We start from the raw sequence: 57,079 nt of genomic DNA, 5'->3' as shown, positions 1-57,079 counted from the left end.
GCTCCAGCACGCTGGTGAGCTCCAGATAGGGCTTGAGCTGGCTTTCGTCGAAGCCGTACTTGGCGGCACGCAGCTTCTCGGAGTAGTAGCTCCAGTCCCAGGGCTGCAGGGCGAAACTGGGTTGCTTCTTGACGGCCTGGTCGGTATCAATGAGCTTTTGCAGCTCGGCAGCCTCCTGTTTGGCCGACGCCACGGCCGCCGGCCCAAGCTTGCCGAGCATGGCATTGACGGCTTCGGCGGACTTGGCCGTCTCCTCCTCCAGCACATAGGCGGCGGGCGTCGCATAGCCGAGCAGGGCCGCGCGCTCCTGGCGCAACGTCATCACGCGGGACACGATGCCCGTCGTGTCATTGGCATTGCCGCGGCTGCCGCGCGCGACGGATGCGCGGTGCAGGCGCTCGCGCAATGCACGGTTCTGCAGCTCGGTCTCCAGCGGCTGGATGGTGGTGTTCAGCAGCGTCAACAGGTACTTGCCTTCCAGACCCTTCTTCTTGCCGGCTTCGGCCGCGGCGGCCACCTGGGCCGGCGTGAGCCCGGCAAGATCCTCGGCGCTGTCAACGATGAGAGCCGAATCATTGACCTCGGCCAGCACCGCCTTGTTGAAACGCGCGCCCAGCGTCGCCAACTCGGCGTTGATGGCCTTCATGCGCACCTTCTGTTCGTCGCTCAGCTGCGCACCGGCGCGCACCATGTCGCGGCGGTAGCGCTCGATGAGGCGCTTGCCTTCGGCGTTGGGCGCTGCCTTGCCACGCGTCGCGTACAAGGTCTCGATGCGGGCGAACAGCCTGGGGTTGAGCAGCACCGCGTCGCGATGGGCGGCGAGCTTGGCGGCGTAGTCGGTCTGCAACTGCTGGCGGGCGGGGTTGGCGTCCGCACCGATCAGGCTGAACAGCAGCGTGGAGGTGCGGCTCAGCAACCGGCCACTCTTCTCCCACGCGACGATGGTGTTGTCGAAGGTGGGCGCTGCAGGGTTGTCGGCGATGGCCTGGATTTCGGCCAGTTGCTCAGCCATGCCCTTGTCCAGGGCCGGGCCGAAATGCTCGTCGCGTACCTTGTCGAACTGCGGATATTGCAGCGGCAGCGGGCTGGGCGTGAAGAGGGGGTTGTCCGAAGGCTGCTGAGCCCAGCTCAGGCTGGTAGCCAGCAATGTCGTCAGGAGAAGAGGCGCGAAGCGTTTGGCAGCGGGCATGGGTGGCTTGTCTTGTGGACGAAACCTCAAAGCCTAACGCCCTGACCGCTCCCGGCCACAAGCCACGCCGGGAAAGCCCTGAGTCATTTCTCGCCGGGCAGCAACCACTGCCGCCGCGCGGCAAATACGGCGTTCGGATATTCGGGCCGGCCGCGGCTGCCGTTGTAACGGCCCAGAGCCAGGAAGAGGTCGCCCTTCTCCAGGTCCAGGTAGTGGCGCAAGATGACGCAGCCGAAACGCAGATTGCTCTGCATGTGAAAGAGGCGCGCGGCATCGCCGTCGCCGATCAGCTTGGCCCAGAAGGGCATGACCTGCATATAGCCGCGCGCGCCGGCAATGCTGATGGCGTATTTGCGAAAGCCGCTCTCGACCTGCACGAGGCCGAGCACGAGGCTGGGCTCCAGGCCCGCGCGCTTGGCCTCGTACCAGACGGTCTCGAGGAACTCGATGCGGATCTGCGTCTCGGTTTTGCGCTTCTTCAGCCGCTCGCTCATCGCGCCCAGCCAGCGCAGATAGGCCATGCGCTCATCGACCTGGCTGGCCTCGAACTTCGGGCGCGGCGGGGCCGCCTGGGCGATGGAGGCGGTCAGCGCCGAGCGCATCGAGTCCGCCAGCGGCTCCTCGACCTGGGCGCCGGCCTGCGCCGCCAGCGGCGCGGCGAGCAGGCTGGACAGCAGCAGCCGGCGCTTCAAAGCTTGAGCAGGCCCTTCAGGTGGCCGACCACATCGCCCACGGCGAGCTTGGTCGCGGCCTCGTCGCGACGGCCCTGGTACTCGACCTGGCCTTCCTTCAAGCCACGGTCGCCCAGCACGACGCGGTGCGGCACGCCGATGAGCTCCCAGTCCGCGAACATCGCACCGGGGCGCTCACCGCGGTCGTCCAGCAGCACGTCAACGCCCAGCGCCTTGAGCTCCTCGTACAGCTTGTGGGCGGCGGCCTTGACCTCTTCGCTCCGGTCCATGCCGATGGGGCAGATGACGACGGTGAAGGGTGCGATGGCGTCCGGCCAGATGATGCCGCGCGCATCGTGGTTCTGCTCGATGGCGGCGCCCAGGATGCGGGTCACGCCGATGCCGTAGCAGCCCATCTCCATCAGCTTGGGTTTGCCGTTCTCGTCCAGGAAGTTCGCGTTCATCGCGGCCGAGTATTTGGTGCCGAGATAGAAGACATGGCCGACCTCGATGCCGCGCTGGATGGCGAGCAGGCCCTTGCCGTCCGGCGAGGGGTCGCCGGCAACGACGTTGCGAATGTCTGCAACGACGTCGGGCTCGGGCAGATCGCGGCCCCAGTTGGCGCCGGTGAAGTGGAAGTCAGCCTCGTTGGCGCCGCAGACGAAGTCGCTCATGACGGCGACCGTGCGGTCGGCGACGATCTTCAGCGGCTGCTTCAGTCCGATGGGACCAAGGTAGCCGGGCTTGCAGCCGAAGTGGGCGTCGATCTCGCCGCTGGTCGCGAAGCGGAAGCCGCCCTTCAACCCCTCGACCTTGCCGGCCTTGACCTCGTTCAGGTCGTGGTCGCCGCGCACCAGCAGCAGCCACACCTGGGTCTTGACGATGTTGCCGTCCTTGTCGAGCTCGTCGGTGGCCAGCACCAGGGACTTGACCGTCTGCGCGAGCGGCAGACCGAGCAGCAGCGCCACCTCGGCGCACGTAGCCTTGCCCGGCGTGGGCGTCTTGGTGAGCGTCTGCAGCGCGTCGGCGCGGCCGGGCAGCAGGGCGACGGCTTCCGCCAGCTCGATGTTGGCGGCGTAGTCGCTGGTCGGGCAATAGACGATGGCGTCTTCGCCGGTCTCGGCGATGACCTGGAACTCATGCGAGCGGTCGCCGCCGATGGCACCGGTGTCTGCAGCGACAGCGCGGTACTGCAGGCCGAAGCGGTCGAAGATCTTGCCGTAGGCCGCGTACATGTTGTCGTAGCTGCGGCCGGCGGCCTCGACGTCACGGTCGAAGGAGTAGGCGTCCTTCATCGTGAATTCGCGGCCGCGCATCAGGCCGAAGCGCGGACGGCGTTCGTCGCGGAACTTGGTCTGGATGTGATAGAAATTCTTCGGCAGCTGGCGGTAGCTGCGCAGCTCCTGGCGGGCAATGTCGGTGATGACCTCCTCGCTGGTCGGCTGCACGATGAAGTCGCGGCCATGGCGGTCCTTCACGCGCAACAACTCGGGGCCCATCTTGTCGAAGCGGCCCGTCTCCTGCCACAGCTCGGCAGGCTGGATGACGGGCATCAGGCATTCGACGGCGCCGGCAGCGTCCATCTCCTCGCGGATGATCTTCTCGACCTTGCGGATGACACGAAGACCCATCGGCATGTAGTTGTAAATGCCGGCGCCCAGGCGCTTGATCATGCCGGCGCGCATCATCAGCCTGTGGCTGACGACCTCGGCATCGGCGGGCGCTTCCTTGAGGGTGGAGACGAAGAACTGGGAGGCTTTCATGGGCAGACCGGATCAAAGGCCAGGAGAGCGCCTGGCAAATGCGAAGGCCGGGTGAAAACCCGGCCGAAGTCACGACAAAACAGGGAGAAATCTTCGGGTTAGCGAGGGCGCTGTGACGATCGTGGCCCGATGCAATAATCGAACCAACTAGAGATTTGAGGTTGATTATGCTCGACCGTGAAGGCTTCCGCCCCAACGTCGGCATCATCCTGCTCAACCAACGCAACGAGGTCTTCTGGGGCAAACGCATCCGGACGCACTCGTGGCAGTTCCCGCAAGGGGGCATCAAGCACGGTGAAACGCCTGAGCAGGCGATGTTCCGAGAGCTCCACGAAGAAGTGGGGCTCACGCCAGAGCATGTGCGCATCATCGCGAGAACGCGCGACTGGCTGCGCTATGAGGTGCCCGAGCATTTCATTCGGCGAGATGCGCGTGGCCATTACAGGGGCCAGAAACAGATCTGGTTCCTGCTGCAGATGGTGGGGCGCGACTGCGACATGAATCTGCGCGCCACCGATCACCCGGAGTTCGACGCCTGGCGTTGGAACGAGTACTGGGTACCGCTGGAGGCCGTCATCGAGTTCAAGCGCGGTGTTTACGAGATGGCGCTGACGGAACTGGCGCGCTACCTGCCGCGCATCAACCATCACAACCGCTATCTGCGTGCCGGCATGCGGCCCGCGCACCGGGAGCGCAACAGCGGGCCAATGCCGCTGGACGCGCCACTGGAAACAACGGCGACGCCGCCGGAGGGCGAGCCGCCGAACTGAGGGGCTGCGCTTCTAGCGGAGCACCAAGTTGTCTCGATGGATAAGTTCGGGCTCTGCCGCATAGCCGAGCAGCGCCTCGAACTCCGACGACGGCTTGCGCGCAATCAGCCGGGCTTCCGAGGCTGAATAGTTGGCCAGGCCACGCGCGAGTTCAACGCCCTCGGCCGTCTGCACGGCGATGACATCGCCGCGATGGAAGCCGCCCTGCACTTCCACCACGCCGATGGGCAGCAGACTTTTTCCTTCGTCCCGCAGCTTGATCGCCGCGCCGGCATCCACCTTGACCGAGCCGCGCAGTTGCAGATGGTCGACCATCCACTGCTTGCGCGCCGCCAGCTTGGGCGTGGCCGCCAGCAGGGCCGTGCCGATGGCCTCGCCGCGCGCCAGGCGCAGCAGCACATCGGGCTCGCGCCCCCAGGCGATGACAGTGCCGGCGCCACTGCCAGCTGCGCGCTTGGCCGCGAGGATCTTCGTGATCATGCCGCCGCGGCCGATGCTCGAGCCGGCGCCGCCAGCCATGCGCTCCAGCTCCGGATCGCCGGCCTGTGCCGTATCGATGAAGCGGGCGGTTGGGTCCTTGCGTGGGTCGGCTGAATACAGGCCGCGCTGGTCGGTCAGGATCACTAGCGCATCGGCCTCGACCAGGTTGGCGACCAGCGCCCCCAGCGTGTCGTTGTCGCCAAACTTGATCTCGTCGTTGACGACGGTGTCGTTCTCGTTGATGACGGGCAGCACGCGGTGGGCCAGCAACGTCAGCAGCGTCGAGCGCGCATTGAGATAGCGCTCCCGGTCCGCCAGGTCGGCGTGCGTCAGCAGCACCTGGGCACTGGCCATGCCCTGGGCACTGAGCTGGCTCTCGTACATCTGCGCCAGGCCCATCTGACCGACGGCTGCAGCGGCCTGCAATTCGTGCAGTTCCTTGGGGCGTGTCGCCCAACCGAGACGCTTCATGCCCTCAGCGATGGCGCCGCTGGACACCATGATCAGCTCACGGCCCTCTTTCGCCAACGCCGCCAGCTGGCGGCTCCAGTTCGCGATCGCCTCGGCATCAATGCCGCGGCCCTCGTCAGTGACGAGGCTGGAACCGACTTTGACGACGATGCGGCGTGCGCTGGACAGCAAACTCATTCGGCGGGGCTGTTGGACTCGAAACGGATATCGGGCTCGACCAGCACGTTCTGCTCGGCAGCGACGTGTTCGTAGATCGCATGGATCAGCGGCTGGCAGCCCTGGCGTGTCAGCGCCGAGATCTCGAAGACCGGCCCCTTCCAGCGATAGCGCTTGACGAAGTCCTTCACGCGCGTGGCACGCTCTTCCTCGGGAACCATGTCCAGCTTGTTCAACACCAGCCAGCGTGGCTTGGCATGCAGCTGAGGGTCGTATTTCTTCAGCTCGGCCACGATAGCCTTGGCTTCCTTGACCGGATCGACCTCGGGATCAAAGGGCGCGATGTCGACGACATGCAGCAGCAGCCGCGTGCGTTGCAAATGGCGCAGGAACTGGTGACCGAGGCCAGCCCCCTCGGAGGCGCCTTCGATGAGGCCTGGAATGTCCGCAACAACGAAGCTCTTCTCGGGCGCGACGCGCACGACACCGAGGTTGGGATGCAACGTCGTGAACGGATAGTCCGCAATCTTGGGCTTGGCGTTGGAGATCGCCGTGATCAATGTCGACTTGCCGGCGTTGGGCTGGCCCAGCAGACCAACGTCGGCCAGCACGCGTAGCTCCAGGCGCAGCTTCTTGGCCTCGCCCGGCCAACCCGGCGTTTTCTGGCGCGGCGCACGGTTGGTCGACGTCTTGAAATGCAGGTTGCCAAAGCCGCCGTCGCCGCCCTTGGCGAGCAGAATGCGCTGGCCGGACTCGATCAACTCGCCGATGACGGATTCGGTTTCCAGGTCCGTGATGATGGTGCCGACCGGCACACGCAGCACGATGTCGTCGGCCGCCGCGCCGAAGCAGTCGGAACCGCGACCAGCCTCACCGTTGCGTGCTTCGTGGCGGCGTGCGTAGCGGTAGTCGATCAGCGTGTTCAGGTTGCGGTCCGCCTCGGCCCACACGCTGCCACCCTTGCCGCCGTCACCGCCGTCCGGCCCCCCGAAGGGAATGAACTTCTCGCGACGAAAGCTCGCGCAGCCCGCGCCGCCGTTGCCGGCTGCGATGTCAATGGTGGCTTCGTCGACGAATTTCATGGCTGAGCAGCCATCGTACTGGCTGGGTTGCGGCGCGCCCGCTGCGATTCAGTGCGGCGGGCTTTCCAAAAAACAAACCCGGCGAGCCGGATCAAAAAAGCAAAGGCTCCGGCAAGCCGGACCTTAAAAAACAAAAGCCCCGGCGAGCCGGGGCTTGGAAGTATCCGGGCGGGCGACCCGTCCGGATCACGCAATCATCAAGCCGCCAGCGGCGTGATGACGACGGTCTGACGGTTCTTCTCGCCCTTGATGGCGAAGGACACGTGGCCATCGACCAACGCGAACAGCGTGTGGTCCTTGCCCATGCCGACGTTGACGCCAGCGTGGAACTTGGTGCCGCGCTGACGCACGATGATCGAACCTGCGGAGATCAGTTCACCGCCGTAAGCCTTGACGCCCAGCATCTTGGGCTTGGAGTCGCGGCCATTCCGTGTGGAACCGCCGCCTTTTTTCTGTGCCATGAGTTAGCTCCTAGAAATTAGCGAAAGACGACTGAAATCAGCCGTTGACCGCGCTGATTTCCAGCTCGGTGAAGTTTTGGCGATGGCCTTGGCTCTTCTTGTAGTGCTTGCGACGGCGCATCTTGAAGATGCGAACCTTGTCGTGCTTGCCATGGCTGACAACCTTGGCGCTGACAGTAGCGCCGGCGACCAGCGGAGCGCCGACCGTCAGGCCGTCGCCGCTGCCGATGGCCAGCACTTGGTCGATAGTGACCTCAGCGCCGACTTCCACGTCGAGCAACTCGACCTTGATCTTTTCGCCAGCAGCAACCTTGTATTGCTTGCCGCCGGTTTTGATGACCGCGTACATATTCATCCTTCCGCACCTCAGGGGTGCAATCACCCGGCTCCAGCAGCTTGACGCCAGCCATTCAGCCGGTGCCGCCACCCTCGTCGGGCCTTTTTGTCGGTTTTGATCCCCATTGCCCGCCACCCATCAAAGACACACGGCTTGCAAAGAGCCCGCGAGTATACCCTGACGCTTCATCGAAAGGCAATGCTCCACGCGCTGGGCCTCCTGCAAGCCTCACGACAACAGTGCGGCCCGACCATGCCCGCAAGCGCATGGACGCCGTTTCTATAATCACCCCATTCCTTGCCTGAGAGTCCACGTGCGCGTCGAGTCAGCCTCGCCCCCATCCCAAGTTGCTGAGGTACTCGCCCTGCTGGCCGACGAAATGGCCCAGGTCGACGCGGTCATCGCGCAGCGCCTGTCCTCCGATGTGGCGCTGATCGACCAGATCGCGCACTACATCGTGCATGCCGGCGGCAAGCGCATGCGCCCCAAGCTCGTGCTGCTGTTTGCGAACGCGCTCGGTTTTGCCAAGCCGGCGCGCTTTGAGTTGGCCGCCGTCGTCGAGTTCATCCATACGGCGACGCTGCTGCACGATGACGTCGTTGACGAGTCCTCACTGCGTCGCGGCAAGCCGACCGCCAACGCCCTGTTCGGCAACGCTGCGAGCGTGCTGGTCGGCGACTTCCTTTATTCGCGCGCCTTCCAGATGATGGTGTCGGTCGACCGCATGCGGGTGCTGGAGGTGCTGGCAGAGGCCACCAACGTCATTGCCGAGGGCGAAGTCCTGCAGCTGATGAACATGCACGACCCGGACATCACGGTGGAGAGCTATCTGCGCGTGATCCGGTTCAAGACTGCCAAGCTTTTCGAAGCCAGCGCTCGCCTCGGCGCGGTACTGGCCAACGCCCCGCCCGAGGTCGAGGAAGCCTGTGCCGCCTATGGGCGCGCGCTGGGAACGGCCTTCCAGCTCATCGACGATGTGCTGGATTACGAAGGAGACGCCCTGGAGCTCGGCAAGAACATCGGGGACGACCTGCGCGAGGGCAAGACGACACTGCCGCTGTTGATCGCGATGGAGCGAGCAACGGGCGAGCAACGCGCATTGCTTCGGCATGCCATCGAAGAGGGCGAGCAGGAAAAACTGCAGGATATCGTTGCCATCGTGCGCTCAACCGGCGCCCTCGAATCGACCCGGGAAGCGGCGCGAACCGAAGCGCGGCACGCGGCCGAATGTCTCAGCCACCTGCCTCCAAATAGGTGGACAGAATCTCTGCTAGAATTCGCAATTCAGTCGGTTGAGCGCCACTCATAGGCGGCTCGCGCAGAAGACATCGGGGTGTAGCTTAGCCTGGTAGAGCGCTACGTTCGGGACGTAGAGGCCGGAGGTTCGAATCCTCTCACCCCGACCAAGTCTTCGCCCTCGGGATGAGGGTCCGCAAATCGACCGGGCCACAGTACCGGCAACCCTGAAATCCTGACGTTATCCCTGGAATTCGTTTGCCTCGCGCCCGGCTACCGACTGGCACAATTGGCAGACTTCGCTCTTTCCGTCGTTGACGCAACTGCCTGTGGAAACCACGCTCGCCGAGCCGCTTCAGTCTTCCCTGTCGGGGGTGGCGCGCATGCTGGTGCACGCCGGCAAGCTCCAGGCCAAGGCCGCCGAAGATCTCGTCAAGCAGGCGAGGGAAAAGAAGGCCAGTTTCGTCAACGCGGTGATCGCAAGCGGCTTGGTTTCGCCAGTCGATCTGGCGCACACCTTGTCCAGTGCCCTGGCCTTGCCGCTGCTGGATCTGTCGGCGATGGACCCGCAGCGCATGCCGCAGAACGTCATCGACGCCAAGCTGGCCCAGCAGTACCAGGTCGTGGCCCTGTCGCGGCGCGGCAATCGCCTTTTCGTCGGCGGCGCCGATCCCACGGATCTCGAGGTCATTGAACGCATCAAGTTCGCGACCCAGCTGCAGCCGGAATGGGTCATCGTCGAGCATGACAAGCTGGCCAAAATGCTGGCCAGCAGCGGCGTCAGCGCGACGGAATCGCTCGAGAGCATCGCTGGCGGCGACTTCGACTTCGACATCGCCGAAGAGGATGCGACGCCGCAGCAGGAGGCTGCCGAACTGGCAGACGTCGAGGACGCACCCGTCGTCCGCTTCCTGCAGAAGATGCTGGTCGACGCGATCAATCTGCGCGCCTCGGACTTGCATTTCGAACCCTACGAGTTCCACTACCGCGTGCGCTTTCGCGTCGATGGCGAGTTGCGCGAGATCACGCAACCGCCCATTGCGATCAAGGACAAGCTGGCCTCGCGCATCAAGGTGATTTCGCGCCTGGACATCTCCGAGAAGCGAGTGCCCCAGGACGGGCGCATGAAGCTGAAGTTCGGCAGCAAGTCCATCGATTTCCGCGTCAGCACCCTGCCTACGCTGTTCGGCGAAAAGATCGTCATTCGTATCCTGGACTCGTCCTCCGCGAAGCTGGGCATTGAAGCGCTGGGCTACGAGAAGATCGAGAAGGAGCGCCTGCTCGCCTGCATCTACCGCCCTTACGGCATGGTGCTTGTGACCGGCCCGACGGGCTCCGGCAAGACGGTGTCTCTCTACACCTGTCTGAACATCCTGAACCAGCCTGGCGTCAACATCGCGACCGTGGAAGACCCGGCCGAAATCAACCTGCCCGGTATCAACCAGGTCAACGTCAACGACAAGGCGGGCCTGAACTTCTCGACGGCCCTGAAGTCCTTCCTGCGCCAGGATCCAGACATCATCATGGTCGGCGAAATCCGTGACCTGGAAACCGCCGATATCGCGATCAAGGCCGCTCAGACGGGCCACATGGTCATGTCGACGCTGCACACCAATGACGCGCCCAAAACGTTGACCCGTCTGCTCAACATGGGCGTGGCGCCGTTCAATATCGCGTCCAGCGTGCTGCTCATCACCGCTCAGCGCCTCGTGCGCCGGCTGTGCGAGAACTGCAAACAGCCAGCAGACTACCCACGCGAAGCGCTGATCAAGGCCGGCTTCGTCGAGGAAGATTTCGACGGCAGCTGGAAGCTCTATCGCGCCGTCGGCTGCAGCAGCTGCACAAATGGTTACCGCGGCCGCGTCGGGCTTTACCAAGTGATGCCCGTCACGGAGGCGATCCAGCGCATCATCCTGGCTGAGGGAACGGCGATGGACATCGCCGAGCAGGCCAAGAAGGAAGGGGTGCGCGATCTGCGCCAGTCCGGCCTCGTGAAGGCGCGCGGCGGCGTCACGACACTGGAAGAAGTGCTGTCCGCCACCAACGAATAATCAGTCTCGAGGAGAGCGCATGGCTACTGCCACTGCCGCAGCAAAAGGCGTCAAGGACTTCGTCTTCGAGTGGGAGGGCAAGGATCGCAATGGCAAGATCGTCAGAGGCGAACTCCGGGCCGGTGGTGAGGCCATGGTCAGCGCCACCTTGCGCCGCCAGGGCATCCTGGTCAACAAGGTCAAGAAGCGCCGCTCCAGCGGTGGCAGCGCGGTCAAGCAGAAGGACATTGCGATCTTCACGCGCCAGCTCGCGACGATGATGCGCGCCGGCGTGCCGTTGCTGCAGTCCTTTGACATCGTCGCCCGCGGCGCGACCAACCCGCGCCTCACACGGCTGCTGAACGACATCCGACAGGATGTGGAAACCGGCACGAGCCTGTCATCGGCCTTCCGCAAGCACCCGATGTATTTCGACGCGCTGTACTGCAACCTCGTCGAAGCGGGCGAAGCTGGCGGTATCTTGGAAGCGCTGCTGGACCGACTGGCGGTCTATCAGGAAAAGACGGTTGCCATCAAGAACAAGATCAAGTCGGCACTGACCTACCCTGTCGCGGTGATGGTGGTCGCCTTCATCGTCGTTGCAGTCATCATGATCTTTGTGGTGCCTGCCTTCGAGGATGTCTTCAAGTCTTTCGGCGCCGACCTGCCCGCCCCCACCCTTTTCATCATCGCGCTGTCCAAGTTCTTCGTCTCCTACTGGTGGGCCATCTTCGGCAGCATTGGCGGTGGCATCTATTTCTTCCTGCAGACCTGGAAGCGCTCCGTGCCGATGCAAAAGCGCATGGATCGCCTGCTGTTGAAGGTCCCCGTCTTCGGTGACCTCATGTACAAATCCGCCGTCGCGCGTTGGACGCGGACCCTGTCGACGATGTTTGCCGCAGGCGTCCCGCTGGTCGAGGCGCTCGATTCCGTCGGCGGCGCCTCGGGGAATGCGGTATTCGCTGAGGCGACCGAACAGATCCAACGCGACGTTTCCACCGGCGCCGCGCTGACGACGTCGATGCAGACGACGGGCATCTTCCCGACCATGGTGTTGCAGATGTCTTCCATCGGCGAGGAATCTGGCTCCCTCGACCACATGCTGGCCAAGGCCGCGGAGTTCTATGAGGACGAGGTGGATGAAGCGGTCAAGGCGCTGTCCAGCCTGATGGAGCCCTTCATCATCGTCATCCTGGGCGGCCTGATCGGTGGCATCGTCGTGTCGATGTACCTGCCGATCTTCAAGCTCGGCCAGGTGGTCTGATGGCGGTGGACTACAGCCTGCTGCTGTCACCCTGGATCCTCGGCATCTTCGGTCTTTGTATCGGCAGTTTTCTCAACGTCGTCATTTACCGCCTGCCGCTGATGTTGGAGCGCCAGTGGCTGCATGAGTCGGCCGCGCAGCTCACTGACGCGGCCGCCATGGCGCGCGTCGCTGACATGCCTTTGCCCGAGGCTGAAAAGCTGGCCAAGGCCGTGGATGTCTACGGCACCAAGATCGAAGCCCTGCCGCCATTCACTATCGCCGCGCCGCGTTCACGCTGCCCGCATTGCGGCCATCAGTTGCGCTGGCATGAAAACCTGCCGGTCATTGGCTGGCTTCGCCTGGGCGGTAAATGCGCCACGTGCAAGGCGCCGATCTCCAAGCGCTATCCCATCATTGAAGCGCTCACCGGCGCCGCCTTCGCCGCCCTGTCCTGGCGCTTCGGCGCCCAGCCGACCACGCTGCTCTGGTGCGGCTTCGTCGCTGCTCTGATCGCACTGGCGATGATCGACTGGGACACCACGTTGCTGCCGGATGCGATCAACCAGCCCCTGCTCTGGGCCGGGCTCGCCGCCGCCCTGATGGGCTGGACGATTCCGCTGGACAAGGCCCTGATCGGCGCCTTGAGCGGCTACCTGTCGCTGTGGTCGGTGTACTGGGTGTTCAAGCTCCTCACCAAGAAGGAGGGCATGGGCTATGGCGACTTCAAGCTGCTCGCGGCGCTGGGCGCCTGGCTGGGCTGGCAGATGGTGCTGCCCATCGTCCTCGGCGCCTCAGCCATCGGTGCCGTCATCGGCATCATCATGAAGATGAATGCCGGCCTGCGTGAGGGCCGCTACGTGCCCTTCGGCCCTTTCCTGGCCGGCGGTGGCCTGGTGGTGCTGTTTGCCGGCCAGCCGACGGTGCTGGGCTGGCTCGGCTGGACATGAACCCTTGATGAGGGTCGGCCTGACCGGCGGCATCGGCAGCGGCAAGAGCACGGTCGCAGGCTTTCTACACGAAGCCGGCGCCGCCCTCATCGATACGGATGCCATCTCCCGCACCCTGACCGCGCCCAGCGGTGCGGCCATGCCTGCCATTGCAGTGCAGTTCGGCGCGGACTTCATCAGCACCGATGGGGCCCTGGACCGCGATCGAATGCGCGCCCTGGTCTTCTCTGACCCGACGGCCAAGCGCCGGCTCGAGGCCATCCTGCATCCGCTGATCACCGCTGAAGCACAGGCGCAGGCTGAGACCGCGACGGCCCGCCTTGTCGTCTTCGACGTGCCTCTGCTGGTCGAATCCGGTCGCTGGCGGGCGCGCGTCGCCCGCGTGCTCGTCGTCGATTGCGCGATCGAAACCCAGATCGAACGGGTGCTGCAGCGCCCGGGCTGGACGCGCGAACGCATTGCGGGCGCCATCGCAGCACAGGCCAGCCGCGAAGCCCGCAGGGCGGCGGCCGACGCTGTGCTCCACAACGATCGCCTACCGCTTGTTGCGCTCAGAAACGAGGTTCTCAGCCTGGCCGAGCGCTGGGGCTGTGAAACAATCGCCCGGCCCTGATCGCAGTCCACCCGAGGCACCTTTGGTCCTGTACGAGTACCCGTTCAACGAAAGCATCCGCACGATGCTTCGCCTCGAGCATCTGTTCGACCGCCTCGGCACGCTGATGTCGCGCGAGACCGCGCTGGACCATCATTTCGCCCTGGTCACGCTGTTCGAGATCATGGACGTCGCTTCGCGTGCCGACCTCAAGAGCGATCTGCTCAAGGAACTCGAGAAGCACAAGGCGCAATTCATCGGTTACCGCGGCAGCCCCGGCCTTGACGAAGCACGCCTGGATGAAGTCGTCGCCCGCATCGACGGCGCCTTCCAGCGTTTGAACGCGCTGGCCGGCAAGGCCGGCGCGACGCTGACGGGCAACGAGTGGCTGATGAGCATCCGCAGCCGCATCAGCATTCCCGGCGGTACCTGCGAGTTCGACCTGCCGGCCTATTACAACTGGCAGCAGCTGCTGCCAGTGCGTCGCCGCAAGGACCTGATGACCTGGGCCCAGACGCTGATGCCGCTGGCTGAGGCCCTGCAGGTGCTGCTCGGCCTGCTGCGCGACTCTGGAGCCCCGCACAAGGTGGCGGCCACCGCGGGGCAGTTCCAGCAGAGCCTGCCGCCTGGCCGCGTCTACCAGCTGCTGCGCATGCGCATCGACCCCAGCCTCGGGCTGATCCCCGAAATCTCCGGCCATCGGCTGATGATCTCCATCCGCCTGATGCGCCAGGACGAGGAAGGCCGGCTCAAGCTGGCACAGGAAGACAGCGGCTTCGAACTCGCCTTGTGCCAATGAAGAGCCAATGAAGACGAACCCCGCAGGCGAGCGCATCGTGCGCTGCCCTCAATGTGGCGGCGACAGCGTGTTCGCACCCAGCAACAAATGGCGGCCCTTCTGCAGCGAGCGCTGCCGGCAGATCGACCTCGGCGCCTGGGCCAGCGAGTCGTTCCGCGTGCCCGCCACGCCGCCCCAGAACCCGGATGAATACGGGCCGGACGGCGAGCCGCTGGTGCACTGATCAGGCGCTCAAGCGCTCAACAGACGCCGCGACACCAGCTCACGCCGCGCGCTGGCGGCATCCGTGAACAGGAAGGCCTGCCAGTCGCGTGACAGGGCCGCATCGACATTGGCCGGGTGGTCGTCCAGGAAAAGCAGGTCCTGCGGCGGCGCATTGAAGTGACGCTCGGCCATCGCGAACATCTCGGCGCTCGGCTTGATCTGCTTGACACGGCCCGAGAACAGGCCCGACTCGAACCATTCATTCAGTGGAAAGCTGCGGCTGAGATGGTCCGCATACGGCTCGGGCATGTTGGACAGGAAGTGCAGCGTGTGCCCCGCGGCGCGCAGATCGCGGATCAGCACGGCAGTAGCGGGGATCAGCATCAGCTCGTCCGGCACTGCACGCACGACCGCAGCGACGTCGCCCCGCGGCCAGCCGGTGCGCGCCGAGATGCGGCGCACCACCTCGTCGGCGCCGATCAGGCCCTGGTCGAACAGGCCCCAGTCGCCACCATAGTTCTGAAAAAAGACCACAGCCGCGGCCGCCCCCTGCTCCAGCGTCTCGATGCGGTGCGGCCAGATGCGCGCGAGGAAGCTGGCCGGATGCCAGCGGAACACCACGCCGCCAAAATCAAAGACGATCTTCATGCGGCCACCAGCCGCTTCAACAGGCCGGCGGTCGAGCCGTCCAGGCCCGCCGTGTCGCCGGAGTCCAGGCGCGGCAGCAACTGGTTGCAGAGTGCCTTGCCCAGTTCCACGCCCCACTGGTCGAAGCTGTTGATGCCCCACAGTGCGCCGGTCACGAAGACGCGGTGCTCGTACAGGGCGATCAGCGCGCCGAGCGAACGCGGCGTCAGCGCATCCAGCACGAGGGTCGTACTCGGGCGGTTGCCAGGAAAGCTGCGGTGCCGGGACAAGACGCCACGGTCCAGCGTTGCCGACGCGGTCGGCGCCTTCTCGGTGAGGGCCTCGGCGGCCGTCTTGCCTTGCATCAATGCCTGGCTCTGCGCCAGGCAGTTGGCCAGCAGCTTGCGGTGCTGGTCGGCCAGCTTCTCGGCCAGTTCTCCGCTTACGCCGTGATTCGGGCGCTTCACCGCGATGAACTCCACCGGGATGACGTCCGTGCCCTGATGCAGCATCTGGAAGTAGGCGTGCTGGCCGTTGGTGCCGGCCTCGCCCCAGACGACGGGCGACGTCCCGATTGACAGCGCGTTGCCGTCCAAGTCCACGCCCTTGCCGTTGCTCTCCATCTCCAGCTGCTGCAGATAGGCGGGCAGGCGGCGCAGGCCCTGGTGATACGGTGCGACGCTGCGGCTGGTGAAGCCATGGAAATTGCGGTACCAGACGTCGACCAGGCCCAGCAGCACCGGCAGATTTCGGTCGAGCGGCGCCGACGCGAAGTGTTCGTCCATCGCATGCGCGCCGGCCAGCAGTTCACGGAAGTTGTCGGCGCCGACGGCGATGGCAATGGGCAGGCCGATGACCGACCACAGCGAGTAACGGCCGCCGACCCAGTCCCAGAAACCAAAGGCGGTGTCGATGCCGAAGGCGGCAGCGGCGGCAGTGTTGCTGCTGGTCGCGACGAAGTGGCGCGCCACATCCGTTCCACCGGCGGCCAGGAACCAGGCCTTGGCAGCTTGCGCATTGGCCAGCGTCTCCTGCGTCGTGAAGGTCTTGGAGGCAATGACGAACAGCGTGTGCTTTGCGTCAACGCCGGCCAGCACGGGCGCCAGGTCATGGCCGTCGACGTTGGAGACGAAATGCAGCTTGAGGTCGCGACGGCCAAAGGCCTGCAGCGCCTGCACGACCATCGCGGGCCCGAGGTCGCTGCCGCCGATGCCGATGTGCACGACGTCGGTGATCTCGCCCCGCTCGCCGCGGCGCACGCGCTCGGCAAAGGCCAGCATCGCATCCAGAGATGCTTGCACCTCGGCATTGAACGGTGCCTTGCTGCCTGCCGGCGCGCGCAGCGCCGTGTGAAGCACCGCGCGGCCTTCGGTGTGGTTGACCGGGTCGCCGCGCAGCAGCGCATCGCGCCGCGCTTCGAGGCCACAGTCGGCCGCCAGCTTCAGCAGCAGGGCCAGCGTGGGCATGTCGATGCGGTTCTTGGACAGATCGGCGAACACCTCGGGCGCTTCAAACGACAGCGCGCCGAAGCGGTCCGCATCCGCCTTGAAAGCTTCACGGATATCGAAGCCGCGACCGCTCGCGGCGTAGTGGGCTTGCAGTTCAGCCCAAACGGGAGACAGGTCGCAGCGCGCCGTCATGTCAGGCGGCCTCGATGAGCTTGTCGAGCTTGCCGGCATCGACGGCGAACTGGCGGATGCCCTCGGCCAGCTTCTCGGTGGCCATCGCATCCTCATTCAGCGCGAAGCGGAAGGCGGCTTCGTCCAGGTGGATGGCGGGTACGGCCGCCGCCTTGGTCGGGTCGAGCGCGCGCTCCAGCTTGGCGTCGGTGGCCTGAAGTTGGGCGAGCAGATCGGGGCTGATGGTCAGCAGGTCGCAGCCGGCCAGCGCCTGGATCTGACCGATGTTGCGGAAGCTCGCGCCCATGACCTCGGTCTTGATGCCATGCTGCTTGAAGTAGGCGTAGATCTGCGTCACCGACTTCACGCCGGGGTCGTTGACGCCGGCCATCGCCGCCTCATCCCAACTGCTGCCGGCGAACTTCTTGTACCAGTCGTAGATGCGGCCGACGAAGGGAGAGATCAGCTGGACCTTGGCTTCACCGCAGGCCACGGCCTGGGCGAAGGCGAACAGCAGCGTCAGATTGCAGCGGATGCCTTCGCGCTCCAGTTCGGCAGCGGCCTGGATGCCTTCCCAGGTCGAGGCCAGCTTGATCAGCACGCGCTCGCGCGAGATGCCGGCGGCTTCGTACAGGCCGATGATGCGGCGGGCGCGGGCGAGCGACGCGGCCTTGTCGAAGGACAGGCGCGCATCGACCTCGGTGGACACACGGCCTGGCACGACCTTGAGGATCTCGAGACCGAAGCGCACCAGCACCTGGTCGACGATCTCGTCCAAGGGCTTGCCGCGATGCGCCTCGACCGCCTCCTTCAGCAACGGCGCGTAGTCGGGCGACTGCACCGCCTTCAGGATCAGTGAAGGGTTGGTCGTTGCATCTCGCGGTGCAAACTGCGCGAGCTGCAGGAAGTTGCCCGTATCGGCAACGACGGTGGTGAGGGTTTTGAGCTGGTCGAGCTGGTTCATGGGCTGCCTGTATCCGGGTCGAACGGATTGACCCGACGAAGAAACTGCTGCATAGTATTTCACGAAACTTAGTTACACAACGGTTAGCGCTCCATGGGAGACGCTGGCCTGGAGACCCCGCAGATGTCTTTCGATCTCGTGTTCTTTGGCGGTACCGGCGACCTGACATGGCGCAAGCTGATGCCCGCGCTGTTCCAGGCCTTCCGGCACGGCAAGCTGCCCGAAGGCGGCCGTATTCTCGCCGTCGCGCGTGACGACCAGACGGACGAGCGCTATCGCGAATGGCTGAAGGAGCGCTTCCGCGAAGTGGATGGCGCCAAGCGTCCCAACGACGAGGAGTTCGAGCGCTTCGCGGCGCTGATCCACTACCGCCGCATGGACTTGTCCCAGCCCGATCACTACGCCGGGCTCAAGGAATGGCTGGACGCGCGCAACGCCGACACCGTCGTCCTTTATCTCGCCACCAGCCCGCACCTGTTCACCGGCATCTGCCAGCAACTCGGCGCCGTGGGCCTGAACCACGACAAGGTGCGCGTGGTGCTGGAGAAGCCGCTGGGCCATGACCTGGCCAGCGCCCAGGAGATCAACCGCGCGGTGCGCAGCGTCTTCGCCGAAGCGCAGGCCTTCCGCATCGACCACTACCTCGGCAAGCCCTCGGTGCAGAACCTGATGGCGCTGCGCTTCGGCAACGCGCTGTTCGAGCCGCTGTGGCGCCGCGAGAGCATCGCCAACATCCAGATCACGCTGGCCGAGCGCCTGGGTGTGGGCACACGCGGCGCCTTCTACGACGGCACCGGCGCGCTGCGCGACATGATCCAGAACCATGCGCTGCAACTGCTGACCATGATCGCGATGGAGCCGCCGGCGCGCAACGACGCCGACGCCATCCGCGACGAGAAGCTCAAGGTGCTGCGTTCGCTGAAGCCCTTCACGCCCGACAGCGTCGCCCGCGACGTCGTGCGCGGCCAGTACCGCGCCGGCAGCATCGAAGGCAAGGCCGTGCCGGGCTATCTGGAAGAGGTCAAGGTGCCGCCCGACAGTGCCTGCGAAACCTTCGTCGCGCTGCGCACCGAGGTCAACAACTGGCGCTGGGCCGGCGTGCCCTTCTACCTGCGCACCGGCAAGCGCCTGGCCGAACGCGACGCGCAGATCGTCGTCAACTTCCGCCCCGTGCCGCACAAGATCTTCCCCGGCGCAAGCCAGCCCAACCGCCTGGTCATCAAGCTGCAGCCCGAGGACGGCCTGGAGTTGCAACTGCTGGCCCAGAAGGGCGCCGGCCACGGCGAACAGTTGACGCCGGTGTCGCTGGACCTGGACTTCGACAAGGCTTTTGCGACGCAGCGCGTCGGCGCCTACGAGCGCCTGCTGCTGGATGCGATCGCCGGCCGCCTCAACCTCTTCGTGCGCAGCGATGAGCAAGAGCAGGCTTGGCGCTGGGTCGAGCCCATCCTTGACGCGTGGGAGGCCGACGCGAGCGGGCCGCGCCCCTATTCGGCAGGCTCCTGGGGCCCGGCCGCCGCCAGCGCACTGGTCGCGCGTGATGGTTTCAGTTGGGCGGAAGAACAATGAGCATTCTTGAGCGCGTGAAGGCCGCCCTGCCGGCCCTGCCGCCGGCCGAGCAACGGGTTGCCAAGCTGTTGCTGCTTGATGCCCGCAGCTTCGCCAGCCTGCCGGTCAGCGAGTTGGCCGACCGGTCGCATGTGTCCAAGCCGACGGTGGTGCGCTTTTGCCGCAGCGTCGGCTATGACGGCCTGGCCGACTTCAAGCTGAAGCTGGCCGGCAGCGTCAACGAAGGCGTGCCCTTCGTGCACCGTGCCGTGGACGAGGACGACAAGACGGGCGACATCATCGTCAAGGTGGTCGACAACGCCGTTGCCGCCCTGCTGCATTACCGCAACGATGCAGCCAGCCATGCCTTCGAGCGCGCCATCGACGCGCTGACCGATTCGGCCCGCCACAACCGACGCATCGAGTTCTACGGCGTCGGCAACTCCGGCATCGTCGCCCAGGACGCCCAGCACAAGTTCTTCCGCCTGGGCGTGAACACGGCGGCGACCAGCGACGGCCATGTGCAGCTCATGAGTGCGACCATGCTGCAGCCAGGCGATTGCGCCGTCATCATCAGCAATTCGGGGCGCAGCCGCGACCTGCTGGATGCGGCCGACATCGCGCGCAAGAAGGGCGCGACCATCATCATCATCACGGCCAGCGCTTCGCCGTTGGCGCAGCTGGCGCTAGGCCCCAGCCAGATCCTGCTGGCGGTGGACCATCCCGAAGACTTCGACCGCTACAGCCCCATGGTGTCGCGTTTGCTGCATCTGATCGCGGTGGACATCCTGACCACGGGCGTGGCGCTGAAGCTGGGCCAGCACCTGCGGCCCATGCTGCAGGAGATCAAGAAGAATCTGCGCGCGAAACGTTACGCGGGCTGATCAGACGGCCGCGGCAGGCGGCCACAGCAGTTCGGCCACGCCGTAGACGCGAGCCAGTTCGCGAAGCTTGTCGGGCGCGTTGTCCAGCTTCAGCGTGGCGCCCTGCTCGGTGCACTGGCGCCCGGCCGATAGCAATACGCTCAGCGCCGCGGAATCGAAATCCTTCAACTCGGCAGCCGACAGCCTGACCTCACGGCCGGCCGCCGCCAGCACCTGGGCGGCCTCGGCGCGCAGGGCGGGCGACATCTGCGCCCAGGCGGCGCGGGCGCCGTCCGTGCGCAGCCGTGCAGGCAGCTTCAGGCCGCTCAAGATCAGCCCTTGGCGGCGGGAGCGCCGGCCTTGGCGTTCTTGTCCGCCAGGCTCTTGATCAGGCCGTCGATGCCGTTGGCGCCGATCTCCTGGGCGAAGCTGTTGCGGTACTGGTCCGCCAGCCAGATGCCCAGCACATTGACGTCATAGATCTTCCACTCGGCACCGGCCTTCTCCAGGCGATAGTCGAGCTGGATAGCATCGCCCTTGCCACGGATCTCGGTCTTCACGACGACCTCGGTGTCGGTCGGCTGGGCGCGCAGCGGCTTCAGGCCGATGGTCTGGTCCTTCACCTGCGTCAGCGCGCCGGCATAGGTGCGCACCAGCAGGGTCTTGAACTCGGCCTGCAGCTTGGTCTGCTGCTCCGGCGTGGCCTGGCGCCAGAAGCGGCCGACGGCCGATGCCGTCATGCGCTGGAAGTTGACGTGAGGCATCACCTTGGCGTCGACCAGGGCGATGATCTTGTTGACGTTGCCGGCCTGGATGTCCTTGTCGGCCTTGACGGCCTCGATGGTTTCCAGGGACAGCTGGCGGATCAGCTGGTCGGGCGTGCCGCCATCGGCCGCATGGGCGCCATGCACGAGGCCAAGGCTCAAGGTCGCCAGGGTGGCCACGGTGAGCAGGCGGCGGCGCAGGGATTTCAGCACAGTCATGGTTTCGCTTTCTCTGAACGGGACGGGCGCTCAACGCGCCAGTCCGGATTTTGGTTGGCTCTCGGGACGTAACCGTTCGCGTGCGGATTCACCGCGCCGCTGCAGAGGCAGGCTCGGCGGGCTTCTTCACGTTCGCCGTGGGTTCGGACGCCGCAGGCTCGGGCGCTGAAGCTGCGGTGGCCGGTGCCGAAGCGCCGTTGCCCGGCACGAGCACCTCGACCTCGTCGTCATCATCGAAGCTGCCGCGGCGTTGCAGATAGGCGTCGCGGTAAAAGGTGTATTTGTCCAACGCAATGCCATCGAGCATTTCACCGGCACGCAGGAAGTTGGAGCGCGTGTTGACGAGGCTCAGCGCGGTAATTGCGACCTTCTTGCGGCCATCGTCGAAGATCACGCCCGGCGAGGCCTGCCAGTCCACCGGCAAGGCCAGCGAGTCGCGCACCGAGGACGGGCCGAACAAGGGCCAGACGATATAGGCACCCGTGCCCATGCCCCATTTGCCCAGCGTCTTGCCGAAGTCCTGGCTGTTCTTCTCCAGGCCCGCTTCGGTGGCGATATCCAGCACGCCAGCCAGGCCGAGCGTCGAGTTGACGGCAAAGCGCATGCCCTGCTCCACACCGGCCTTGAAACGACCCTGCAGGAACAGATTGATCGCCGACCAAGCGTCGCCGATGTTGCCGAAGAAGTTGTCGACGCCGGTACGGATGGGCGCAGGCACGATCTCGGTATAGGCGGTCGCGACGGGCTTGAGCACGTTCTCGTCCAGCTTCTCATTGAAGGCGAAGACCTTGCGGTTCCAGGATTCCCAGGGATCCAGCCGCTGGCCCTTGGAGCCCATGACCTTGTCGACAGCCCGCTCGATGCGCGTGCCGACACCCTTGACGGTCTGGCAACCCGCCAGGCTCAGGGCCAGGACAAACAGGGCCAGCATGCGGACGATACGGTTCACGGCTTGCTCCCCGAGGCAGGTACTGCCGCTGCGGCGCTGCCCATGTCCGACGCCTTGCTGTTGATGAACTGGCCAATGAGGTTTTCCAGCACCACGGCGCTCTGCGTCTGCCTGATGATGTCGCCGCTGGCGAGGTTCTTCTCATCCGCACCCGGCTCCAGGCCGATGTACTGCTCGCCCAGCAGGCCCGAGGTCAGGATCTTGGCCGAACTGTCCTTGGGGAACTGCGTGTTCTTGTACATATTGAGCAGCACCTTGGCCTGGAAGGTCTTGTCGTCGAAGCTGATCGACTCGACACGGCCGACGACGACGCCGGCGCTCTTGACCGCGGCGTTAGGCTTCAGGCCGCCGATGTTGTCAAAACGCGCCGACACCTGGTAGGTGGCATCGAAATTGAGGCTCAGCAGGTTGCCAGCCTTGAGCGCGAGGAACAGCAGCGCAGCGCCGCCGATCAGCACGAACAGGCCCACCCAGGCGTCATATCGAGAGGATTGCATCCTTCCTTCTCCCTAAATCGAAAACATCATGGCGGTCAGCGTGAAGTCCAGGGCCAGCACGGCCAGCGACGACAGCACGACGGTACGCGTGGTCGCTGCCGACACGCCCTCGGGCGTGGGCCGGCAACCATAGCCCTGAAGCAGCGCGATGAAGGTGACCGTCACGCCGAACACCAGGCTCTTGATGACACCGTTGCCGACGTCCTTGAACACATCCACGCCGCCTTGCATTTGCGACCAGAAGGCACCGGGGTCGATGCCCAGCAGCGGCACGTCAACCAGCCAGCCGCCCATGATGCCAACCGCCGAGAAGACCGCGGCCAGCAAGGGCATCGCGATCAGCCCACCCCAGAAGCGCGGCGCCAGCACACGCTGCACCGGGTCCACGGCCATCATCTCCATCGCGGTGAGCTGCTCGCCGGCCTTCATCAGGCCGATCTCGGCGGTCAGCGACGTCCCGGCGCGGCCCGCGAACAACAGCGCCGTGACCACCGGGCCGAGCTCGCGCACCAGGCTCAGCGCAGTCAGCAGGCCCACCGCTTCCCGGGAGCCGTAGCGCTGCAGCGCGTAGTCGCCCTGCAGGGCCAGCACGGAGCCAACGAACAGGCCCGACACGCCGATGATGAGCAGCGAGCGATTGCCCAGATAGAAGAGCTGCTCGCGCACGAGCACGAAACGCATCAGCGCCCGGGGCGAACAGGCGAGCAGCGCGCCGAACAGCCGCGCGGCGGCGCCCCAGTCGGCGAGCAGCATGCGCACGCTCAAACCCAGGTTGGCGGCCAGCGCCATCATGACGCCACCCCGAAGTCCTCGGCCACCGGCACGGCAGGCTGGTGAAAGCGCACCGGCCCGTCAGGCTCGGCACCCACGAACTGCCGCACCAGCGGGTCATCGCTGTGGCGCAGCTCGTCCGGCGTGCCCTGGGCGACGATGCGGCCATTGGCCACCATCGCCACCTCGTCGGCGATCTCGAAGGTCTCGTGCAGGTCGTGCGAGACGATGATGCTGGTCAGGCCGAGGGCGTCGTTCAGGTCGCGGATCAACCGGGCAGCCACGCCCAGCGAGATCGGGTCCAGGCCGGCGAAGGGCTCGTCGTACAGCACCAGGTCCGGGTCCAGCGCGATCGCACGGGCCAGGGCCACGCGCCGGGCCATGCCGCCGGAGACTTCGCTGGGCAGCAGGTCACGCGCACCGCGCAGGCCGACGGCATTGAGTTTCATCAGCACCAGGTCGCGGATCATGGCCTCGGGCAGGTCGGTGTGCTCGCGCAGCGGGAAGGCCACGTTCTCGAAGACGCTGAGGTCGGTGAACAGCGCGCCGAACTGGAACAGCATGCCCATGCGCCGGCGCACGGCGTACAGGCCGTCCAGGTCCAGCGGCGCCAGGTCCTGGCCGTCGAACAGCACCTGGCCGCTCATGGGCCTGAGCTGGCGGCCAAGCAGGCGCAGCACGGTGGTCTTGCCGCCACCCGAAGTGCCGATCAGCGCCAGCACCTTGCCGCGCTCCAGCTTCAGGTTGACGCCGTCCAGCACCACGCGGTCGCCGTAGCCGACGCTGACGTTGCGCAGTTCAATCAGAGGTGCGGTTGCCAAGGGATTCACGCAGGCAGGCTGCAAGCCGGGGGCGGGAGAAAGGGCGCCATGATAGGGGAAACACCGAGAACCACGGGGTTCACCCTTGGCAGACCTGTTGGCGTGCCGATAAAGAGCGGAGTCAGGACATCGCGTTGCTGCGTCCGCCTGCCGTCGTCAACCCTCTGAACAACTGTCGCGACCGCGCCAAACGTGCGCCAGTTCACGAATCGGCGCGCGATTGCGACCAGCGTTCGTTGCTTCGCGACAAGCGGTATCGCGCTGGCGCCCCTCGCTACCAAAATAGCTTCCACCCGACATGCAAAGCATCACCATGCGCCATCGACTCAGCTCCACCGCCGCCCACGGCTTCACGCTCATCGAGTTGATGATCGCGGTGACCATCATCGGCATCCTTGCAGCGGTTGCCATCCCGCAATACAGGGACTATGTGACGCGCAGCCGCCTGTCCGATGCAAGCTCCGGCCTGACGACGATGCGCGCGCAGATGGAGCGCTACTACCAGGACAACCGCACCTACGCGAATGTCGGGAACTTCGTCTCGCCCTGCAATAACGCCACGGCCTCAGCACGCACCTTCGGCAACTTCCTGGTCAGTTGCACCGGCACGCTGGATGCCACTCGGTTCACCTTGCAGGCCGAGGGCAGTGGCCCGTCCTCCGGCTTCACGTTCACGATCAACCATCAGGACGTGCGAGCGACGACGGCTGTGCCCAGCAGCTGGGGCAGCGCCTGCACCAGCAAGTGGATCATGAAGAAGGGCGACCCGTGCTGATACGTCGTGGCTCAGGCTTCAGCCTCATTGAGTTGTTGGTGGCCGTCAGCGTCCTGGCCATCTTGACCGCTGTCGCCATGCCCAATTTCATGACCTGGATCCGCAATTCCCGGGTGCGCACAGTCGCGGACGCCCTGCAGTCCGGTTTGCGCCTAGCCCAGGGCGAGGCGCAGCGACGCACGCATACGGTCGTGTTCTTCCTGACGAACAGCAAGACCTGCGACACGGCGGCGACGGCCGCTGCCGGAGGCAGCTATTGGCAGGCCCGCACCGTGCCGAACGCCCTGCTGACTGGCGATGCAGCCGAAGCCGTGCAGTGCGGTGTGCTGACCGACGTGTCATCCGGCGTCAACCTGACCTCAAGCAAAACGGCACTGTGCTTCGGTGGCGATGGCCGCCAGGCCACCGTGACCAATCCGGCAAGCGTCGGCGTCGACTGCACGGCGGCGGCGGCCAGCTACGACGTCACGTCGGCAACATCCAATGCAGAAAACCGCCGGCTGCGGTTGACGGTCAGTCTGGCTGGATCCGTTCGCATGTGCGACCGAGACAAGGCCGCGACAACGCCGGAAGGATGCCCATGATGACGCCCGCCCGCCGTGTCAGCCGTGGTTTCTCCCTGATCGAGATGCTTGTCGGCATCCTGATCATCTCTTTCGGGCTGCTGGGACTGATCACGCTGCAGGCCCGCGCGCTGCAGGTTTCCGTCAGCAGCGAAGATTCGCAGCGCGCAGCATTGCTGGCCAGTGAGATGGCGGCGCAGATGCTCAACCTCAATTCCGTCAACGTGCCCGCAGCGGTGGTCGCTGCCTGGGCGGCACGCGCCTCTGACCCTACCAACGGCGGCGTCCCCAACGGCGTGGGCACGGTGACTGCGACGAACGCGACGACCGCGCGCGTCACGGTGACCTGGGTACCGGTGCAATCGACCGGCGCCGCCAACGACACGCACACCTACACCACGGACGTGGTGATTCCGCAATGAGGCGCGCACCATCAACCGCCTGCCGCGGTTTCTCCCTGATCGAATTGATGGTGACGCTTGCCATCGGCCTGGTGCTGACGCTGGCCATTTCGATGATGGTGGTCAGGCAGGAATCGCTGCGGCGCGGCGTGACGTCGGGCAACGACCTGACGAGCAACACCGCTTACGCGGCATATCTGCTGGATCGCGAGCTGCGCAGTGCCGGCGCGGGTTTCAGCCAAGCTTCGTCGGCGAACTACGGCTGCGACCTGAATGTGTCGCTGAACAGCGCCCAGCTGCTGCCCGCGACGGCCGCGTTTCCGGCACCCTTCTCCACTGTGCCGCAAACCTATGTGCTGGCGCCGTTGATCATTCACGCTGGCGCCGGTGCCAACGGATCTGACGTGATCGCTGTGGCGACGGGCAGCTCCGGGTTGAGCGAGTCGGCCCTGCCGGTTTCGCCCAGGTCCACCGCCGCAGGGCAGTTGAAGCTGGCCAACACACTGGGCATCCGCGGAGGCGATCTGGTGTTGCTGTCCCAGGCGGGCGTGGGTTGCATGGTGCAGCAGGTGAGCAACGGCTTCGCCGGCAGCGCCGCCCAGACGCTGACCTTCGGAGGGGCCTACGCCGCCAACACCATCAATGGTTTGACACTGCCCGGCTTCTCGAACGGCAATGCGTTTGTGTCACTGCTGGGCAACGTCAGCGGCAATCCACCGCGATTCATGCTGTTCGGCATTGGCGACAACGCAACGCTGTTTTCCTACGACCTGCTGAAGTTGAGCTCAAGCAACGCCGAGGCTCTGGTCGAGGGCGTGGTCGACATGCGGGTGCTGTATGGCGTCGATACCGTGCGTGCAGGACTGGAACAGGTCACCGGGTGGATTGCACCGAACGCTGCGGGCTACACCGCCGCGGAGCTGACGTCAGGCACCGCGGTCGCCCAGACAAATCTGCAGTCCATCTACGCCGTCCGCGTCGGCCTGATCCTGCGCAGCGAGCTGGTCGAGAAATCCGATGTGACGCCAGCCACGCTGACGATGTTCAGCGACCTCGGCGCTGGCGTCACCTACACCTATACCGTACCCACGGGTACTGCGAACCAGCGCTACCGCGTCGTCGAGTTCACGGTACCGCTGCGCAATGTCCGCTACTCCCGCTGAGACGCCGTGATGAAGCGCATCCACACCCACTTCCGGTCGCCAAAGCACAGCCAGCACGGCATCGTGCTGATCTTTGCCCTCATCACGCTGGTCATCTTGCTGATCGGCGCGGTGGCCATCTCGCGCTCCATCAATTCCAGCCAGTTCACCGTCGGCAACATCGGCTTCAAGCGCGACCTGACGAATCAGGGTGAGCGCGCCCTGCAAATTGCGATGGACGCGGTTCGAACAGGACCACTGGCCGTCGTGACGACTCGCAACACCAATCTGACAAGCGCCAACTACAGCGCCACGCTGCTGGCCACCAATGCCCAGGGCATTCCGAACGCCTTGCTGTCGGACGCCACCTTCGCTGCCGTCGGGGTCGCCAGCAACGACATCACCGTCGCGGACATGAGTGTCACGGTCCGCTATGTGATCGACCGCATGGCCACGGCCACGGGCGGCTGCAGCAGCAGCACCTGCACGATGGCCAACCAGACGGTCTTCGGGGGTGGCTCCAGTGAATGGATCAACTCGCAGACCAACAGCGGCGCGGCCAACAACGCGAACCCGTCCGCAGTTCCTGAACAGCCCATCTACCGCATCACGCTGCGAGTGAAGGGGCCGCGCAACACGCTGTCCTTCTTCCAGTCCACCTTCACCACCAACTGAGCCCGCTCAGGGCGCTTTGAGGTTTTCCATGAATGCAGTCCGCCTTGTTGTCTTCGTGCGCGGTCTGGCGCTGACAGCCAGCCTCGCGACACTTGCCGTGACGTCGTCTGCCCAGGTCGCGCTGTCGGACCAACCGGTGTTCACGTCCGTCAACGTGCCGGGCAACCTCGCGCTGGCATTGTCGGTGGAGTATCCGACGGCCATCAGCGTGGCCCATCCCTCGCGCACCTACTCATCGGCCAATACCTACATTGGCTACTTCGACCCAGCCAAGTGCTATGCCTATCGATACACGAATGGCACCGACACGGACAACTATTTCTATCCGGACGGAGCAGCCACCAATCGCACCTGCTCGAGCAAGTGGAGCGGCAACTACCTGAACTGGGCGTCGATGCAGACCATTGACCCCTTCCGCTGGGCACTGACGGGGGGCTACCGCGTTATCGATACGCCCACGCTGACCGTGCTGGAAAAGGCCTGGGCCAGCAACCAGGGCAGCACCAGCAACTTTCCTGACAGCAGCGTCTCCACCACTGCCACCGTAGGTGGCGCCACGCCGTTTTCCACCGCCACCGGCATCGCCACGCGGATCTGGTCTCTCGGCAACAAAATGCGTTTTATGACGGCGACCTCCGGCATGCCGTCCCCCAACTACGGCAATGCAGCCACGCACTACAACCCCGGCGCGGCCTACAACCATGGCACGCTCTACGAGGTCTTCGTCCGAGTCAAAGTTTGTGACTCGTCCGCTTCCGCTGGTGGGCTGGAACAAGATAAGTGCACGCTGTACGGTGCCAGTTCGTACAAGCCGACGGGGCTGATGCAGAAGTACTCGGACAAGATCCGCTACAGCGCATTCGGCTATCTCAATGACAGCACGCTCAGCCGGGACGGCGGCGTGCTGCGTGCGAAGCAGAAGTTCATCGGCCCGATGAAGCCGGTGCCGGGTGGCATCCCTGTCGCCAACGGGGACGGCCCCGAGTGGGACGCAACGACCGGCGTCATGGTCACGAACCCCAATGCGACAGATGCCGCCGCCACGAACAGCGAGTTCGGCGTCTCGATCAGCAACAGCGGCGTGATGAACTACCTCAACAAGTTCGGCGAAATCTCGACGCCAAGCACCTACAAGATGTACGACCCCGTCGGCGAGTTGTACTACGCCGCGCAGCGTTATTACCGCAATCTCGGCAATGTGTCCGCGTGGACGTCGATGTCTGGCAATGTAGCAACCAAATCGACCTATGCCGACGGCTTCCCGGTCATCACGACCTGGGATGATCCCGTTCTGTATTCCTGCCAGCGCAACTTCATTCTCGGCATCGGCGACGTCAACGCCCACGCAGACCGCAACCTGCCGGGGGCAACAGGCTCGTCCGAGCCGTCCAAGCCTGCCGAAGTCAGCAACGATACGGACGTCAACGCCACGGACTGGACCAACCGGGTCGGCGTGCTGCAAGGCCTGGGCAATTCGCTTGCGTCCGTCCAGGGCTACGGCGGTTGCTGCACCAACAACGGCGCGCTGATGGCCGGCCTGGCCTACTGGTCCAACATCAACGACATCCGCACCGACAAGAGCGGCGTCCAGACCATCCAGACCTACTGGCTGGACGTCCTGGAATACCAGGCCTTCAAGTCCAACAACCAGTTCTACCTGGCTGCCAAATACGGCGGATTCAAGCCGCCCAGCAACTATACGGACGCCACAGCGACGGCCTCCCAGTTCGCCAGCAACGCGTCGACGAAGACGTGGTGGACCACGACCACCGACACCCTGCCGGACGGCTCGCCGCGTCCCGACAACTACTACACGGCCGCACAGGCCGATCAGATGGTGGCAGGCCTGAACAAGACCTTCTCCAGCATCGCTTCCCAGCTCTCTGCCTATTCGACGTCATTCTCGACAGCCCTGCCCCAGGTCTCGGCGCTCGGCGTTGCCTCCTACTCCACCAAGTTCGATGCGAAGAGCTGGACGGGCGAGCTTGAAGCCAGCCTGACCACCTTCAACGCGACGACGGGCGAACCGAGCCTGCAAAGCCAGTGGACCTTCGCCACCGTGCTGGACACGCAGGCCGCCGGCACGGGCTGGAACACCGCGCGAAAGATCGTCACTTACAACGGCAGCGCCGGCGTGCCCTTCCGCAGCGGTGGTGGCACCAGTGGCATTTCCGCGACCCAATTGACGGCCCTCGACACGTCCTATGTCTCCGGCAACGATTCAGCCAACTACCTGAACTACCTGCGCGGTGATCGCACCAACGAGGTGTCGTCCGCGGCGGTCGGCTCGACGCACGCCTACCGGGATCGTGCCAAGCTGCTGGGCGACATCGTCAATGCGAAGGCCCGCCCCGTCGCTGCACCGGCAGCGCCCTACTCCGCCGCCAACAACCCCGGCTACGACACCTTCAAGACCACCTACGCTGCTCGACCGCCCATGGTCTACGTCGCATCCAACGATGGCATGGTTCACGCGGTGGACGGCAGCCTGACCACGAGCACCTTCCCCAACACCAATCCGAGCACGCCGGGCAAGGAGATCTGGGCCTACTTTCCCAGCGCCCTGTTCAGCGGCCCGAGCGGCACCGGCAGTACCGACGGCCTGGCGTCCATCGGCAATCCGACCTTCCTCCACCACTTCATGGTGGACGCCACGCCGTTGACCATTGACGTCGACCTCGGCCGCACCGGCGGCGGCGTCGGCGCCAGCAACTGGCGCACCATTCTCGTCGGCGGGCTGGGCAAGGGTGGCAAGGCGCTGTACGCGCTCGACGTCACCGACCCCGCTTCGGTCACGAGCGAGGCGATCGCGGCTCAAAAGGTGCTGTGGGAGTTCACGGATGCCGACCTGGGCTATGTCTACGGTCAGCCGGTGGTCGTCAAGACGCGCCGCTGGGGTTGGACCGTCGTGGTGGGCTCGGGCTACAACAACGCCGATGGCCACGCCTACTTCTTCTTCATCGACCCGCGCACGGGTGCGTTGCTGCAAAAGGTGGCTGCCACCACCAGCGTGGCCTCGGCTGGCAACAACTATTGCGCCACCTGCTCCGCAAGCAATCAGGCGGGCATGGCCCACATCAACGCCTTCGTGCTGGACCTGACTGATGGCTACGCCGACGCGATCTACGGCGGCGATCTGATGGGCAACGTCTGGCGCGTTGATGTCACCGGCACCACCGCCTATCCCGCCCCCGTCAAGTTTGCCCGGTTGGTGGGGTCCAATGGCAGCGCCCTGCCCATCACGAGCAAGCCCCTTCCCGTCGTGCAGCCCGGCACCAACCGCCGCTACATCACCGTGGGTACTGGTCGGCTGCTGGATGCCACCGATCTGAACAACACTCAGGCACAACGCTTCTTCGCGATCATCGATGGCTCGAACGCGGCTTTTGACGTGGATGGCACCATCACGGGACAAACCTCGACGCTGCCGGCGGGCATCACCTTCCCGCTGACGGTCTCCAACATGCTGCAGCTGACCGATCTGAACGCCAAGATCACGCTGAATCTGACCACCCAGCTCGGCTGGTATGTGGATCTCGGTGTCTCAGCCGGGGGGCCGGGCTGGCGAGTGCTGTCCGACCCGACCTCGTTCTATGGCACCGTCGCATTCGCGGCGACATCCCCCAGCTCTACCGACGCCTGCGCACCCAACGGCACCAGCCGCATCTATGCGATCGACCTCGGTTCGGGCTACTGCGGCCTCACTGGCGGTGGCTCGAGCTGCTACGTCAGCAAGACGGATGGCGTCGTCATCGACTTGACCTTCTACAGCGTCAACATCAACGGTGTCGGCAAGTCCGTGCTGCTCGCAGGCAAGGACAACTGCACAGGCAACAACTGCCAGCCGGTTGAAAAGGTCGACACGCGCAAGCCGGCCAATCTCGGCTTGCAACGCCTGAACTGGCGCGAAATCCAGGTCAATAACTGACCTTTGCCGCACAAGACAAGGCCGCCCTCGGGCGGCCTTGTTGCATGTGGGCCCAGGGGCGCTGTCAGCGCGGCAGCGTCGTCGAACCCATCAGGTATTCATCCACCGCACGCGCGGCCTGGCGGCCTTCGCGGATGGCCCACACCACCAGGCTCTGGCCGCGGCGCATGTCGCCGGCGGCGAAGACCTTGTCGACATTGGTCTTGTAGGCGCTGGCACCTTCGGTCGAGGCCTTGCCGTTGCCACGCGCATCCTTGTCGACGCCGAAGGCCTCCAGGATGGTGGCGACCGGCGACACGAAGCCCATCGCCAGGAAGGCCATGTCGGCCTTGAGGATCTGCTCGCTGCCTTCGACCTCGGTCATCTTGCCGCCCTGCCATTGCAGGCGCACGGTCTTGACGCCGGTCAGCTTGCCCTTCTCACCGATGAATTCCTTGGTGGCGATGGCGAACTCGCGCTCGCAACCTTCTTCATGGCTGGACGAGGTGCGCAGCTTGATCGGCCAGTAGGGCCAGGTCAGCGGGCGATCTTCCACTTCGGGCGGCTGGGGCAACAGCTCGAACTGCGTGACGCTCTTGGCGCCGTGGCGGTTGCTCGTTCCGACGCAATCGCTGCCGGTGTCGCCGCCACCGATGACGATGACGTGCTTGCCGTCGGCGCGCAACTGGTTCTTCAGCTTGTCGCCGGCGTTGATCTTGTTCTGCTGCGGTAGGAATTCCATCGCGAAGTGCACGCCGGACAGCTCCCGGCCCGGCACGGGCAGGTCGCGCGACTGCTCGGCGCCGCCGGTCAGCACGATGGCGTCGAACTGGCTCTTCAGCTCGTCGGCGCTGATCGTTTCCTTGGCCCAGTTGGTGACCTTGCTGCCTTCGGGCAGGGCGGCGACCATCACGCCGGTGCGGAACTCGACGCCCTCGGCCTTCATCTGCTCGACGCGGCGGTCGATGTGGGACTTCTCCATCTTGAAGTCCGGGATGCCGTAGCGCAGCAGGCCGCCGACTCGGTCGTTCTTCTCGAAGACGGTGACGCTATGGCCGACGCGGGCCAGCTGCTGCGCCGCCGCGAGACCGGCCGGGCCGGCGCCAACGACGGCCACCTTCTTGCCGGTCCGCACCTTGGCCGGCTGGGCCGTGACCCAGCCCTCGGCCCAGGCGCGGTCAATGATGGCGTGCTCGATGGACTTGATGCCCACCGCGTCGTCATTGACGTTCAGCGTGCAGGCCGCCTCGCAGGGCGCGGGGCAGATGCGGCCGGTGAACTCGGGGAAGTTGTTGGTGCTGTGCAGCACGACGATGGCGTTCTTCCAGTCCTCCGGCCGGCCCTTGTAGACCAGGTCGTTGAAGTCCGGGATGACGTTGTTGACCGGGCATCCGCTGTTGCAGAACGGCGTGCCGCAGTCCATGCAGCGCGCGCCCTGCTGCTTGGCCTGCTCGACGTTCAGGCCGATGACGAATTCCTTGTAGTTCTTGACGCGGGCGGGCGCGGGCTCGTAGCCCTCTTCCAGACGCTCGTATTCCATGAAGCCGGTGACTTTTCCCATGCTCCCTCTCCTCAGGCCTTGGCGGTGACGGCTTCAGGCGCCTTGGCCTGAGCGATGGTTTGTGCGGCTTCCTTGGCGGCGTTGATCTCGCCCAGCGCGCGGCGGTATTCGTTCGGGAACACCTTGATGAACTTGCCGCGCGATTCGGCCCAGTGGTCGAGGATGTCGCGGGCGCGCTGGCTGCCGGTCCAGCGGTGGTGGTCCTCAAGCAGCTTCTTCAGGATGGCCTCGTCGGTCTGGGCCTCGCGGTCCACGCCGTCGACACCCTTGGTGCGGTGCCAGATGGCCTTGTCGACGCTGGCTTCCTGCTCCTGCGCCGTGGCGAGCTTCTCCAGCGACACCATGCTGGTGTTGCAGCGCTTGGCGAAGTGGCCGTCCTCATCAAACACGTAGGCGATGCCGCCGCTCATGCCGGCTGCGAAGTTGCGGCCGGTCTTGCCGAGCACGGCGACGGTGCCGCCGGTCATGTACTCGCAGCCATGGTCGCCCGTGCCCTCGACGACGGCCGTGGCGCCCGACAGGCGCACCGCGAAGCGCTCGCCGGCGACGCCACGGAAGAAGGCCTCGCCGCGCGTCGCGCCATACAGCGCGGTGTTGCCGACGATGATGTTCTTGGTCGCGTCGCCGCGGAAGTCGATGCTGGGGCGCACGACGATGCGGCCGCCCGACATGCCCTTGCCGGTGTAGTCGTTGGCGTCACCGATCAGGTAGAAGGTGATGCCATGCGCCAGGAAGGCGCCGAAGCTCTGGCCGCCGGTGCCTTCCATCTGGATGAAGATGGTGTGGTCGGGCAGGCCCTCGGGCTTGCGGCGGATCAGCTCGCCGGACAGGCGTGCACCCACCGAGCGGCGCACGTTGCTGACCTCCTGCATGAACTGCACCTTCTCGCCCTTCTCGAAGGCGGGCAGGCACTTCTCGATCAGCTTGACGTCCAGTGCGCGCTCCAGGCCATGGTCCTGCACATCGTTGTGGATGCGGGCCACGTCGGCCGGGACGTTGGGGCGGTGGAAGATGCGGGCGAAGTCCAGGCCCTTGGCCTTCCAGTGCGAGACGGCCTTCTTGGTGTCCAGCCAATCACTGCGACCAATCAGTTCGTCGAACTTGCGCACGCCCAGCTGGGCCATGATCTGGCGCGCTTCCTCGGCAACGAAGAAGAAGTAGTTGACGACGTGCTCGGGGCGGCCGGTGAACTTCTTGCGCAGCACCGGGTCCTGCGTGGCCACACCCACAGGGCAGGTGTTCAGGTGGCACTTGCGCATCATGATGCAGCCCTCGGCCACCAGCGGTGCGGTGGCGAAGCCGAACTCGTCGGCGCCCAGCAGCGCGCCGATGACGACGTCGCGGCCGGTCTTCATCTGGCCGTCGGCCTGCACGCGCACGCGGCCGCGCAGGCGGTTCAGCACCAGGGTCTGCTGCGCCTCGGCCAGGCCCAGCTCCCAGGGCGTGCCGCAGTGCTTGATGGAGCTCCATGGCGACGCGCCCGTGCCGCCGTCATGGCCGGCGATGACGATGTGGTCGGCCTTGCACTTGGCCACGCCCGTGGCCACCGTGCCCACGCCCACTTCGGACACCAGCTTGACCGACACGTCCGCCTTGGGGTTGACGTTCTTCAGGTCGTGGATGAGCTGGGCCAGGTCCTCGATGGAATAGATGTCGTGGTGGGGCGGCGGGCTGATGAGGCCCACGCCCGGCACCGAGTGGCGCAGCATGCCGATGTACTCGGACACCTTGCCGCCGGGCAGCTGGCCGCCCTCGCCGGGCTTGGCGCCCTGGGCCATCTTGATCTGGATCTGGTCGGCGCTGACCAGGTACTCGGTCGTCACGCCGAAGCGGCCCGAGGCCACCTGCTTGATCTTGGAGCGCAGGCTGTCGTTTTCCTTCAGCTCGTAGTCGACGGCGATGACCTTGCCGTCGATCACGTCACTGATCTTGGTACCAGCGGTGATCTTGATGCCCTTGAGCTCGTTGCGGTAGCGGGCCGGGTCTTCGCCGCCCTCACCCGTGTTGCTCTTGCCGCCGATGCGGTTCATCGCCACGGCCAGCGTGGCGTGGGCCTCGGTGGAGATGGAGCCCAGCGACATGGCACCGGTGGCGAAGCGCTTGACGATGTCGGCAGCCGACTCGACCTCTTCCAGCGGCACGGCCTTGGTCGGGTCGAACTTGAACTCGAACAGGCCGCGCAGCGTCATGTGGCGCTTGCTCTGGTCGTTGATGAGCTGAGCGTAATCCTTGTAGGTCTCGAACTTGCCCGAGCGCGCCGCGTGCTGCAGCTTGGCGATGGCGTCGGGCGTCCACATATGCTCTTCGCCACGGGTGCGCCAGGCGTACTCGCCGCCGGTCTCCAGCATGCTGTCCAGCAGCGGGTCGTCGCTGAAGGCCGCCTCATGCATGCGGATGGCCTCCTCGGCCACCTCGAACACGCCGATGCCGCCCACCTGCGTGGCGGTGCCGCGGAAGTACTTCTCGACGAAGTCCGGCTTCAGGCCGATGGCCTCGAAGATCTGCGCGCCGCAGTAGGACATATAGGTCGAGATGCCCATCTTGGACATGATCTTGGACAGACCCTTGCCCACGGCCTTGATGTAGTTGTAGCGGGCCTGTTCGGCGGTCAGCTTGGGCGGCAGCTCGTCCTTCATGGCCTCGAGCGTTTCCAGCGCGAGGTAGGGGTGGACGGCTTCGGCGCCATACCCGGCCAGCACGGCGAAGTGGTGCACCTCGCGGGCGGTGCCGGTCTCGACGACCAGGCCGGCCGTCGTGCGCAGGCCTTCACGCACCAGATGGTGGTGGACGGCGGACAGGGCCAGCAGCGCGGGAATCGCGATGCGGTCCTGGCTCAGATGGCGGTCCGTGATGATGAGGATGTTGTGACCGGTCTTGATGGCGTCAACCGCCGAGGCGCACAGCGAGGCGAGCTGCGCTTCCACGCCGGCGCGGCCCCAGTCACGCGGGTAGGTGATGTCCAGCTCACTGGGCTTGAACTTGCCGTTGGTGGGCTTCTCGATGCCGCGCAGGCGCGCCATGTCGTCGAAGTCGAGGATGGGCTGGCTGACTTCCAGGCGCATCGGCGGGTTGATGGCGTTGATGTCCAGCAGGTTCGGCTTCGGGCCGATGAAGCTGTTCAGCGACATCACGATGTTCTCGCGGATCGGGTCGATCGGCGGGTTCGTGACCTGGGCAAAGAGCTGCTTGAAGTAGTTGTAGAGCGGCTTGTTCTTGCCCGACAGCACCGCGAGCGGCGAGTCGTTGCCCATGGAGCCGATGCCCTCCTCGCCATTGGCGGCCATGGGGGCGAGCAGGAACTTGATGTCTTCCTGCGTGGTGCCGAAGGCCTGCTGGCGGTCCAGCAACGTCGTCGTGAAGCCGGGGCGGGCCGTGTCGGGCACGGCGATGTCGTCCAGCTTGACGCGAACGTTCTCGATCCACTGGCGGTACGGGCGTGCGTTGGCGAACTGGTTCTTCAGTTCCTCGTCGTCGACGATGCGGCCCTGCTCCAGGTCGATGAGGAACATCTTGCCGGGCTGCAGACGCCACTTCTTGACGATCTTGGCCTCGGGGATGGGCAGCACGCCGGACTCGGAGGCCATGACGACGAGGTCGTCGTCGGTGATGCAATAACGAGCAGGCCGCAGACCGTTTCTGTCCAGCGCGGCACAGACCTGGCGGCCGTCGGTGAAGGCCATCGCGGCGGGGCCGTCCCACGGCTCCATCATGGCGGCGTGGTACTCGTAGAAGGCACGGCGGCGTTCGTCCATGCCTTCGTGCTGCTCCCAGGCTTCCGGGATCATCATCATGGCCGCGTGGGCGAGCGGGTAGCCGCTCATCGTCAGCAGCTCGATGGCGTTGTCAAAGGTGGCCGTGTCGGACTGGTGCTCGAAGCTGATGGGGTAGAGCTTCTTCAGGTCGTCGCCCAGCACGGGCGACTTCATGACGCCTTCGCGGGCGCGCATCCAGTTGAAGTTGCCCTTGACCGTGTTGATCTCGCCGTTGTGGCAGACCATGCGGTAGGGGTGGGCCAGCGGCCACTCGGGGAAGGTGTTGGTCGAGAAGCGCTGGTGCACTAGCGCGATGGCCGAGACGACGCGCGGGTCGGCCAGGTCCAGGTAGTACTTGCCGACCTGGTCGGCCAGCAGCAGACCCTTGTAGATGACCGTGCGGCAGCTCATGCTGGGCACGTAGTACTCGCGGCTGTGCGTGAGCTTCAAGGCCTGGATGGCGCTGGAGGCCGTCTTGCGGATGACGTAGAGCTTCCGCTCCAGCGCGTCGGGGACGATGATGTCAGTGCCACGGCCGATGAAGATCTGGCGGATCACCGGCTCCTTCTCGCGCACCGTGGGCGACATGGGCATGTCACGGTCCACCGGCACGTCGCGCCAGCCGATCAGCACCTGGCCTTCGGCCTTGATGGCGCGGGCGAGCTCCTGCTCGCAGGCCAGGCGCGAGGCAGCTTCCTTGGGCAGGAAGATCATGCCGACGCCGTACTCGCCGGGCGGCGGCAGGTTGATGCCCTGCTTGGCCATCTCGGCGCGGTAGTACTCGTCCGGGATCTGGATCAGGATGCCGGCACCGTCGCCCATCAGCTTGTCGGCACCCACTGCACCGCGGTGGTCCAGGTTCTCGAGGATCTTCAGGCCCTGCTGGACGATGTGGTGCGCCTTGTGGCCTTTGATGTGTGCCACGAACCCGAGGCCGCAGGCGTCTTTCTCATTGCCCGGCCGGTAGAGCCCGTGCTCGGCTAGGTCTTGGATCTCGGCTTGAATCTGCGCGGCGTGGCTCATGGCGCCCTCCTGGAACACAACAGGGCGGGAGCGTAATGCAGTGCAGCATTTGCGGCAACTTGATTAAATTAGGGTCAGAGTCAATTAATTCCCCATCGACGTGGTGAAGTTAAATAAATGGGGTCATAGTCACGCCACTCCGGTTGGCTTGGTTTCCGACGATGCCAGTGGCGTTTTGCGCGGCCGTCCGCGCGGCCGTTTGAGTGCGACTTTCGGGTGGGTGTCGCCCAGCGCCTTCAGGAATGTTGCGCCGCCCACTGGCCGCCCCCGCAACACGGCCTCAGTGAACTGCGCTTGCTCCTGCAGGGTGACACCCTGGTCCATCAACTCGCGATAGGCATGCTCGCGCTCGAAGGGTGTGTTGCCCAGTGACCAATACAGTTCATGCTCCGTGACCAGCGCGCTGCGGTTCAGGCCGAGGTGGTGAGCGGCGCTGGACCAGGGCCATTGCGCCGCGTCCTGGCACAGCCCTGCACGCACCGGATTCAATTCGATGTAGCGGATGCAGGCCAGCAGATGCCGTTCGCCCTCGACCAAGCCTGCCCTGAACCGACCTTCCCAGAGCGTGCCGCTGCGCTGATGACGGGTGTTGAACCAGGCCACGTAGCGGCGGCCGAGCGCTTGCATCATGCGACTGAGAGCGTCCGCAGCGGGCGGCGTCAGCAGCAGGTGAAGGTGGTTGTCCATCAGCACGTAGGCATGGACGGCCACCCCATACTGAGCCGCGACCTCGGTCAATGTGACCAGCATCTGCTGGCGGTCGTGATCGCTGAAGAAGATGGCCTGGCGGTTGTTGCCGCGCAGGATGACGTGGTGAGGCTGACCCGGCAGGATCAATCGAGGTAGACGGGCCATGAATGCATCCTTGTCGGCACAACGGCCTCGGCAGGAGCAGCCAGAATAATCGACTCCGACCCCATTTTGTGGAGTGACGTCAGAAAAGCGTCTTGCCCGTCAACCGCTGATGCTCGCGAATGGCGAACCGGTCGGTCATGCCGGCAATGTAGTCAGCACAGGCTCGTTCACGATCGGCGCGCTCGGCGAAGTCCGCCGGCATCTGCGTCGCATCGGACGAATAGGCCGCAAAGAGGTCGCGCAGCACCTGCTCGGCGCGGCTGCGCGTGGATTGCACCTGCGGGTGGCGGTAGAGGTTGGCGAAGAGGAAGCGCTTGAGCGCCGTGCTCTTGATGCGCATCTCCGGGCTGAAGCGCAGCAAGGGCTTGTCGGCCCGGCGCACAGCATCGACGTCGCTGGGTGCCGCTTCGTCCAGCGCCGCACGCGTGGCGTCGATGATGTCGTAGACCTGAGCCGACAGCATGCGGCGGATGGTCTCGAACAGCAGGCGCTTGCCGGCCAGGCCCGGATGCGCATCCAGCGACGCCCGCCAATGCTCCCGCACCAGCTCGACATCCAGCAGTTGCTCCAGCTCGATCAGGCCCGAGCGCACGCCATCGTCAACGTCGTGCGCGTTGTAGGCCACCTCGTCGGCCAGATTGCAGAGCTGGGCCTCCAGGCTGGGCTGGCCGCCATGCAGGAAGCGGGTCGCGATGCCGTCAGGTTCAACGGCCTCGATGAGTTCGGCATGCCGTCGCGAGCAGTGCTTGAGGATGCCCTCGCGCGTCTCGAAGCACAGGTTGAGGCCGTCGAAATCCGGATAGCGCTGCTCCAGTTGATCGACGACACGCAGTGATTGCAGGTTGTGCTCGAAGCCGCCATGGGCGCGCATGCACTCGTCCAGCACGTCCTGGCCCGCATGGCCGAACGGCGTGTGGCCGAGGTCATGGGCCAGGGCCACGGCCTCGACCAGGTCTTCGTCCAGGCCCAGGCTGCGTGCGATGGACCGGCCGAGCTGGGCCACTTCCAGAGAATGTGTCAGCCGCGTGCGGAACAGATCGCCCTCGTGGTTGAGGAAGACCTGGGTCTTGTAGACGAGGCGGCGAAACGCCGTGCTGTGGATGATGCGGTCGCGGTCGCGCTGAAATTCGCTGCGCGTGGGTGCGGGCGGCTCGGGCAGGCGGCGGCCGCGGCTGCGCGCCGGGTCAGCGGCGTAGGCCGGACGCGGCGTCGACATCTCAGGCCGCTCCGTACGCTGCCAGTGTTTCCACGATGCGTGCGTCTGGCACCGAGTGCAGGCCGGCTCGGCCGAGCGCCTCGATGAGGACGAAGCGGATCTCACCCGCCTCCGCCTTCTTGTCCACGCGCATCAGCGACAGATAGCGTTCGGCGCCAAGCTTGGGTGGTTGCACCGGCAGCCCTGCCCTCTCGATCAGACTGCGCAGGCGCTCGACGAAGCCGGCCGGCATCAGCCCCATGCGCTGCGACAGGTCGGCCGCCAGCACCATGCCGCAGGCGACGGCTTCGCCATGCAGCCACGCACCATAGCCGAGGCCCGCTTCGATGGCATGGCCGATGGTGTGGCCGAAGTTCAGGATGGCGCGCAGGCCCTGCTCGCGCTCGTCCTGGCCCACCACGTCGGCCTTGATCTCGCAACTGCGCCGCACCGCATAGCCGAGCACGGCCTTGTCACGCGCCAGCATCGCGTCGAGGTTGTCCTCGATCCAGCACAGGAAACCGGCGTCAGCGATCGGGCCGTACTTGATCACCTCGGCCAGGCCAGCGCGCAATTCGCGGTCCGGCAGGCTGTCCAGGGTGTCCAGGTCGGCGATGACGCGCGCGGGCTGGTAGAAGGCGCCGAGCATGTTCTTGCCCAACGGATGGTTGATCGCCGTCTTGCCGCCGACCGACGAGTCGACCTGAGCCAGCAATGTGGTGGGCACCTGTACGAAGGGCACGCCGCGCATGTAGATGGCCGCCGCGAAACCGGTCATGTCGCCGATGACGCCGCCGCCCAGCGCGAACAGCACGGTCTTGCGGTCCAGGGCCTGGCCGAGCAGGTGGTCGCAGATGCGGTTCAGGCTGTCCCAATCCTTGTGCTGCTCGCCATCCGACAATACGACCAGATCGACGCGACCGTAGACCGCCAGCAGGCGTTCACGCAGGCGAGCGGCGTACAGCGGCGCCACGGTCTCGTTGCTGACAATGACAGCCGTCGCTGCCTTGGGCAGTTGCTGCCAGCTGGCAGGCGCGTCCAGCAGGCCTGAACCAATGCGGATCTCGTAGTTGCGATCGTCAGGGAGCTGAATGCGGACGGTATCGGTGGCAGGCATGCAGCCAAGTGTAAGAGGCACCTCGCAAGCGGCCCTCCGCCTCCCGTCAAGGCGCCGTCAAAGCGGTTCGGCTCCCACGGTGGCCGCGACGCGAGTCGGGTCCAGCAGGCCCGCCAGCTCCAGCTGCATCAGCGCCATGTTGACGAGGGCATGCACCGAAGGTCGCGCGCTTTCCAGCACATAGTGCGCGCAGCGGCGGTAGAGCGGGTCGCGCTGGTGGTGGAGTTCGCGCAGCTTGGCCAGCGGGTCGCGCACCTGTAGCAGCGGCCGCGTGGTGTCGTGGCGCAGACGCCGGAACAGGTCCTCGGGCGTGGAGCGAAGGTAGAGCACCGTCGCACCGCCATGCAGCAGTTCGCGATTGCGCTCTCTCAGCACCGCGCCGCCGCCGGTGGCCAGCACGCGGTCGCCGGGACGTGCGATCAGCTCGGCGATGACCTCGGTCTCAAGGTCTCGAAAAGCGTCCTCACCATGGCGCTCGAAGAACAGCTTGATGCTGCCGCCGATGCGCTGCTCGATTTCATGGTCGGAGTCGACAAAAGGCACGCCGATCTGGCGTGCCAATTGTTTGCCGACGGTGGATTTGCCACCGCCGGGCATGCCGACGAGGGCGATCACGCTAATTGCTCGTCTTGCAATCCGCGTTCTTCCCATAAGGGCTGAAAACAAAAGCCGGCGGCTGCGTCTGGACCGAAAGATCACTCGTAGCCACAGGCAGCCAGACATAGGTGCTGAGATACGACTCTATAGCTGCAGCCAGCGTCCCGGGCGTGGCGGAGTTGAAGCCATCCACCGGAAGAGACGGCAGAGAGACTGGAACTCCGAGCGGGTAATAGGCTGGCGGGCTCAATACGCCTGCTGCGGTCACGGTGATCTTGTACCGGACCCAGCTCCCCAAGCTCTTCGGATATTCAAGCTGAAGGACTGCCACCCCATTGGCATCGGTCTTGGTCGAACCCGTCAAGGCGATCGCGACGTCTGACTTGCGCGGGTCGAGTTGCTTGTTGCCATTGACGTCTTCACTGACCCCACCGCTGCTGGTGTCAATGACGCCATTTCGATTCAGGTCCTCGTTCGGGCACGTTGCCAGCAGCGTGCTGCTGAAAAGCATCCGTCCTGTAGGAACGTTGTTTATAACCTCCGGAATGAGCACGCTATCGTCGCGAACCCACAACTTCAACAACACATCGTATAGGAACGACCCTTTACCGAATCCGCCCAGATCGATTGAAGGTGTGATCTGCACGTCTGACTTGGGATTGCCAGCGGAATCCACAACAAGCACCACGTACTTCTTCACATACGTCAGGCCCGAGGGACCATCAAGAATCGTGTTGTCCGTACCAATCGAGATCGACACTGGGTTCGCAACAATCGTCAGCGTCGTCGTCAGCATTTGACCGCCAGCCGCAACACAATTCGCGACCGTGTCGGATGCCAGGAAATCGGTGGTTTTCCAGCACGCCTGAATGGTGACGCCGTTCGTGGGGCTGCTGACCGCGCCGGGCGAATAAGTCGTTGACGCCGTTCCAGACTGATCGGAAAGCACGGTGTTCTTGAGCGCGCCCACGGTACCTGTCTGGTTGTCACCCGTCACGCCAAACAACACGCGAACATTGGGGACGGGCGCATTGGCGCCGTCCCGGAAAAACGCGTTGATGGTCACCTGATTGCTGGTCGTGCCGGTGTTGACCGTCACTACGTCCGCAGACAGGTTCAGCGTCTTGGACACCGGCGTGGCCGCCGCGGGTACCGTGCTGCTGCCACCGCCAGGGATGGTCACCGTCACCGTCGACTCGACGCCACCCGCAACGGCTTTGATCGCAAGGTTGGTTCCGGGCGCGTTCGGCGCCGTGTAGCTGAAGTTATAAGCCCCGTTCAAGTCGGTCTTGCCTGAAGCGCTGGCAATTCCACTGCCGGAAACGCTGATCGGCACACCCACCATCGGGTTGCTGTTCACATCGGTGAGCAAGTACTGCACTTTGTTGTCCGTGCTCCCTGCGGGAGCGACGGCCGGCACCGCACTCGCCTGCGAAAAGTGTGCACCCGTGATCTGGAAAGCCGCGGTGCGGGTGAGCGCACCACTGGTTGCAATCACCGTGACGGTGCGATTGGAGCGATCCTGGCCGATGTTGATCGAGCCCGTCACTTGGCCACTGGCATTGGTCTGACTGGAAGGTGAGATGAGGAAGGCACTGGCATCAGACACCGACAACTGCACGGGAATGCCCTGCAAGGCGTTTCTATTGCCGTCCACTGCGGTAGCCGTGGCGGTGATCGTTGCGCTGCCCGAGTTATTGATATTGCTCGCGCTCAGCGTCAGCGTCAGGTCATTGGCCTGAGGATTGTTGGTTGAAGACTGCTGGACGACATTGAAGGTCACCGCCCGCGTAATAGTGCCCGAGGTCACGGTCAACGTCACGGGGCGAACCGAAGTGTCCGAGCCCTGGGTGATCGTGGCCGTCAGCTGGCCGCCGGCATTGGTCGCTGTCGCGTTATTTGTCGACACCACTGCATTGGCATTGACGGAAAGGGTGACCGGCACGTTGCCGACCGCGGCGCGGTTGGTGTCGATGGACGTCACCGTCGCCGTGATGGAGTCGGCCCCCGTGTTCGTCAACGTGGACTTGTTCAGCACGACAACCAGGTCAGCCGCCACGGCGCTCGCCGCGCCCGACGGGGTGGATGCCGGGGGATCGAAGACCGGTGTTCCGGCGCTTCCACCGCCACCGCCACAGGCCGTGAGCGCTGCTGCCAGCACACCACCCAACAACGCGCGGACCGCAGTCCGGCTCCAAACATCAAACTTCAACATCTCTGCTCACTCCCGTGTGTAGCCAGCGCAGCTGACACATCGTCAATTCGGTGAATCCTCAGCGCACCGTCGACCGCTCACTGACCACCTTGGGCGTCAGGAAGATCAACAGCTCGGTCTTGGAGGTCGTGCGGGTCTTGTTCTTGAACAGGTTGCCCAGGAAAGGCACATCGCCCAGCAGCGGTACCTTGTTGACGGTCTCGCCCTCGTCCTGGGTGTAGATGCCGCCGATGACGACCGTACCGCCGTTCTCGACCAGCACCTGCGTCTGAACATGCTTGGTATTGATCGCATAGCCCTGGGGCGTCAACGTACCGCGGCTGTCCTTGTTGACGTCCACGTTCAGGATGACGCTGCCTTCAGGCGTGATCTGCGGCGTGACCTCCAGCTTGAGGTTGGCCTTGCGGAATGCGATGGAGGTCGCACCACTGGCCGTGGCCACCTGATAAGGCAGTTCCTCACCCTGCTCGATGAGGGCCTTGACCTGGTCGGCCGTGATGACGCGCGGGCTGGACACGACCTTGCCCTTGCCGTCGGATTCAAGCGCCGACAGCTCAAGGTTCAGGAAGCGGTTGGCGGTGGCACTGAACAGCGACAGCGCGACCTGGGTTGCCGTGCCGCCGCTGAACGCGTCGGACGACGTGTTCGCCGGCAGGTTGACGAACTGGGTGTTGTTGTAATTGGCCGCGACCCCTTGGTTGGTCTGGGAGCCGATGCCGTTGTAGTTGCCGCCAATGGTCACATAGTTGCCGCCACCGACGCTATAGCCCGGGATGCCCCCCTGCTGCCCGCGCAGATCGTTGGCGCCGAGCTTGACGCCCAACGAGCGGCCGAACTTGTCGTTGGCCTCGACGATGCGCGCCTCGATCAGCACCTGGCGCACCGGGATATCGATCTTGGCGATCATGGCCTGGATCTCTTCGAGCTTGCTCGGGACGTCCGAGACGAAGAGCTGGTTGGTGCGAGGCTCGAAGATGACACTGCCACGCGCCGAAAGAATGCGCGTGCCGGTACCGGTACCGCTGCCACCACTGCTGGAACCGCCGCTGCTGGATGACGTGGCGCCCTGACCCGTCAGGCCCTTGGCAAGGTCCTCGGCCTTCACATAGTTGAGCTGGAAGGACTGGGTGCGCAATGGTTCGAGCTGAGCGATGGCCGCCTTGGCCTCAAGGTCCAGCCTCTCCTTGGTGGCGAGCTCTTCCTTGGGCGCGATCCACAGCACGTTGCCGGACTTCCTCAGGCCCAGGCCCTTGGCCTGCATGATGATGTCCAGCGCTTGATCCCAGGGCACGTCCTTCAGGCGCAGCGTGACGCTGCCGGTCACGGTATCGCTGGTGACGACGTTGAAGTTGGTGAAGTCGGCAATGACCTGCAGCAGTGCCCGGACTTCGATGTTCTGGAAGTTCAGCGACAGCTTGTCACCCGCGTAGCCGGGCCCCTGGGTCAGCTTGTTCGGATCGACCTTCTGCGGCCTGACCTCCAGGACGAACTGGTTGTCGCTTTGGTAGGCGCTGTGTTCCCAGTTGCCCTTGGGTTCGACCAGCATGCGCACCCGATCACCGACCTGGCTCGTGGTGATGGTTTGCACAGGGGTGCCGAAATCGACCACATCGATCTTGCGACGCAGGTTCTCCGGCAGGCTGGAACGCAGGAACTCGACCACCAGGCTATGGCCCTGCTGCTGGATGTCGACGCCGACCTGGTTGCTGGGCAGGTTGACGATGACGCGGCCCGCATCGTCCGCGCCGCGACGGAAGTCGATGTCGCGCAGCGGCTGAGGTGCGGCGTTCAGGCTCTGTGCGAAATGGACGGGTTCGCCGGGAGCTTGGGCCTGGGGCAAGGGCTGCACGGGCGCCGGGTCGAGGACGATGACCAGTGCACTGCCCTCCAGCTTGGCCGTGTAGCCCGAGGCATGGCGCAGGTTCAGCACGATGCGGGAGCGTTCCCCCGCCTGCGCCACATTGGCCGAGCGCAGATTTCCCTGGTTGATGTCGATCTGGTTGCGACCGACGCCGTTCGTGACGCCCGGCAGATCGATGGCGATGCGCGGCGGCGCCTGGATCGTGAAGCCGGTCGGCAGGGCCGGCAAGGGCTCGCTCAGTTCGATCCGCACGACCTCCACACCCGCCTGCTGGCTGGTGTTGATCGAGCGTATCTGCGTCTGTGCCCAAGCCGCCGGCGCGGCCAGCAACGTGAGTGCGAATCCCACCAACCAGCCACGGCCCATCGACTTATTCTCCTGCGGTGTCTTGTTCATCGTCCCTTCTCCTGTAGCTGGAGGGTACTGGTGCGCTCGATCCACTCGCCCGCAGCGTCCTGGACGACTTCTCGCAACGTGATCTCGGTCTCGCTGATCTTGGTGATGCGGCCGAAGTTCTGGCCGAGGTAGTCCCCGGCCTTGACTTGATACAACAGGTTGTCGACGCGCAACAGCGCATAACGACGGTTGTCGCGCGTCAGGCTGCCCACCATGGCCATGCCGTCCAGCGGATAGGCTTCCAGCGGCTCCTTGCGACGGCTGATCTCGGCCGTCAGCAGGGAATTCGGCTGAGCGGCTTCCTGCTTGATCGCGACGCTGAGCTTCTGCGGGCTGTAGGGATCCACGCCGGCCGCCGACTCATACGGCTGGGGCAGGAATTTCTTGGGTGGCAGCAGCGGCGTGACGGTGGTCTTGGCTTCCTTGCGCTCCTGCTCCATCCATTGGCGCAGCTCATCCATGTCGCTGCCGCAACCGGCCAGCGGCAGCAGCACGGCGAGGGGCATCAGCAGGCGCTTCATTTCTTGCCTCCCGCCGTCTTGGTCGCGGCCTTCTTCTGCTCGGCGACTTCAGTGGCGTCCAGGTAGCGATAGGTGCGCGCCGTGGCCTCCATGCTGAGGGGGCCGTTCGCGTCGCGCGGGCCGCTGGGCGCGACGACCGCGAGGTTGTGCAAGGTGACGATGCGCGACAGATTCGACACGTCGGCCGCGAAGGCGCCGATGTCGTGATAGCGGCCCGACACCTTGACCGCGATCGGCAACTCGGCGTAGTAGTCCTTGATCAGCACCTGGCCGGGCCGGAACAGCTCAAACTGCAGGCCGCGCCCGACGCCGGCGCTGCTGATGTCGGACAGCAGGGAATCGATTTCCGCCTTGCCGGGCAACTGCTTCTCAAGCTGGGTCACGTATTCCTCGACCTGGCTCTTCTGCTTGCGCAGTTCGGGCAGGTTGACGGCCTGGCCCAGCTTGTTGTGATAGTCCTGGCGCAGCTGCGGTTCACGGTCGCGCTCTGCCTCCAGGCCCGCCTGTACGTCGGACAGCACGAAGACATAGCCGGCGATGGCAACGGCCAGCATCACGACCAGCGAGGCTGCGAGCTTGGGCAGCAGCGGCCACTGGCCGGGCTCCTTGGGATTGAGGCCCTGGAACTGGCTCGCAACATCGGCGAACCAGGCGTTCAGGTCGAACTTGGATGTGGAGGTGGCCATGGACGATCAGCTCTTCTTCGGCGCTGCGGCACCCGGCGCAGCCTCGCGCGGCGGGGTCTTGATCGAGACCTTCATCGAGAAGTCCAGCAGGCGCCGCTGGTCACGCGTGTTGGTCGTGACATTGGCCAGCTTGACTTCGATGAGATCGGGCTTCTCCAGCCATTCCGAGCTGCGCGACACATTGCGCAGGAACTCGGACACGCGCTCGTTCGTCTGGGCAATGCCGCTGATGGTGACGAGCTTAGCGTCCTGCTTGATGGCCGTCAGATAGATGCCTTCGGGCGCGAGCCGGGCCAGATCATTGAGCAGTTGCACCGGCGTGTTGCGATCGGTTTGCAGGTCCTCGACGGCGCGCTGGCGCGCCTTCAACGACTCGATCTCGGCCTTCAGGTCGGCGATGTCCTTGATCTGGGCTTCGAGCAGCGTGATCTGCCCCTGAATGTACTGGTTGTGCGACTGTTGTTCCGCAGTCAGGAACTGCAGCATCAGATAGGCCGCCACGATAAGGCCGGCGCCCACCAGGCCAGCAAAGCCCAGGCCGGCGAAGAAGGCAGCCTTGCGCCGCTTGCGCCGCTCTTCGCGGTAAGGCAGCAGGTTGATCAGGATCACTGGAAGAACCTCCGCATCGCGAGGCCGCAGGCGGTCAGATAGGACGGCGCCTCACGACGCAGCTTGGGCTCGCGCACGGCCGAGCCCATGGCCATGTTCTCGAAGGGATTGACCACCATGCAGGCGAAGCCCGTCAGGTCCGTCACCCGCTCCTTCAGACCGGGCAGAGTGGCCGTGCCGCCGGCCAGCATCACGTAGTGCACCTTGTGATGCGGCGTGCTGGTGAAGAAATACTGCAGCGCCCGACCGATTTCCTGAGACAGGCTGTCGACGAAGGGGTTGAGCACGCTGCTCTCGTAATCCTCGGGCAGTTCGTTGGCGAGCTTCTTCTGCTCGGCCTCTTCGAAGGAGAAACCGTACTGCCTTGAGATGAGCTGTGTCAGCTGGGATCCGCCAAAAGACTGGTCCCGGTCGTAGAGCAGTTCGTCGTCGCGCAGCACCTTGAGGCTGGTGGTGTCGGCGCCGATCTCGAACAGCGCAACGAGCGCATCCTTGCCTTCATTGGGCAGGGCAGCGATCAAGCGGCCCATGGCCATGCGCGAGGCGTGCGACTCAATGTCCAGCACCACGGGACGCAGGCCTGCCGCTTCAGCTAGGCCCTGGCGGTCCTGCACGCGATCCTTGCGCGAGGCGGCGATCAGCACCTCGACATCACCCACCGACGTGGGGCTGGGGCCGATGACGCAGAAGTCCAGGCTGACCTCGTCCAGCGAGAACGGGATGTACTGGTTGGCCTCGGCCTCGACCTGCAATTCGAGTTCTTCCTCGCGCAAGCCGGCGGGCAACATGATCTTCTTGGTGATGACGGCCGACTGCGGCATGGCCAGGGCGGCGTCGCGGGTCCTGCTGCCGCTGCGCGCAACGACACGGCGGACCGCGTCGGCTACCTCGTCGAACTTCTCGATCTGGCCGTCAGCAATCCAGCCCTTCTCGAAGGGCTCGCTGGCAAAACGCTCGAGCACGAATTCACCGCTCTTGGTCTGGCTCAGCTCCACCAGCTTGACGCTGGATGAACTGATATCCAGGCCAATCAGGGGGGGGTGCTTGCGACCCAAAAGTGCGTCAAGTATTCCCATGCCCTTTGTTCCCGACACGCGAGTTACGTATCGGACTATTAATAAGTTACTTGAATGCTAGCAGCAAAGCCGTTGACGCCGAACGGAAATTCGGCGCGAGCTGGTAACGCCACGTTGCTAAACATACACGATTCAACCAACTTGCAAGCTACTGAAAAACACATGTGAAGCGGTCGTTTGGCACACGGTTTGATGCGTGCGCGGGTATACAAGGATGCCGAGGCGGCGCTTCCTATAATCCGCCGCCTCCTCCCAACGCGCCCGCGGGTGCGCCCTGCCGGCTCATGATCGACAAGCCCCGCTCTGCTGCACCCAGTCCTTCGCCCGCCGGCACACCCACCTCCCGTCCCCTCTCCGGCCTGAGCTCCCGCCTCGGTCGCTGGGCCTTGTGGGCTCTGGGCGTCGTGGCAGGCGGCATCGCGGCCGTGTGCCTGCTGCTGGCCTTGGGTCTGGCCCTGGCCTATCCCAACCTGCCCGACATCAGTGGTCTGACGGACTATCGACCCAAGCTGCCCATGCGCGTGCTGTCCACTGACGGTGTGCTGCTGGGCGAGTTTGGCGAGGAGCGCCGCAACTACCTGCCAATCCGCGAGATTCCCAAGGTCATGCAGGAGGCCGTGCTGGCTATCGAGGACGCACGCTTCTATCAGCATGGCGGCGTCGACTACCTGGGCATCATCCGCGCGGGCCTGGCCAATGTGGGCGAGTCGCGCAGCCAGGGCGCATCGACCATCACGATGCAGGTGGCGCGCAACTTCTACCTTTCCACGGAAAAGACCTTCACGCGCAAGATCTACGAGATTCTGCTGGCGCTGAAGATCGAGTCGGCGCTGTCCAAGGAAAAGATCCTCGAGATCTACATGAACCAGATCTTCCTGGGCCACCGCGCGCATGGCTTCGCAGCAGCCAGCGAGATCTACTTCGGCAAGACGTTGGACAAGCTCAGCATCGCCGAGGCTGCGATGCTGGCCGGCCTGCCCAAGGCGCCGTCGGCCTACAACCCCATCAACAACCCGCGCCGCGCCAACATCCGCCAGCAATACATCATCGAGCGGATGTATGAGACGGGCTACATCACCGAGGAGCAGCGTGATGAGGCCAAGGCCGAGAAGCTGCGCATCCGCCCGGTGCAGGAGTCGGTATCGCATGCCGAGTTCGTCGCCGAGGCGGCGCGCCAGCTGATCTTCAGCCAGTATGGCGACGAAGCCTATTCGCGGGGGCTGAACGTCTATCTGACGCTGAACAGCGCCGAGCAGAACACGGCCTACCGCGCGCTGCGCCGTGGCATCCTCGACTACGAGAAGCGCCAGGTCTACCGCGGCCCCGAGGCCTATGCCGATCTGCCGAGCGACGCCAAGGAACTGGACGCGCGCATCGCGCTGGTGCTGGCCGACCACCCTGCCAATGACGAGCTGCTTGCCGCCGTCGTGCTAGAGGCCGATCCCAAGAAGGTGACGGCGGTGCTGCAAAGCGGCGACGTGATCGCCATCATCGGCGAAGGTCTCAAGCCTGCCACCTCCGGCCTGTCCGACAAGGGCAATCCCAAGACCCGCATCCGCCGAGGCGCCGTCATCCGCGTCGTCAAGGGCGCCAAGCAGAAGGACGGCGGCGAGTGGACCGTCACCCAACTGCCCGAGGTCGAGGGCGCCTTCGTGTCCCTGGACCCGAAGACCGGCCAGGTGCACGCCATGGTCGGCGGCTTCGACTACAACAAGAACAAGTTCAACCATGTGACCCAGGCCTGGCGTCAACCGGGTTCGAGCTTCAAGCCCTTCATCTACTCGGCGGCGCTGGAGAAGGGCTTCACGCCGGCCACCATCGTCAACGATGCGCCGCTGTTCTTCGACGCCGGCACGACCGGCAGCCAGCCCTGGGAGCCCAAGAACTACGACGGCAAGTTCGAAGGCCCGATGCCGCTGCGCACGGCGCTGGCCAAATCCAAGAACATGGTCTCCATTCGCGTGCTGCACTCCATCGGCGTGCGCTACGCGCAGGACTGGATCACGCGCTTCGGCTTCGAGGCCGAGAAGCACCCTGCCTATCTGACCATGGCCCTGGGCGCCGGCTCGGTGACGCCCATGCAGATGGCCCAGGGCTATGCGGTATTCGCCAACGGCGGCTATCGCGTCAGCCCGCAGCTCATCGCCAGGATCACCGACAACAAGGGCCGGTTGCTCTACGAAGCCCTGCCCGTCACGCTGACCGACGACACCCGCGCCATCGAGCCACGCAACGCCTTCCTGATGAGCAGCCTGCTGCAGGAGGTCACGCGCAGCGGCACCGCAGCCCGCGCCCAGGCGACGCTGAAGCGTCCCGACATCTATGGCAAGACCGGCACGACCAATGATTCGATGGATGCCTGGTTCGCCGGCTACCAGAAGGATCTCGTCGCCATCGTCTGGATTGGCTATGACCAGCCGCGCAAGCTCGGCGACCGCGAGACGGGCGGAGGCTTGAGCCTGCCGGTCTGGATCGAGTACATGGGCTTTGCGCTGAAGAACAAGCCCGTCGACGAAATCACGCCGCCGGAAGGCATCGTCAACGTCAATGGCGAGTGGTTCTACGAGGAATACACAACCGGCAACGGCGTGCGTGAACTGTCCAGCGAACCCGCGGCGGTACCTGGCGCGGCGACCGAGGACGAGAAGAAGTCCATCCTGGACCTCTTCAAGAGATAGCGGCTCAGGTGCTGAACGCCAGCGCCTGGCCTGCCTGCTCGCTTGCGCAGCGCGACAGGCGCGCGAGGAATTCCTGGTCTTCGCGGTCCACCCATTGCGAGCCGTCCCACTTGAAGTGATAGCCGCCCGAGCGCGCCGCAAGCCAGATCTCCTGCAGCGGGGGCTGGGTGTTCAGCACGATCTTGCTGCCTCCGGGCATGCTCAGCTCCAGCAGGCCACCGGTGCGATGGGTGTCGATGTCCACCACGTCGGCCTCAAGCCAGGCATCGATCTGCTCCTCGATGCGAGCGAGCAGGGCGTGGGCCTTGGCGTGGTAATCGGCGTCGGACAGGGGCATAAACTGGGCGGATGAAGAAGACTGCCGCCAGTTTAGGTGTCCTGCTGATCACCCTTACCGCCCTCATGGGTTGTGGGCAGAAGGGGCCGCTGACCCTGCCCAAGCCGGCCGGCGCGGCCTCTGCTCCGGCGTCTGGCCCTGCGCGCTAGTCCCGGCCTTCTTCCACCGCGTGGCAGGCCACGCGCACGCCCTTGATCTCCAGCAGCGCCGGCCGCTCGGCCTTGCAGCGCACATTGGCCAGCGGGCAGCGTGGGTGGAAACTGCAGCCGCTCGGCGGATTCAGCGGGTTGGGCACCTCGCCCTGCACCGGCGTGCGGGCGCGGCCAGTCATGTGGATGTCGGGAATCGCGTCCAGCAGCATGCGCGTGTAGGGATGGCGCGGCCGCGCGAACAGCTCGGCCTTGTCGGCCACTTCGACCAGGCGGCCGAGGTACATGACGCCGACCTGGTCGGCCACATGGCGAACCACAGCCAGGTTGTGCGAGATGAAGAGGTAGGTCAGGCCGCGTTCGCGCTGAAGATCCTTCATGATGTTGAGGACCTGAGCCTGCACAGACACGTCCAGCGCAGAAGTCGGCTCATCGCAAACAAGGAATTCGGGTTGCGTCGCGAGCGCACGGGCGATGGAGATGCGCTGACGCTGGCCACCGGAGAACTGGTGCGGGAATTTCTCCGCATCGGCCGGATTCAAGCCAACCGAGCTGAGCAGCTCACCGACGCGCTGCCTGGCCTCCGCGTCGCCCGGGATCAGGCCGTGCTCGCGCAGCGGCTCGGCGACGATATCCAGCACCTTCCAGCGCGGGTTCAGGGACGCATAAGGATCCTGGAAGATCATCTGCATGCGCCGGCGCAGCTTCAGGGCACCGGCACCGGCTAGCGTCTTGGCGATGTCCTCGCCGTCGAAGCTGACCGCGCCGCGCGTCGTCGCGTACAGCCCAACCAGCAGGCGTGCGACCGTGCTCTTGCCGCAGCCACTCTCGCCGACGAGAGCCAGCGTCTTGCCGCGCTCGATGCTGAAGGAGACACCGTCCACCGCATGCACAAAGGCCTTGGGCTTGCGCTCGACGACGCGGTTCAGCCAGGGCGGCGACACGTCGAAGATCTTGGCGAGGTCCCGCACCTCCACGAGAAGAGCGCTCATTGCGATGCCTCCTGGGTCACGGGCCGCCAGCAGGCCGCGCTCGTCGCGCCAACCTGGACCAGTTCGGGCCGCTCGACGCGGCAACGCTCGACAACGCGAGGGCAGCGCGGGTTGAAGGCGCATCCCGGCGGGATTGCAGTGAGACGCGGCATCGAGCCATCGATCTGCAGCAGGCGTTCGCGATCCTCGTCCATCGCCGGGATGGACCCCATCAGCCCGACGGTATAGGGGTGGGCCGGGTGGTGGATGACGTCGGCCACCGGGCCGATCTCGGCGATGCGGCCGGCGTACATGACGGCGACGCGGTCGCAGGTTTCGGCGATGACACCCATGTCGTGGGTGACCAGCATGACGGCCGCGCCCTGCTCGCGGCAGACCTTCTTCAGCAACGCAATGATTTGCGCCTGGATTGAGACGTCCAGCGCCGTCGTCGGCTCGTCGGCGACGATGAGCTTGGGGTTGGCTGCCAGGGCCAGCGCGATGACAACACGCTGGCGCATGCCGCCCGAGAACTGATGCGGGAAATGATCGACCCGAGCCTCCGGCGCCGGAATGCCTGTGGACGCCAGCAGTTCGACGGCCCGGGCCCGGGCCTGGGCGGCGCTCAAATCCAGGTGGGTCGTGATCGTCTCGGTGAGTTGCCGGCCAACTGTGTAGAGCGGATTCAGCGACGTCAGCGGATCCTGGAAGACAGCGCCGATCTCCTTGCCGCGGATACGGCGCATCTGCTCGTAAGGCAGGTTGTCGATGCGCCGGCCCGCGAGCCTGATCTCGCCGGCGGCGATGCGGCCCGGCGGGTCCAGCAGGCCAATGATGGCCGCACCGGTCAGCGACTTGCCGGCGCCGGATTCGCCGACGACGCCAAGGATCTCACCGGGAGCGATCGAGAAAGAGATGTCGTCCAGCGCCAACAACGTGCCGCGGCGGGTCGGGAACTCCACCCGCAGGTGGCTGACTTCAAGCAAAGGGACAGTCATCGCAGACGAGGGTTGAGCGCGTCACGCAGCCAGTCGCCCAGCAGGTTCACACTGAGCGTGATCAGCACCAGCGTCAGGCTGGGCCAGGCGGTGATCCACCATTCGCCCGAGAACAGGTAGTCATTGCCGTTGCGGATCAGCGTGCCCAGGGACGGGCTGGTCGCCGGCACGCCGACGCCGAGAAAGGACAAGGTCGCCTCGGTAATGATGGCCGACGCGATCTGGATGGTGGCCAACACCAGCACCGGCCCGAGCACATTGGGCAGCACATGGCGGCGCATGATGCGCAGTGAGCCGACGCCGATGACGCGGGCGGCCTGCACGTACTCCTTGTTGCGCTCCACCAGCGTCGAGCCGCGCACGGTGCGTGCGTACTGCACCCAGCCCGTCAGCGCAATCGCCAGCACGAGGACGACGAAGGCCAGCATGTCGGGAGCGTGCGGGAAGAGGCTGCGGCCGACGCCGCTGATCATCAGCGCGACGAGGATGGACGGGAAGGACAGCATCACATCGCAGATGCGCATGATGAAGGCGTCCGTGCGGCCGCCAACGAAGCCCGCCAGCAGGCCCAGGCTGACGCCGATCAGGATGGACAGCAGCACCGAGGCGATGCCGACGAGCAGCGAGATGCGCGCGCCGTACATCAGCGCGGACAGGATGTCGCGGCCCTGGCCGTCCGTGCCGAGCCGGTACCTGGCTTCGCCGCCATCGACCCAGGCCGGCGGCTTGAGCGAGTCCATCAGTTCCAGCGTCGCCAGGTCGAAAGGGTTGTGCGGCGCCACAAGCTCCGCAAACAGCGCGCAGACAAGGCAGACCAGCGCAATGGCGGCGGCCAGCATCGCGACCGGCGAGTTCCGAAAGGAATGCCAGACGTCGCCGTCGAAGAAGCCGCGCAGCGCGGATGCCGACGGGGTGGAGTTGGGATTGGCGTCGACTGCCATGGTCAATGTGCTTTGCCCTCAACGCGCAGGCGCGGATCGACGGCGAAATAGAGGAGGTCAACGCCCAGATTGATGACGACGAAGATCAGCGAGATCAGGCAGAGATAGGCGGCCATCACGGGGATGTCGGCGAACTGCACGGCCTGGATGAAGAGCAGGCCCATGCCGGGCCACTGGAAGACCTGCTCGGTGATGATGGCAAAGGCAATCAATGAGCCGAGTTGCAGGCCGGTGATCGTGATGACGGGCACCAGCGTGTTTTTCAGCGCATGGCCGAAATAGACGCTGCGGTCCGTCAGGCCGCGAGCGCGGGCAAAGCGGATGTAGTCGGTGCGCAGCACTTCCAACATCTCGGCGCGCACGAGCCGCATGATCAGCGTCAGTTGGAAGGCCGACAGCGTGAAGGCCGGCAAGACGAGGTGCAGCAGGCCGTCGCGCGTCAGCAGGCCCGAAGTCCACGCTCCCAGGGCAACGACTTCGCCGCGGCCGAAGCTCGGCAGCCATTTGAGTTCGACCGCGAAGATCCAGATCAGCACGATGCCGATGACGAAATTGGGCAGGCTGACACCGAACAGCGTGCCCGTCATCAGCAGTTGCGCGCTTGCCTTGCCGCGGCGCAGCGCCGCATAGACGCCCAGCGGAATGCCCAGGCCGAGCGCAATCAGGCCGGCGACGAGAGCGAGCTCCAGCGTCGCCGGGAAGCGTTCGACGATGAGGCTTGAAACCTTGCGGCCCTGGCGCAGGCTGATGCCGAATTCGCCCTGGGCCGCGTTGACCGCGAAGCGCGCGAATTGCACGGGAAAGGGCTGATCCAGGCCCAGATCCTTGCGCAAGGCGATGCGCTGCTCCTCGGTCGCATCCTGGCCCAGCAGATTCGTGACCGGGTCGCCCACGTACTGAAACAGCATGAAGGCGATGAAGGCGACCGTCAGCATGACGACGAGAGCCTGGACAAGGCGGCGAAGGATGAAGACCAGCATGAAGACTTTGAAGCGAGCGCGTCTTTGCGCGGCGCGAAGGCGGGATCATGGCGAAGTGCGGGGGCCGGGGCTTCCCGGGAAAGCCCTAGCTCCGCGAGCCTGAGCCGCCAATGAAAACGGGCCGCTTTCGCGGCCCGTCGAGACGCCTCGCGAGGCCGAAGCCCCGCATCGGCATCAGAAGCGGTGACGCAGACCGACCATCGCGCCGCCACGCTTGCCAGCGCCGTTCAGGAACAGCACCTCGCCCTTGAGCTTGGTGTAGTCCATTTCCAGGTAGGCGTCGGTGCGCTTGGAGAACGCGTAGTCGAGGACGACGGCGAAGAAGTTAGCCTTGGACTTGGTGTTGGCGTTCGTCGAGAAACCGCCAGGCGCCGCTGCAAAGGCCGCACTGAACGGGCCCAGGTTCTGGACCGTGCCGTAGTGCGTTTGTTCGGTCAGCCAGGCATTGGCGCCGATGTTCAGCTGAGGCGTCAACTGATAGGTCGCGCCGAACATGATCATGGTGCGCTTCTTGATGTCAGCCGCATCGCCATTGAAGATGTTCGCGCCCAAGATACCGCCGGTATAGGCTGTACGCGTCGCCAGGGCGATATTGGCCGGGCCGCCGGCGGCGGTCGAGGCCGCGAAAGCTGCGGGGCTGCTCAGGCTCAACAGCGTGAAGGGGTTTTCGAACTTGTTCTCGCCCCACGACGCATGCAGGTAGAGCGGGCCATTCGTGTACGAGCCGCCGAGGACGGTCGCCTTGATCTTCTTGCCGGTCTGCTCGGTCGCCTGCAGATATGCGGCGCCCGCGCCGAACTTACCGTCGTTGTAGCGAACCAAGCCGCCGACGGTCTTGTTCGGGAAAGCCGCGGCAGCGCCCGATTGACCTTCACCGGCGCTCACCTGGACTTCGGCATAGAAGCTGCCAAACTGGGCCAGGTACTTGACCATGTTGTCCTGACGCGCGGCCATGGACATGCCGATTTCGGGCTTGTACGCCTCGATATACGGCGAGTAGCGGAAGGATGCGAAGGTCGACG

Annotated in this window: 52 protein-coding genes and 1 tRNA gene (2 of these 53 cut by a window edge); 19 read left to right on the top strand and 34 right to left on the bottom strand. The window is 65.0% G+C overall.

The window, feature by feature from the left end:
- The 3 genes from ACXJLH_RS06805 to ACXJLH_RS06795 form a co-directional block, all read right to left on the bottom strand.
- Positions 1-1,189, bottom strand: partial view of a M3 family metallopeptidase gene (locus tag ACXJLH_RS06805; protein ID WP_457443080.1) — the 5' portion only. Its footprint begins 950 nt before the window's first position; only the first 1,189 of its 2,139 coding nucleotides appear in the window; it begins with the start codon at positions 1,187-1,189; its stop codon lies beyond the left edge, outside the window.
- An 83-nt stretch (positions 1,190-1,272) separates the two neighbouring features.
- On the bottom strand, positions 1,273-1,881 hold the full coding sequence (locus ACXJLH_RS06800) for a lytic transglycosylase domain-containing protein (protein ID WP_056203398.1): 609 nt from the start codon (positions 1,879-1,881) through the stop codon (positions 1,273-1,275).
- Positions 1,878-3,623 carry a proline--tRNA ligase gene (locus ACXJLH_RS06795; protein WP_056203395.1) on the bottom strand — a complete coding sequence of 582 codons (1,746 nt, stop codon included), beginning with the start codon at positions 3,621-3,623 and terminating at the stop codon, positions 1,878-1,880. Before ACXJLH_RS06795 ends, ACXJLH_RS06800 begins: the two co-directional genes overlap by 4 nt.
- A gap of 167 nt (positions 3,624-3,790) precedes the next feature.
- On the opposite strand from ACXJLH_RS06795, the gene ACXJLH_RS06790 reads away from it, so the two are divergent.
- Complete coding sequence (locus ACXJLH_RS06790) at positions 3,791-4,393, top strand: RNA pyrophosphohydrolase (RefSeq protein ID WP_457389214.1); 603 nt, start codon at positions 3,791-3,793, stop codon at positions 4,391-4,393.
- Positions 4,394-4,405: 12 nt separating this feature from the next.
- Here the strand turns inward: ACXJLH_RS06790 and proB are convergent, their stop codons facing one another.
- From proB to rplU, 4 genes are all read right to left on the bottom strand, one after another.
- On the bottom strand, positions 4,406-5,521 hold the full coding sequence (proB, locus tag ACXJLH_RS06785; RefSeq protein ID WP_056203390.1) for a glutamate 5-kinase: 1,116 nt from the start codon (positions 5,519-5,521) through the stop codon (positions 4,406-4,408).
- Entirely contained in the window at positions 5,518-6,582 is a 1,065-nt protein-coding gene (gene cgtA / locus ACXJLH_RS06780; RefSeq protein ID WP_457443078.1) for an Obg family GTPase CgtA, read from the bottom strand. Before cgtA ends, proB begins: the two co-directional genes overlap by 4 nt.
- Positions 6,583-6,779: 197 nt before the next feature.
- Entirely contained in the window at positions 6,780-7,043 is a 264-nt protein-coding gene (rpmA, locus tag ACXJLH_RS06775; RefSeq protein ID WP_056203384.1) for a 50S ribosomal protein L27, read from the bottom strand.
- 37 nt (positions 7,044-7,080) lie between these two features.
- Entirely contained in the window at positions 7,081-7,392 is a 312-nt protein-coding gene (gene rplU / locus ACXJLH_RS06770) for a 50S ribosomal protein L21 (RefSeq protein ID WP_056203376.1), read from the bottom strand.
- Positions 7,393-7,759: 367 nt separating this feature from the next.
- Between rplU and ACXJLH_RS06765 the strand changes: the two genes are divergently transcribed.
- The 8 genes from ACXJLH_RS06765 (at position 7,760) to ACXJLH_RS06730 (ending at position 14,453) form a co-directional block, all read left to right on the top strand.
- The gene (locus tag ACXJLH_RS06765) at positions 7,760-8,689 is read left to right on the top strand and encodes a polyprenyl synthetase family protein (protein ID WP_056203374.1); all 930 of its coding nucleotides are present in this window, start codon (positions 7,760-7,762) and stop codon (positions 8,687-8,689) included.
- Positions 8,690-8,709: 20 nt separating this feature from the next.
- A tRNA-Pro gene (locus tag ACXJLH_RS06760) sits at positions 8,710-8,786 on the top strand.
- 213 nt (positions 8,787-8,999) lie between these two features.
- Positions 9,000-10,667, top strand: coding sequence for a type IV-A pilus assembly ATPase PilB (gene pilB / locus ACXJLH_RS06755; RefSeq protein WP_457443162.1), 1,668 nt, complete (start codon positions 9,000-9,002; stop codon positions 10,665-10,667).
- Positions 10,668-10,686: 19 nt separating this feature from the next.
- The gene (locus tag ACXJLH_RS06750; RefSeq protein ID WP_457443077.1) at positions 10,687-11,910 is read left to right on the top strand and encodes a type II secretion system F family protein; all 1,224 of its coding nucleotides are present in this window, start codon (positions 10,687-10,689) and stop codon (positions 11,908-11,910) included.
- Positions 11,910-12,839 (top strand): prepilin peptidase, encoded by a 930-nt coding sequence (locus ACXJLH_RS06745; protein WP_457443075.1) that lies wholly within the window; start codon positions 11,910-11,912, stop codon positions 12,837-12,839. Before ACXJLH_RS06750 ends, ACXJLH_RS06745 begins: the two co-directional genes overlap by 1 nt.
- A gap of 4 nt (positions 12,840-12,843) precedes the next feature.
- Positions 12,844-13,452, top strand: coding sequence for a dephospho-CoA kinase (gene coaE, locus ACXJLH_RS06740; protein WP_157282070.1), 609 nt, complete (start codon positions 12,844-12,846; stop codon positions 13,450-13,452).
- 22 nt (positions 13,453-13,474) lie between these two features.
- On the top strand, positions 13,475-14,230 hold the full coding sequence (zapD, locus tag ACXJLH_RS06735; RefSeq protein WP_056203365.1) for a cell division protein ZapD: 756 nt from the start codon (positions 13,475-13,477) through the stop codon (positions 14,228-14,230).
- Positions 14,231-14,237: 7 nt separating this feature from the next.
- Positions 14,238-14,453 (top strand): DNA gyrase inhibitor YacG, encoded by a 216-nt coding sequence (locus ACXJLH_RS06730; RefSeq protein WP_056203363.1) that lies wholly within the window; start codon positions 14,238-14,240, stop codon positions 14,451-14,453.
- Positions 14,454-14,461: 8 nt separating this feature from the next.
- Here the strand turns inward: ACXJLH_RS06730 and ACXJLH_RS06725 are convergent, their stop codons facing one another.
- Genes ACXJLH_RS06725 through tal form a run of 3 tightly spaced genes read right to left on the bottom strand, consistent with a single transcriptional unit; the run spans position 14,462 to position 17,644 of the window.
- A complete protein-coding gene (locus tag ACXJLH_RS06725) occupies positions 14,462-15,082 on the bottom strand; it encodes an HAD family hydrolase (RefSeq protein ID WP_056203360.1) in 621 nt (206 codons plus the stop codon).
- Positions 15,079-16,701, bottom strand: a complete 1,623-nt coding sequence (gene pgi / locus ACXJLH_RS06720; RefSeq protein ID WP_457389084.1) for a glucose-6-phosphate isomerase — start codon at positions 16,699-16,701, stop codon at positions 15,079-15,081. Before pgi ends, ACXJLH_RS06725 begins: the two co-directional genes overlap by 4 nt.
- A gap of 1 nt (position 16,702) precedes the next feature.
- Positions 16,703-17,644, bottom strand: a complete 942-nt coding sequence (tal, locus tag ACXJLH_RS06715; RefSeq protein ID WP_457443073.1) for a transaldolase — start codon at positions 17,642-17,644, stop codon at positions 16,703-16,705.
- 123 nt (positions 17,645-17,767) lie between these two features.
- On the opposite strand from tal, the gene zwf reads away from it, so the two are divergent.
- The gene (gene zwf / locus ACXJLH_RS06710) at positions 17,768-19,213 is read left to right on the top strand and encodes a glucose-6-phosphate dehydrogenase (protein WP_457325867.1); all 1,446 of its coding nucleotides are present in this window, start codon (positions 17,768-17,770) and stop codon (positions 19,211-19,213) included.
- A 2-nt stretch (positions 19,214-19,215) separates the two neighbouring features.
- A complete protein-coding gene (locus ACXJLH_RS06705; RefSeq protein WP_056203638.1) occupies positions 19,216-20,076 on the top strand; it encodes a MurR/RpiR family transcriptional regulator in 861 nt (286 codons plus the stop codon).
- On the opposite strand, the gene ACXJLH_RS06700 is transcribed toward ACXJLH_RS06705, so the two are convergent.
- The 6 genes from ACXJLH_RS06700 to ACXJLH_RS06675 form a co-directional block, all read right to left on the bottom strand.
- Positions 20,077-20,385, bottom strand: a complete 309-nt coding sequence (locus ACXJLH_RS06700; RefSeq protein ID WP_056203352.1) for an STAS domain-containing protein — start codon at positions 20,383-20,385, stop codon at positions 20,077-20,079.
- Positions 20,386-20,387: 2 nt separating this feature from the next.
- Positions 20,388-21,038 carry an MlaC/ttg2D family ABC transporter substrate-binding protein gene (locus tag ACXJLH_RS06695; protein ID WP_056203349.1) on the bottom strand — a complete coding sequence of 217 codons (651 nt, stop codon included), beginning with the start codon at positions 21,036-21,038 and terminating at the stop codon, positions 20,388-20,390.
- A gap of 88 nt (positions 21,039-21,126) precedes the next feature.
- Positions 21,127-21,987 carry an MlaA family lipoprotein gene (locus tag ACXJLH_RS06690; RefSeq protein WP_457443071.1) on the bottom strand — a complete coding sequence of 287 codons (861 nt, stop codon included), beginning with the start codon at positions 21,985-21,987 and terminating at the stop codon, positions 21,127-21,129.
- On the bottom strand, positions 21,984-22,484 hold the full coding sequence (mlaD, locus tag ACXJLH_RS06685; protein WP_457350026.1) for an outer membrane lipid asymmetry maintenance protein MlaD: 501 nt from the start codon (positions 22,482-22,484) through the stop codon (positions 21,984-21,986). Before mlaD ends, ACXJLH_RS06690 begins: the two co-directional genes overlap by 4 nt.
- 12 nt (positions 22,485-22,496) lie before the next feature.
- Positions 22,497-23,276, bottom strand: coding sequence for a lipid asymmetry maintenance ABC transporter permease subunit MlaE (mlaE, locus tag ACXJLH_RS06680; protein ID WP_056203342.1), 780 nt, complete (start codon positions 23,274-23,276; stop codon positions 22,497-22,499).
- Positions 23,273-24,076 carry an ABC transporter ATP-binding protein gene (locus tag ACXJLH_RS06675; protein ID WP_457324266.1) on the bottom strand — a complete coding sequence of 268 codons (804 nt, stop codon included), beginning with the start codon at positions 24,074-24,076 and terminating at the stop codon, positions 23,273-23,275. Before ACXJLH_RS06675 ends, mlaE begins: the two co-directional genes overlap by 4 nt.
- A gap of 298 nt (positions 24,077-24,374) precedes the next feature.
- On the opposite strand from ACXJLH_RS06675, the gene ACXJLH_RS06670 reads away from it, so the two are divergent.
- Genes ACXJLH_RS06670 through ACXJLH_RS06645 form a run of 6 tightly spaced genes read left to right on the top strand, consistent with a single transcriptional unit; the run spans position 24,375 to position 31,560 of the window.
- On the top strand, positions 24,375-24,851 hold the full coding sequence (locus ACXJLH_RS06670) for a type IV pilin protein (protein ID WP_457443069.1): 477 nt from the start codon (positions 24,375-24,377) through the stop codon (positions 24,849-24,851).
- Positions 24,845-25,435 (top strand): pilus assembly FimT family protein, encoded by a 591-nt coding sequence (locus tag ACXJLH_RS06665; protein WP_457443067.1) that lies wholly within the window; start codon positions 24,845-24,847, stop codon positions 25,433-25,435. Before ACXJLH_RS06670 ends, ACXJLH_RS06665 begins: the two co-directional genes overlap by 7 nt.
- Entirely contained in the window at positions 25,432-25,836 is a 405-nt protein-coding gene (locus tag ACXJLH_RS06660) for a type IV pilus modification PilV family protein (RefSeq protein WP_457389090.1), read from the top strand. Before ACXJLH_RS06665 ends, ACXJLH_RS06660 begins: the two co-directional genes overlap by 4 nt.
- A complete protein-coding gene (locus ACXJLH_RS06655; protein WP_457443065.1) occupies positions 25,833-26,978 on the top strand; it encodes a PilW family protein in 1,146 nt (381 codons plus the stop codon). Before ACXJLH_RS06660 ends, ACXJLH_RS06655 begins: the two co-directional genes overlap by 4 nt.
- A gap of 9 nt (positions 26,979-26,987) precedes the next feature.
- Positions 26,988-27,632 (top strand): pilus assembly PilX family protein, encoded by a 645-nt coding sequence (locus ACXJLH_RS06650; RefSeq protein WP_457389092.1) that lies wholly within the window; start codon positions 26,988-26,990, stop codon positions 27,630-27,632.
- Positions 27,633-27,660: 28 nt separating this feature from the next.
- Entirely contained in the window at positions 27,661-31,560 is a 3,900-nt protein-coding gene (locus tag ACXJLH_RS06645) for a pilus assembly protein (RefSeq protein WP_457443063.1), read from the top strand.
- A gap of 64 nt (positions 31,561-31,624) precedes the next feature.
- Here the strand turns inward: ACXJLH_RS06645 and ACXJLH_RS06640 are convergent, their stop codons facing one another.
- From ACXJLH_RS06640 to ACXJLH_RS06585, 12 genes are all read right to left on the bottom strand, one after another.
- Positions 31,625-33,100 carry a glutamate synthase subunit beta gene (locus tag ACXJLH_RS06640; protein WP_457443061.1) on the bottom strand — a complete coding sequence of 492 codons (1,476 nt, stop codon included), beginning with the start codon at positions 33,098-33,100 and terminating at the stop codon, positions 31,625-31,627.
- 11 nt (positions 33,101-33,111) lie between these two features.
- Positions 33,112-37,875, bottom strand: a complete 4,764-nt coding sequence (locus ACXJLH_RS06635) for a glutamate synthase-related protein (RefSeq protein WP_056203634.1) — start codon at positions 37,873-37,875, stop codon at positions 33,112-33,114.
- Positions 37,876-38,004: 129 nt separating this feature from the next.
- A complete protein-coding gene (locus tag ACXJLH_RS06630; protein WP_056203306.1) occupies positions 38,005-38,730 on the bottom strand; it encodes an REP-associated tyrosine transposase in 726 nt (241 codons plus the stop codon).
- A gap of 79 nt (positions 38,731-38,809) precedes the next feature.
- Positions 38,810-39,946, bottom strand: coding sequence for a deoxyguanosinetriphosphate triphosphohydrolase (locus ACXJLH_RS06625; protein ID WP_457443059.1), 1,137 nt, complete (start codon positions 39,944-39,946; stop codon positions 38,810-38,812).
- A gap of 1 nt (position 39,947) precedes the next feature.
- Positions 39,948-41,042 (bottom strand): 3-dehydroquinate synthase, encoded by a 1,095-nt coding sequence (gene aroB / locus ACXJLH_RS06620; RefSeq protein WP_457443057.1) that lies wholly within the window; start codon positions 41,040-41,042, stop codon positions 39,948-39,950.
- 57 nt (positions 41,043-41,099) lie between these two features.
- A complete protein-coding gene (locus ACXJLH_RS06615) occupies positions 41,100-41,693 on the bottom strand; it encodes a shikimate kinase (protein WP_457443055.1) in 594 nt (197 codons plus the stop codon).
- Positions 41,659-43,854 (bottom strand): hypothetical protein, encoded by a 2,196-nt coding sequence (locus ACXJLH_RS06610; RefSeq protein ID WP_457443053.1) that lies wholly within the window; start codon positions 43,852-43,854, stop codon positions 41,659-41,661. Before ACXJLH_RS06610 ends, ACXJLH_RS06615 begins: the two co-directional genes overlap by 35 nt.
- Positions 43,855-43,912: 58 nt before the next feature.
- Positions 43,913-46,111 (bottom strand): type IV pilus secretin PilQ, encoded by a 2,199-nt coding sequence (gene pilQ, locus ACXJLH_RS06605; RefSeq protein ID WP_457443051.1) that lies wholly within the window; start codon positions 46,109-46,111, stop codon positions 43,913-43,915.
- Positions 46,108-46,632: a pilus assembly protein PilP gene (locus tag ACXJLH_RS06600; RefSeq protein WP_057296912.1), complete on the bottom strand. Its 525-nt coding sequence runs from the start codon at positions 46,630-46,632 to the stop codon at positions 46,108-46,110. Before ACXJLH_RS06600 ends, pilQ begins: the two co-directional genes overlap by 4 nt.
- Positions 46,629-47,318, bottom strand: coding sequence for a type 4a pilus biogenesis protein PilO (locus ACXJLH_RS06595; RefSeq protein WP_457389099.1), 690 nt, complete (start codon positions 47,316-47,318; stop codon positions 46,629-46,631). Before ACXJLH_RS06595 ends, ACXJLH_RS06600 begins: the two co-directional genes overlap by 4 nt.
- Before the next feature lie 6 nt (positions 47,319-47,324).
- On the bottom strand, positions 47,325-47,927 hold the full coding sequence (locus tag ACXJLH_RS06590) for a PilN domain-containing protein (RefSeq protein WP_457389100.1): 603 nt from the start codon (positions 47,925-47,927) through the stop codon (positions 47,325-47,327).
- Positions 47,924-49,003 carry a pilus assembly protein PilM gene (locus ACXJLH_RS06585; protein ID WP_056203284.1) on the bottom strand — a complete coding sequence of 360 codons (1,080 nt, stop codon included), beginning with the start codon at positions 49,001-49,003 and terminating at the stop codon, positions 47,924-47,926. Before ACXJLH_RS06585 ends, ACXJLH_RS06590 begins: the two co-directional genes overlap by 4 nt.
- Before the next feature lie 284 nt (positions 49,004-49,287).
- Here ACXJLH_RS06585 and ACXJLH_RS06580 point away from each other — a divergent pair, with 284 nt between their 5' ends.
- Positions 49,288-51,681 (top strand): penicillin-binding protein 1A, encoded by a 2,394-nt coding sequence (locus ACXJLH_RS06580; RefSeq protein WP_082532974.1) that lies wholly within the window; start codon positions 49,288-49,290, stop codon positions 51,679-51,681.
- A gap of 4 nt (positions 51,682-51,685) precedes the next feature.
- Here the strand turns inward: ACXJLH_RS06580 and cyaY are convergent, their stop codons facing one another.
- Positions 51,686-52,018 (bottom strand): iron donor protein CyaY, encoded by a 333-nt coding sequence (gene cyaY / locus ACXJLH_RS06575; protein WP_082532973.1) that lies wholly within the window; start codon positions 52,016-52,018, stop codon positions 51,686-51,688.
- A gap of 11 nt (positions 52,019-52,029) precedes the next feature.
- Between cyaY and lptM the strand changes: the two genes are divergently transcribed.
- Positions 52,030-52,167, top strand: coding sequence for an LPS translocon maturation chaperone LptM (gene lptM, locus ACXJLH_RS06570; protein ID WP_082532972.1), 138 nt, complete (start codon positions 52,030-52,032; stop codon positions 52,165-52,167).
- Here the strand turns inward: lptM and ACXJLH_RS06565 are convergent.
- From ACXJLH_RS06565 to ACXJLH_RS06545, 5 genes are all read right to left on the bottom strand, one after another.
- Positions 52,164-53,159, bottom strand: coding sequence for an ABC transporter ATP-binding protein (locus ACXJLH_RS06565; protein ID WP_457443049.1), 996 nt, complete (start codon positions 53,157-53,159; stop codon positions 52,164-52,166). The two genes, lptM and ACXJLH_RS06565, sit on opposite strands and share 4 nt — an antisense overlap.
- The gene (locus ACXJLH_RS06560) at positions 53,156-54,136 is read right to left on the bottom strand and encodes an ABC transporter ATP-binding protein (protein ID WP_457443047.1); all 981 of its coding nucleotides are present in this window, start codon (positions 54,134-54,136) and stop codon (positions 53,156-53,158) included. Before ACXJLH_RS06560 ends, ACXJLH_RS06565 begins: the two co-directional genes overlap by 4 nt.
- Complete coding sequence (locus ACXJLH_RS06555) at positions 54,133-55,077, bottom strand: ABC transporter permease (protein ID WP_056203273.1); 945 nt, start codon at positions 55,075-55,077, stop codon at positions 54,133-54,135. The genes ACXJLH_RS06560 and ACXJLH_RS06555 overlap by 4 nt, the downstream gene beginning before the upstream one ends.
- Positions 55,078-55,079: 2 nt before the next feature.
- Positions 55,080-56,057: an ABC transporter permease gene (locus ACXJLH_RS06550; protein WP_056203270.1), complete on the bottom strand. Its 978-nt coding sequence runs from the start codon at positions 56,055-56,057 to the stop codon at positions 55,080-55,082.
- 174 nt (positions 56,058-56,231) lie between these two features.
- Positions 56,232-57,079: the 3' portion of a porin gene (locus ACXJLH_RS06545; protein ID WP_457350408.1), read on the bottom strand. 370 nt of this gene lie beyond the right edge of the window; only the last 848 of its 1,218 coding nucleotides appear in the window; its start codon lies beyond the right edge, outside the window — the gene reads right to left on this strand; the stop codon is at positions 56,232-56,234.

This window comes from Roseateles sp. P5_E4 (genome assembly GCF_054049255.1).
Note: the sequence above shows the minus strand (reverse complement) of the source record. Positions and strands in the feature narration are given on the sequence as shown.

Coding starts and splice junctions, on each gene's coding strand:
- mlaE (WP_056203342.1), bottom strand. CDS start 23,276: ATGATGGCGCTGGCCGCCAACCTGGGTTTGAGCGTGCGCATGCTGCTC.
- ACXJLH_RS06595 (WP_457389099.1), bottom strand. CDS start 47,318: ATGGCCACCTCCACATCCAAGTTCGACCTGAACGCCTGGTTCGCCGAT.
- ACXJLH_RS06645 (WP_457443063.1), top strand. CDS start 27,661: ATGAATGCAGTCCGCCTTGTTGTCTTCGTGCGCGGTCTGGCGCTGACA.
- ACXJLH_RS06725 (WP_056203360.1), bottom strand. CDS start 15,082: ATGAAGATCGTCTTTGATTTTGGCGGCGTGGTGTTCCGCTGGCATCCG.
- ACXJLH_RS06745 (WP_457443075.1), top strand. CDS start 11,910: ATGGCGGTGGACTACAGCCTGCTGCTGTCACCCTGGATCCTCGGCATC.
- tal (WP_457443073.1), bottom strand. CDS start 17,644: ATGAACCAGCTCGACCAGCTCAAAACCCTCACCACCGTCGTTGCCGAT.
- ACXJLH_RS06730 (WP_056203363.1), top strand. CDS start 14,238: ATGAAGACGAACCCCGCAGGCGAGCGCATCGTGCGCTGCCCTCAATGT.
- ACXJLH_RS06660 (WP_457389090.1), top strand. CDS start 25,432: ATGATGACGCCCGCCCGCCGTGTCAGCCGTGGTTTCTCCCTGATCGAG.
- ACXJLH_RS06615 (WP_457443055.1), bottom strand. CDS start 41,693: ATGGGAAGAACGCGGATTGCAAGACGAGCAATTAGCGTGATCGCCCTC.
- ACXJLH_RS06585 (WP_056203284.1), bottom strand. CDS start 49,003: ATGGGAATACTTGACGCACTTTTGGGTCGCAAGCACCCCCCCCTGATT.
- pgi (WP_457389084.1), bottom strand. CDS start 16,701: ATGACGGCGCGCTGCGACCTGTCTCCCGTTTGGGCTGAACTGCAAGCC.
- ACXJLH_RS06655 (WP_457443065.1), top strand. CDS start 25,833: ATGAGGCGCGCACCATCAACCGCCTGCCGCGGTTTCTCCCTGATCGAA.
- ACXJLH_RS06695 (WP_056203349.1), bottom strand. CDS start 21,038: ATGACTGTGCTGAAATCCCTGCGCCGCCGCCTGCTCACCGTGGCCACC.
- aroB (WP_457443057.1), bottom strand. CDS start 41,042: ATGCCTGCCACCGATACCGTCCGCATTCAGCTCCCTGACGATCGCAAC.
- ACXJLH_RS06790 (WP_457389214.1), top strand. CDS start 3,791: ATGCTCGACCGTGAAGGCTTCCGCCCCAACGTCGGCATCATCCTGCTC.
- cyaY (WP_082532973.1), bottom strand. CDS start 52,018: ATGCCCCTGTCCGACGCCGATTACCACGCCAAGGCCCACGCCCTGCTC.
- cgtA (WP_457443078.1), bottom strand. CDS start 6,582: ATGAAATTCGTCGACGAAGCCACCATTGACATCGCAGCCGGCAACGGC.
- ACXJLH_RS06560 (WP_457443047.1), bottom strand. CDS start 54,136: ATGACTGTCCCTTTGCTTGAAGTCAGCCACCTGCGGGTGGAGTTCCCG.
- ACXJLH_RS06635 (WP_056203634.1), bottom strand. CDS start 37,875: ATGAGCCACGCCGCGCAGATTCAAGCCGAGATCCAAGACCTAGCCGAG.
- ACXJLH_RS06580 (WP_082532974.1), top strand. CDS start 49,288: ATGATCGACAAGCCCCGCTCTGCTGCACCCAGTCCTTCGCCCGCCGGC.
- ACXJLH_RS06630 (WP_056203306.1), bottom strand. CDS start 38,730: ATGGCCCGTCTACCTCGATTGATCCTGCCGGGTCAGCCTCACCACGTC.
- ACXJLH_RS06750 (WP_457443077.1), top strand. CDS start 10,687: ATGGCTACTGCCACTGCCGCAGCAAAAGGCGTCAAGGACTTCGTCTTC.
- lptM (WP_082532972.1), top strand. CDS start 52,030: ATGAAGAAGACTGCCGCCAGTTTAGGTGTCCTGCTGATCACCCTTACC.
- rpmA (WP_056203384.1), bottom strand. CDS start 7,043: ATGGCACAGAAAAAAGGCGGCGGTTCCACACGGAATGGCCGCGACTCC.
- ACXJLH_RS06670 (WP_457443069.1), top strand. CDS start 24,375: ATGCAAAGCATCACCATGCGCCATCGACTCAGCTCCACCGCCGCCCAC.
- ACXJLH_RS06610 (WP_457443053.1), bottom strand. CDS start 43,854: ATGTTGAAGTTTGATGTTTGGAGCCGGACTGCGGTCCGCGCGTTGTTG.
- ACXJLH_RS06600 (WP_057296912.1), bottom strand. CDS start 46,632: ATGAAGCGCCTGCTGATGCCCCTCGCCGTGCTGCTGCCGCTGGCCGGT.
- pilB (WP_457443162.1), top strand. CDS start 9,000: ATGCTGGTGCACGCCGGCAAGCTCCAGGCCAAGGCCGCCGAAGATCTC.
- ACXJLH_RS06625 (WP_457443059.1), bottom strand. CDS start 39,946: ATGTCGACGCCGCGTCCGGCCTACGCCGCTGACCCGGCGCGCAGCCGC.
- mlaD (WP_457350026.1), bottom strand. CDS start 22,484: ATGCAATCCTCTCGATATGACGCCTGGGTGGGCCTGTTCGTGCTGATC.
- ACXJLH_RS06565 (WP_457443049.1), bottom strand. CDS start 53,159: ATGAGCGCTCTTCTCGTGGAGGTGCGGGACCTCGCCAAGATCTTCGAC.
- proB (WP_056203390.1), bottom strand. CDS start 5,521: ATGAGTTTGCTGTCCAGCGCACGCCGCATCGTCGTCAAAGTCGGTTCC.
- ACXJLH_RS06795 (WP_056203395.1), bottom strand. CDS start 3,623: ATGAAAGCCTCCCAGTTCTTCGTCTCCACCCTCAAGGAAGCGCCCGCC.
- ACXJLH_RS06550 (WP_056203270.1), bottom strand. CDS start 56,057: ATGCTGGTCTTCATCCTTCGCCGCCTTGTCCAGGCTCTCGTCGTCATG.
- rplU (WP_056203376.1), bottom strand. CDS start 7,392: ATGTACGCGGTCATCAAAACCGGCGGCAAGCAATACAAGGTTGCTGCT.
- ACXJLH_RS06650 (WP_457389092.1), top strand. CDS start 26,988: ATGAAGCGCATCCACACCCACTTCCGGTCGCCAAAGCACAGCCAGCAC.
- zwf (WP_457325867.1), top strand. CDS start 17,768: ATGTCTTTCGATCTCGTGTTCTTTGGCGGTACCGGCGACCTGACATGG.
- ACXJLH_RS06555 (WP_056203273.1), bottom strand. CDS start 55,077: ATGGCAGTCGACGCCAATCCCAACTCCACCCCGTCGGCATCCGCGCTG.
- ACXJLH_RS06765 (WP_056203374.1), top strand. CDS start 7,760: ATGGCCCAGGTCGACGCGGTCATCGCGCAGCGCCTGTCCTCCGATGTG.
- pilQ (WP_457443051.1), bottom strand. CDS start 46,111: ATGAACAAGACACCGCAGGAGAATAAGTCGATGGGCCGTGGCTGGTTG.
- ACXJLH_RS06640 (WP_457443061.1), bottom strand. CDS start 33,100: ATGGGAAAAGTCACCGGCTTCATGGAATACGAGCGTCTGGAAGAGGGC.